Origin of the sequence: Nonomuraea sp. NPDC048916 (genome assembly GCF_040649575.1) — a bacterium.
Taxonomy (GTDB): domain Bacteria; phylum Actinomycetota; class Actinomycetes; order Streptosporangiales; family Streptosporangiaceae; genus Nonomuraea.
This window is the reverse complement of the sequence record NZ_JBEZFS010000054.1, coordinates 1-42,651: the sequence shown is the minus strand read 5'-3', so window position 1 is coordinate 42,651 and position 42,651 is coordinate 1. Positions and strand designations below refer to the sequence as shown.

Genomic DNA, 42,651 nt, shown 5'->3' with positions numbered 1-42,651 from the left:
CAGCACCTGAAGCTCCTGGTTGCGACGGTGATGGTTGTGGTGATCAACCCGTCTACCAGGAGCTTCTTTGCGCCACCTGCCGAACATCAGCATCGCGATCATGCTGTGATCAGGGCACGCGTCCAGGAGGTTGGAAAACGTTCACTGAGGGACGCTGCGAAACAGTGACACGGTTGTGACTTCGTGGCTGATTGCGCTAGCGAAAATCTGTTCATCAAGCGCTATATCTCTGAGTGCAGTTAGTACATACTCTCGAATTTCGAGCTTCGCGAGCTTTTCATAGTAGGTGTCATCCTGTCCTAAAGAGAAGAATTCGTCACCCAACTGAACAAAGCCAGTTGGAACTGGTGGGCGTGCGCTGGCTAAGCTCTCGGTGCCAATTTTTACTTGTCCGACCTCATGCAGGTTTTGTGCCCTATCTCGGTAATATAGGTCGAAGAGTGTCTTGAACCCATAGTCGTCCCAAGAATCCGGTACGAGGATGAGCTCTTCATCGCCGCGTTGTGAAGGTCGCTGGCGGCTGGGCAGCGCAACGAACGGGACGCGGACTTGGCGGGCTGTCGAGCCAACATTGGACCGAGCAAGCCGAACCACTTCGAAAGGGCCGAACGCTTCGCGAAGACGGTTAACCAGGATCAGCGCGGCTCGATCGCCTGCTGGGACCAGCCCGTAGCTAGGAGCCCATGAGGGAACGCTGGCAGCACGCTGGACAAGAAGAACGGGCTTCCGTTGCTTCGACGCGAACTCACCCGCAGCTCTCTGCATGGCCTCACGCTGGTCGGTGCGCTTTACGACAAAGACCATGAGGGCAGCGTTCATCGCGCGTTCGGACTGACCGCTCCGGACGCTGATGTTGCCAGCCTTGCTAGCGTAAGTGGGGTAGACGTGCTCAGCGTCAAGCTCGGTGAGTTCTGCGAGGAGCTGCTCCAGCTCGCGGTATTTGCTAACGCTGGGAGTAGAATGCCTCACTGGCTCAAGGATGTGGCTGAGTTGCTGCAGGCGTTCCTCGACAGTCACAGGCGTCAGACTAGCGGTCGTGATCAGCTGCCGACAGTCCCGAGGATGGCTAATGCTACCTGGCGGTCGCGGCTGTAGGTGTCGAAGAGGACACTGAATCCGCCATGTGTTCGATATGCGACTTGAGCGCCAGCGCAAACGGTTCCGGGTGGCGAAGCCGGCTCTTCATGAGGCGATTGTAAAAGCCCGTTGTCGCTCTGAGGCTGAGCGGTACCGCAGCGTCAGCGTTCACGAGGTCGAGTAGGTGCTGATAGGTGTTCTTCTCTGGCCAGAGGCTGAGGTCAACGGTCCAACGTTCGCCAGTCTTGCCCCATGCTGCGTTTGGCCAGCGTGTTCCTTGAGGCAAAGGGGATGACTGCGCTGCGAGCGGAATACCCGGTTGAGAGAGGCGGCGCCCAAGCCACTCTGCAACCCCTACGGTTACAGCATTGCCGACGAGCTTCCAGCGGAGACTCCCCCGCGCTTGTCGCTGTGCCGGTTCGGTCCACCCGCGGGGGAACCCCTGCAGAGCCTCCGCGTCCTCAATCGTGGGTGTCACGATGGCCCGGCCAGGGGCGGCATCACGGATCCATATGGCCGGTGACGACGGGATGCCAAGCCCGGATCCACCCTTCAGCGTCGGAACTGCATCTTGAGCCCAGCCCAGGCCTGTGTTGCCCTCAGTCCAATAGAAGCCATGCGCGTCTTCTCGATAGTGATCTTCTGGGAGATCCCCAGCGTCATCTGCCAGTAGGACGCTGCGCGGATCATCTCTTCGTGAGGCCACGAGGATCACTCTCTGGCGCCGCTGCGGGACGCCTGTAAACCTTGAGTCCACCAAGCGATAGGCCCAGGTGTACCCCAAACGCTCAAACTGGGAGACGAGGTACTCCATTGCTGTTCCGCGGTCGAGAACCAGCATGTTACGGACATTCTCTATGACCACCCAGCGAGGTGAGGCTTCCTCGAGGAGCTTGAAGAGATGCTTGATCATGCCTGATGCTGCGCCGTGGATACCAGCTGTGCGGCCAGCCTGGGACAGATCTGTGCATGGAAAGCCCGCTGTCACGATGTCCACTGCGGGTAGCGCTTCGAGTGTCTGGATGTCATCGTGCAGTTCGACGTCTGGGAAGTGATGCTGCAGCACCGCCTTCGCTGGCTCCCACCACTCACACAGCAGTTGAGTGTGCATGCCAGCCGCCTGAAGGCCGCGTTCGACTCCACCGATGCCTGCGAAGAGGCCAGCAACGGAGAGAGCATGAGGAGTAGCGGCGTTTCCAGGCATGGCGAGAATCATCGCACGTCGGACTGACAACGGAGGACGTCGGACTGACAACGAAGGTAGGAGCATCCGGTCCGCAGTCGACTGCCTGGCGTCGGATCGAGTGGAGCGGCTTTGGGCTGGAGCAGCCATGGGGTGAGAGATCGGGACCCGTACACTGGCCGGAATCGGGTTGACTTCTGGCCTGCCCGTAACAGCCCTATGCGGTTGACTCGCTTTGACGGAGATCCCAGATCGAGGACTCGCTCCCAGTTCTAGGTGTCTGCTCAGTGGACGTCGGCGCATGGGCGGCGCGGCCGCGACCGGCCGAAGAGCCGCAGCGCGGCTGGCGACCGCCCACGCGCGGCGGGCCGCCGCAGGTGGCACGCCCTTGAAGACGTAGAGAAAGTCCTCATCCACTCGAACTACATAGCCTCTGACCTGGATTTTTGTGGCGATGCTCTCCGGAGTCAGTATCGGGTGATGCTTGGCGTTGGCGTTGGCGTTGGCGTTGGCGTTGGCGCTCGGAGTCGGCGTGCTGGTCTTGCGCTTCAGCCGATGTGTGGCCCGTGCCCGTCGAGGTAGTGGGCGATCCGTAGGCGCATTGACCGGTCCATCCGGTACTGCGTTACTTCACCTCTTGGCACCCATCGGACCTCGCGGGACTCCTGGCTAGGTGTCGGTTCGCCGCTGACGACTCGGGCTGTGAGGACGATGGAGAACTCTTGCCGGACCTCGCCGTTGCTGGTGTAGAGGATGACGTGCTTGGGGTCGCTGTATGTGCCAACGAATCCGGTGATCTCGCAGCTGACGCCGGTCTCTTCGAGGGTTTCCCTGATGGCCGCGGCTGGGATCGACTCGCCGAGGTCGATGGCTCCGCCGGGCAGAGCCCAGTTGCCGTTGTCCGAGCGGCGAATCAATAGGACGTCACCGGAGGTATTGGTGACCATGACGTTGACGGAGGGCACGAGGCTGTTCGCGGCTGGTGCATGGGGGTCGTCGTAGAAGTCGATCCTGCCGGCCATGAGCGCGAGCTTACCCCGGTAGGGCCTCAGGAGTCCGTGGGGTCGGCTGGGCTGACGAAGCTACCGAGGTTGGGCACGGTGTAGAGCAGGCCTTCGTCTCGGAGCTGGCGGATGGCCTTGCGGATGGTGTCGCGGGCTACGCCGAACTCCTGGACGAGCCGGACCTCGGACACGAGGTACTTGGGCTGATACTCACCACTGGTGATGCGCGTGCGGAGCACGTCGGCGATCTGCTGCCAGCGGGGCCGGTCTGGCTCGAAGTCCATCACGTGTCTAAGGGTAGAAAGGGGGCACCACGGGCCTTCACTCGCCTCCTGGTATCTATCGGAATCCCTCGTTATCTCCTCTGATCTAATGGGATCCCTAGGGGTAGACAGGCTTCTCTCTTCGCTTCTAGCCTGATGTCATGTCGACGCCCATCTATGACCTCGACGCGCTACGCGTCACGTTCCCTGACTGGTCGTTCTTCCGCAGCGACGCGGGCGTGTTCTACGCGACCAGGCGCGGGGTACGGCTGCGCAACGCGGAGATTGACGCGGGCCTCCAGCAGACGGTGAGCGCCGATGACGTGGCCACGTTCGTCGCGCTGCTGCAAGAGCAGCGGGCCCGGGGGTGATGTTGTGCCCGCGCCGAAATTCGTGACGGACTATCACGGTCTGCACGCGGCTGCTCCGCAAGCGGAGGCTAAGCCGGTCGAGTGGGAGCGGAGCCTGCCACGTGCCGGGCGAGTGCGGATCCGGGAGCACACCTGTATCTGTCGGCGTCCTCTCTTCGAGCTGTGTACGGCGGGCGGGTTGTGGTTCGTCCGGCGGATTTCAGGCGGACGTCCCTCAGAGGTCGTCGAAAGCACCTGGATGTCCGCCAAGGCCGTCCAAGACCTGTGGTCGCAGATCTTGGCTGGTCAGGCGCGATGACTCGGCGCCAGCGCTTGCCAGGTGAAGAAGCCGCTGGCGATGCGCCGTGCCGCCTCGTGGGGTGTCGTCTGGTCGGTGCGGATGCGCAGCGGGAAGATGTCACCGTCGTGGGCCTGGAGGTCGGACAGCGTTTCATCCCAGGCTCGCAGGCGTTCGCCCGTGTTGTGGTCGCCTCGTTGGCGGGACCGCTGTTCGCAGATATCGCGAGGCATCCACAGCAGGGTGACCCACCATGGGTGGGATTCCATGAGGCACCGGATGTCGGGGACGTTGCCCATGTGGACGATGGGCACCTGTCCGGCCTGGCTCAGTTCCTCGACCCTGTGGCGGTCGACGGCATAGGTGTTGCCGTAGCGGTAGGTCTCGACCAGCAGCCGTCCGGCGGCCCGCAGCTCTCCCAACTGCTCGATGGTGACGAAGTCGTACTCGCTGCCGCGCCGGTTGCCGGCCTTGAGCTTGCGCAGTAGGGCGAAGCGTGGATCGAGTGCGTTCAGGGCGGCAGTAACGGTGCTCTTGCCGCTGGCGGGCGGGCCGTACAGCACGATGCCCTTCACGCCAAGATCCGTTTCAGCGTCTCGCGGGTCTGGTCGGCGAGGCTGATCGCGGCCCCCAGACGGTTGTCTACGGTGATGTGCGCGGTCACCGGGCTGGTGTCTGTGTTGATGCCGCTGACGTACGTCTCCCAGTTCTTGAGCTTCCACGCGTCACGAGGGGCTCCGCGGAACTCGATGTACTCGCGCATGGACGCGACATCGCAGCGCACCCACACCACCGCCACATCGATGCCCTTGGCCGCGCACCGATTCGTCAGCCGCGACACCCAGTCGGGATCGGCCAGTTCGGCGATGAACGGCGCGGACAGGATGGCTGATGTCCCCACCTTCAGGTTGTCGAACGCGGTCTCCATCAGGCACCGGTACTCCAGGGGCCGGACCTCGCGTAGGTACAACTCCGTGTGCCGGTCATGCGGATCGCCGCCGAGGGAGACGAGCAGCCGTTCGACCATGGCGCGGGTCAGCGAGTCCTTGTCCAGGAACGCCCACCCCGTGATGTCGGACAGGAAGCGGGAGAACTCCGTCTTGCCCGATCCGGCATAGCCGCCCACGAGCGCCAGGATCGGTTTGGGGCTGCCCTGGCCGTGTCGGCGTCGCCACGCGTCCACGACGCGATTGAGTAGGGCGTTCTGCTCGCCGTTGGATGGGGTGCCGGAGACTTTCACGAGGGTCTGTTCGATGACCTGGGCAGCAGCGTTGTCGGCGGCAGGGTCAGATGGCTGAGGCAAATCCGAGATGGAATTTTCCACTTCGGGTATTTCGCCGGGAAGCGGCAGGCGGAAACCAAGCGCCGGCTCGGTTGCCTGGTATAGGAGGCAATAGGCGCGCCGGTAGTGAGGTCCTGGATATACCGATCCCTGTTCGTGTGCCCAGAGTGTCTGGAAGTTGGCGGCCGGCGCGGTCAGGCCGTGTCGGTGGGCGACCTGGCGGAGCTGGTCACCTGCGGCTTCGAGGGTGAGGCCGTGCGCTTCGCGGTGCTGGCGCAGGATCATGGGTTGCCATCCGGGGCGGTGAATTGTCTTCATCGCATCCTTTTGTGCGCTTTGAGGGGGCGGGCGCGTGTAAGTGCATGTGTAACCGCCGTGCAGGCAGCAATGCAGAAGCTTAGCTAACGCTCTGTGATACTCAACGGCGCGAATGCGCGATGAACTTACGGCATCCCCGCCGGGATAACGACCGACCAGAAAAGGGGTGCCGGGAGTGACCACAAACGAGCGGATTTTGGACGAGCTTCAGGCCATCCGGTCTGAAATGGAGGAGTTGGCCTTCCGGGTCAGCGAGATCGCTTCGGCCCTGGGAACACGGCCTTCTCCAGATCGGCGATCCGGTCGCCGAGAACCGCCATCGTGTGCCGCATCTGAGCGAGCTGCTCCATGACCGCCGAAGAGCCGGCTCCCTCATCGCCGGCTCTCGCCTCGGCGGCGGCCGCGACCGTGGCGGCGTCCTCGCGGACGAACACGCCCTTGCCCTGCTGGCCCACGATCAGGTTCTCGGTACGCAGCACGCTGATGGCGGCTTTGACCACGCTGGCGGACACGTCGTAGCGCTGGCAGAGCTGGGCGGTGGAGGGCAATGCAGCGCCGGGCGCGAGTGAGCCCGTCCTGATCTGCGTGCGCAGGTCGTCGGCTATCTGGAGATAGCCGGGCCGACCGGTCTTCTCGACCATGCGAAGCCTTCCGCGAGGGTGTCTGCCCCTTCAGTTCAGCACAGCCCACCTGACATGCCAACCAAGTCTGCGTGGAAGCCCTTGACAACTTAGAATCCTAAGCGTTCTATGTATTCATAGAGTTACGACTCAACTACTCAAAGGAACCAACCATGCGTACCGTCCCCATCCCTGTGGACACCAACAAGCTCACCATCACCTGCGTCAAGGCCCCGCGCCCGCGCGTGCTCAACCGCGACACCGGTGAGATCAAGACCGACAAGAACGGCAACACCGTCTACGAGGTGACCGTCTCGGTCGAGGACGAGTTCGGCCGGATCGAACTCGTCAAGATCGGCATCACCGGCGAGCCGCCCATCACCGCCGGAGACCCGGTCAACGCGGTCGGCATGCTCGGCTACGTCTGGGAGATGGCCGGCCGCTGGGGCATCTCCTACCGCGCCACCGCGCTGCTCCCGCTGCGGGAGGCCGCCGATGTCTGACCTGCCCACCTGGGTGCTCGGAGTCCTGGCCGCTGTCGCGGCCGGGCTCTGGGCCTGGCACCGCTGGCACCACCCGTCGTTCTGGCTCGTGATCGGCTTCCCCATCACGGCGATCAGCGTGCGGGCGTCCTGGCGCAAGGTCGCCCTCGGCTGCGGGCTCACGAAGAAGCGGCAGCGCTTCTGGTTCACCACCGTGCCCGGCCTGGTCGCCTCGACCGGCGTCGTGCGGGTGCGCCGCAAGTGGCAGCGCATCGCCGTGGATACCAAGCCGTTCATGTGGCTGCCCATGCCCACCCGGCACGGCTGGCGCGTCACCCTGCACACCCTGGAAGGCCAGATCCCGGCCGACTACGCCGACGTGGCCGAACGGCTGGCGCACTCCTGGGGCGTGCACGCCGTCCGCGTCACCTCCGACAAACCCGGCCGGGTACGCCTGGCCGCCACCATCCGCGACCCACTCGTCAAGGTCGACCAGCTCCCGCCCTCGACCGAGCTGCTCAAGGTCACCGTGGGACGGCTCGAGACCGGCCGCCCGTGGGTCGTCGACTTCCGCACGGTGCCGCACTGGCTGAATGCCGGAGCCACGCAGTCGGGCAAGTCCAACCTGGCCAACGCCCTCATCGTCGGCCTGGCCCCGCAACCGGTGGCGCTGGTCGGGTTCGACCTCAAAGGCGGGGTCGAGTTCACCCCGTACGCGCCGCGGCTGTCGGCTCTGGCCACCACCCGGGCCGAGTGCGGCGGGCTGCTGGATGACCTGGTGACGCTGATGACCGACCGGATGGGCGTGTGCCGGATGACCGGCGCCCGCAACATCTGGCAACTCCCGCCCACCCTGCGACCCGTGCCCGTAGTGGTCCTGGTCGACGAGCTGGCCGAGCTCTACCTGATGGCCGACAAGTCCGAGAAGGACGAGATCGCCAAAACCTCGACCGCGCTGCTGCGGGTGGCGCAGCTTGGGCGGGCGTTCGGCATCTACCTGTTCTGCTGCGGCCAGCGGATCGGTTCCGACCTCGGCCCCGGTGTGACCGCCCTGCGGGCGCAGTGCTCGGGGCGGATCTGTCACCGGGTCAACGATCCGGAGACCGCGACCATGACGCTCGGTGACCTCGACCCGGCCGCGCTGGATTCCGCCCGGGCCATCGCCGCCGAGACACCCGGCGTCGCGATCGTCGCCTCCCAGGACGGCCAGTGGTACCGGGCCCGGTCCTTCTACGTCAGCGAGCAAGCGGCCGAACACGCCGCCCACACCTCCGCCGACCTTGCCCCGGCCTGGGCCGACGTGATGGCCGCCCAGCCATACGAGGCACCCGACTCACAGAACGCCTGACCGGAACAGAGAGAGGAGGAGATTCCTGATGCGCCACTTCGCCGCCTGGCTGCTGGACACCGGCCCCGTCCTGGTCCTGGCCTTGATTGCCGGAGCGGGCTCGTTCACTCACATCCGCGACACCGCCACCGAGCACGGCCAGACCGGCTGGATGGCCTGGGCCATCGCGGTGTGTATCGACCTGACCTGCGTCATGGCCGCCCGCGAACACCAACGCGACAAGAAGACCAGCCGCGTACGGCGCGGCCCGATCTCCTGGCCCGTTCTCGTCCTGACCGGCGGCATCGTCCTATCTCTGGCCGCCAATCTGCAACAGGCTGACCCGACCGTGTGGGGCCGGATCACTGCCGCGACTCCGGCCGCTGCCTTCCTCCTCGCGGTCTCGATGCTGGAGCGCCGCGCCAGCGCTAGCAAGACCCGTCCCGAATCGGCCTCGGACGTCTCGCAGACGTCCCCGTCCTGGACGGCGGCGTCCCCGTCCGTCCCGGGGCGTCCCCAAGCCGTCCCGCCGACGGACCGTCCCGCGCTCGTCCCCGCCCACGAGGACGACCAGGACGGTCACCCCGGCGACGGTCCGACGCCTGACCCGGCGCTCGTCGACTACGCCCGCCGCGTCGCCGACGAACACCACACCGCCCACGGCAAGACCATCACCCCCGACCAACTCCGCACCCGCCTGGGCGTCTCCACCCAACTCGCCGCAGACCTGCTCCGCACCCTGACAACCACACCCAGCCACTGAAAGAGGAACACCATGCCCGTCGCCCACCCGCGCCTTCACCTCATCGTCGGCCTGCACGCCCTGGCCGGATTCCTGGAGGCACGCCCCGACATCCCCACCCCCGACCGGGTCATCGTCCACCACTTCATCCCGCGAGCCGACGACACCGACATGCGCGCCGAGCTCGAACGCCTCGCGGCCCTGCTTGGCACGCCGGTCGACAGCGACGGCGGCCACCTGACCACCTCGCTGACCTTCGGCCCCGTCGAATACCGCGCCGTCGCCATCCTGTCCGCCGCCCGCGCCAGCTACGCAGCCCACGACAGCTACCGCGGCTGCGTCACACCCGACACCCACTGAACTGAGCTGAGGAGACCGACCATGCGCATCCGCCTCGAAGGAAACCGCGCCGAGATCACCCTCGGCATGATCCACCTGCGCGAAGTGTTCACCGTCACCGCGATGTCACGCGCCTACCCCGACCGCTCCCGCCCGCACACCTACCGCGTCTACGTCCGCATCATCCCGCGCAAGGACACCTAACCCATGGACGCCCCGACCGTGCACTACCGCTGCTGCACGTGCAACGGCACCGGCCTGTCCGACGACCAGACCTGCGCCGACTGCCACGGCAGCGGCATCGACAACCACGGCGCCTGAACCGCTGTAGCGCCCCCCGCCTGGCCACACATCCGCCAAGACGTCCGCCAGGCCGGGGGCCATCCCACACCAGATGACTGGATAGGACGGTCCCATCTTGCCCTGCCTTGCCCACCCACACGCCCTCGCCGGACTCATCACCCGGCTCAACGATCCGAACTATGACCGCTGGGCCGCGCAGATCAAGCGCTCCGGCGGCTGTCGACAGCCCATCCACCTGCGCGGCCGAGTCGAGCACTATGACCAGGCCACCGGCCAGCTCCTGCACCGCTACAGCACCACCCGAGAGCCTGACGGCATCCTGCGCGTGCCCCTGCAAGACCCGCCGTGCCTCCCGCTGCCCGGCCTGTGCCGAGACCTACCGGGCCGACACCTACCAACTCGTCCGCGCGGGCCTGGTCGGCGGCAAAGGCGTCCCGGAGACGGTCAGCGCGCACCCGTGCCTGTTCGTCACCCTCACCGCACCCTCCTTCGGGACCGTGCACGTCCGGCGGGAGAAGAACGGCAAGGTCCTGCCCTGCCATGCCCGCCGCGACGCCACCACCTGCCCGCACGGACAGGTCATGTCCTGCACCGACCGGCACACCGCCGACGATCCGCGGCTGGGGGAGCCGCTGTGCGCCGACTGCTACGACTACGAGGGTTCGGTGCTGTTCAACGCGATCAGCCCGGAACTGTGGCGGCGCTTCACCGAAGCCCTCCGCCGGCGCTTCGCCAAACTCTCCGGCCTCACGTTGAAGGCGCTGCGTGAGCAGGCCGTCATCTCCTTCGCCAAGGTCGCCGAATATCAGCGACGCGGGGTCGTCCACTTCCACGCCGTGATCCGCCTCGACGGACCCGACGGCCCTGCCTCACCGCCTCCGGCCTGGGCCACGGCCGACGCCCTCGCTGACGCCGTCCAGCATGCTGCGGGCGCGGTGTCGGCCGAGATCAAGCCGCTGGGCCGTACCTTCCGGTGGGGCACTCAGCTCGACGTCCGCCGCATCACCATGGACGGTGAGCTGACCGAGCAGGCGGTGGCGGCGTACATCGCCAAGTACGCCACCAAAGCCGCCGAATGCGTCGGCACCCTGGATCGGCGCATTCAACCCCTCGACAACCTTGACGCACTCCCGATCCGGCCACACGCCCGGCGGCTGATCGCCGAGTGCATGCGCCTGGGCGCCCTCGACGACCTGGCCGACCTCCGGCTCATCCAATGGGCCCACATGCTCGGCTTCCGCGGCCACTTCTCCACCAAGAGCCGCCGCTACTCCACCACCCTCGGCGCCCTACGCGCCGCACGCCAAGAACACCAACGCACCGAACAGATCACCACCGGCCGCCTCCCACTCTTCGACGAAGACACCGTCCTGATCACCGCCCACTGGCAATACGCCGGACAGGGCCTCTCGCTCGGAGACCAACTACTCGCTGCAGCCATCACCGGAACGCCCCTTGCCGCCGCTGGGGGTGGTGCTCGATGAGCAGGCGTGACGAACTGCTGACCGTCCCTGAGGTCCTCGCCGAACTCGGCGGAGTCTCTCGACGCACCTTCTACCGCTGGCGCGAGCTCGGCCGTGCGCCGGTCTGCATCCAACTGCCCAACCTCGAACTCCGCGTCTGGCGGAGCGACCTCATGGCCTGGCTGGACTCGCGACGGGAGGCGGCGTGAACACCACCTATGACGTGAAGCTGGCCCAGATTCAGCAGCGCTCGAACGGCGGCACGGTCACCTACATCGCTCGCTGGAGAGTGGCCGGCAAGGAGAGGTCCAAGAGCTTCCGCACCAAGGGCCTGGCCAACGCGTTCATGTCCGACCTGCGACAGGCGACCAAGGCGGGGGAGGAGTTCGACATCAGCTCCGGCCTGCCAGTGTCGATGCTCGCGCAGCGGTCTTCCGGCCCGTCGTTCCTGGAGTTCGCGCAGGCGTACGTCCTTCGCCGCTGGAACACCTCAGCGGCCCGCACCCGGGAGACGGACGCGTACGCGCTCCTGACCCTGATCCCCGTCCTGGTGGCCGACGCGCCACGTCGGCCCTCCGCCGAGGATCTGCGGGAGGTTCTCCGGATTCACGCGCTGCTTCCGGAGAAGCGGCGGGCCGACCTGACCACAGCACAAGCCGCGGCTTTGGGCTGGCTGGAGAGAGCATCCCTCCCGCTGTCGGCCCTGGGAGAAGCGCACGTTCTTCGTACGGCCCTCGACGCGATCTCGGTTACCTTCGCCGGTGCTCCGGCGGGGGCGAACACGGTGCGGCGCAAGCGTGCCATCCTCCATCACCTCCTGGAGCACGCGGTTGAGCAGAAGGTGTTCAGCAGCAACCCGCTGGACGGGATCAAGTGGACGGCGCCCAAGGCCGTGACGGCCGTCGACCCTCGAACCGTGGTCAACCCGGCCCAGGCTCGCCAACTTCTCGATGCCGTACCCAAGGTGGGCCGTAAGCGCGGTCCGCGGCTGAGGGCGCTGTTCGGCTGCATCTACTATGCGGCGCTCCGGCCAGAGGAGGCGGCCGACCTGCGGCTGAAGAACTGCACTCTGCCTGAGTCGGGCTGGGGCCTGATCGTCCTGGAGCGAGCCCGGCCTCAAGGAACGAAGCGCTGGACCAACTCCGGTGAGACCCACGAGTCCCGCAGCTTGAAGCACCGCGCGGACAAGGAGACGCGAGAGATCCCGATCCCGCCCGTCCTCGTCGTGATGCTCCGCGAGCACGTCGCCGAGTACGGCACGGCCAAGGACGGCCGGATCTTCCGCACGGGCACTGGCGGGACCTACTCCAGCTCGGCGCACTCCTACGTCTGGCAGGAAGCTCGCAAGCTCGCCCTCTCGCCGGCACAGGTCGCCTCGTCGTTGGCTGCTCGCCCGTACGACCTCCGCCACGCCGCCGTCTCGCTCTGGCTCAACGCGGGCGTCCCGGCCCCAGAGGTCGCCAAACGGGCCGGTCACAGTGTTGACGTCCTGCTGCGGGTCTACGCGAAGTGTATGGACGGTCAGCAAGAGCAGATCAACGGCAAGATCAACGACGCTTTGGACACATAGCCACGTTCAATCCACCTTCGACCCCGGCCAGACCGGGGTCGTTTCGTTCCACGCTCCTCGCCATGCCGAACCGTTCCATCGGTCGGCGTCGCGTTACGCCACCCTTGGCCCCGTCTCCACAGGCGGCGTCGTTGGGAAGGTCATGGCTTGGCAGTCAAGAGAAGAGGGCGGAGCTGTCGAGCGAACTCTATGACGTCCGCCTGGTGATCCCGGCCCGGCGCACCCTGGTAGAGCCTGATGGAGAGCATCTTGGCGCCGTCCTGGGTCCAAGTGGACACGTACGCCCCCGAGGGCTTCCCATCTGCGTCCTTTAGGAGGGCGCTGTAGCCAGGGCCTAACCCGTCTGGTAGGGAGACTCCCCTGTCAACGGTTTTCGTGTGCTCAAGGCTCTCCAATGAGAAAGGGAGAGGATCGTGTAGTTCAATCGACATCCTTACCCGCTCTTCCATGTTCGGCGACTTTGTTACCACGCAATACGCGAAGTGTTCTACAGAGTTAGTACCGTTCGCATAAAAGGTGGTCAGGCCGGTCACACGGGAAATGGCTTCACCTGAGAGCAGGCCGCATTCGCCGTGCGTCGCTGTGATCTTCCCCAACGGTCGCCGATCCGGAGGCGGGGTAGGTGACGAGCAGCCGGCGCCGAGGATAAGAGTCATGCTCAGCAGCAAGGACACCCACGCTCGTGCCCTCATTACTCGGCCTCTGGTGGTGTCGGTGTGTTCAGTCGGAAACCCGCCTGGAACGATAGGTCGGTGCCGTGGAAGACGCGCGACGCGGGTGAATGCTTAAGCCATTCAATGTATGCATATTCTTGTACGGCGGTCATGTCGCTACGCGGGATGATCTCGCCGTCCTTTATGAAGTCGCCAGGAGATCCTTTGGCGTAGTTCTCGTGTGCGTAAGGATGAGTGATGGCAGGTACCGATCCATCCCCGAAGAGTCCATGTCGCATCATCGCCCCTGCTGTGATATCTCTGAACATGTTCTGTGTTAAGTCGACGGTGTTCGCCGCCTCGCGGCGTGCCTTCTCGCCTTCATCGAATTTGATCTTGTCATTGGCGAAGGCTTCGATGAACTCGTACGTTGGAGCGGCCCATTCCCCGGCCGGGGTCAGTGTGAGTTTGAGTGTTCTGGATATCGCATCCTTGAATGCTTGGTTGGTTTTGTCGCTCTGATCTGCTTTGGTAATGTCTGCAATATTCCCTGCGTCGGCTACCAGGTATAGAGAATTGCTTAGATCGAAAACCCTTGCGTTGAACTGTTGCGCACTGCTGCCGGTCATGCGATCTTCTAATAACTTCTGTCCCTGAGCGTTGATTTCATCGTCGGATGCATTCGGGTGCTTCTCTTGCCAGGCGGAGAAATCAGTTCGAACGGCTTCCTCTATCTGAGCAGCCTGGGCATCTAGCACTTTCTGGCTGTACTCACCGTGTGCTTCGACGACGGCCTTGAATGCTTTATCGTCATCGAATGCCCAGGTCATCGCCGCCTTGACGGAATGCCCTTCGAACATCGCGCCGTAGGGCTGTTTTCCGGCGATGTTTGGGTCGGTGTCCGGCCGAAGCGTCACACCCATTGTCTCCTTGACCTCATCATCGGCGATTCGATGAACGTCGCCTATGTAAGAGGCGAAGACGCGAGCGGCGCTCTGCCGAGTATCCGGTAGGGTCCGCTGTGCTTTGGGATCAGCCCAGAAGTGGACGGCCCAGGAAGCGATCAAGGCTGACTTGTATCCGCGTGAGCTGCCTGGAGGCTGGCCGTGGTCGCGGTAGGTCGTGGTCGCGGCCTCGATGGCGCGGCCGAGCTCCTGGTTGCCGCCGGCCCATCTGTTCTGTTGCATCAGGAAGGCCAGTGGCTTGCGTGCGGGGTCGGTGAAGAAGTCCTGCGCGACCCTGGGATTGTTGGCCAGGGCGGCTGCGATGCCTGGGCCGAACCCCATCATCTGCTGTCGCTCGCCCGGCGGCTTCTGCGTGTTGTCGTAGACCTTGTTGGTCAGGTCACGTAGGAAGGCGTCATCGAAGATGCCGTACCTCAGCAGCCTGTTGACCACGAAGTCAGTCAGCGGCTCGTCTTGAGAAGCGATCAGCTCATCGGTGTAGCCCTTGGGCAGCTTCATGTCGCTGACTCCGCGCGATGCTGTTCCCAAGGTCACGCTCAGTGTCGTCACCAGCCGGTCCAGTGCAGGGGGCTGTGGGTCGTTCCAGCTGCGGCGAATGGGATTACCGGGCAGCGTGGAGAGGTCGGCCAGGAGTGCTTTGAGCTCCTTGGGGCGCATCTCCTTGGCGAATGCAACGGCGAAGTAGGGGTCGCGCTGGTGCTTCTCCAGCAGGTCGAGCATCTTGGTGGTGGTGGCCTTGTCCCTGAAGTCGCGCTCTTTCCACGCTTGTCGAAGCTGGTCGGCTATGGACTTGGCCACCGCCGCGCCGCTCGCCGGCGATTTGGACACCCAGAGGGACTCGTCCGCCCAGACCATGCCCTTGTCGAGTCCGATCTTCTGGGTCGCGATGATGAGGTCCAGGCGCCGCTGAAGGTCGGGGACGTGCTCGGCGATCTGGAAGGCGACGTCCCTCAGCAAGCCGGGGCCGGACATGCTCGTGCCGATCGACCGCAAAGCGCTGCTGATCTGCCCATCGAGCTCGGGCCAGGAGGCACCCAGGCGCTTTATCTCGCCGATCAACTGGTTCATCAGCGTGGGATCGATGCCGATTCGGGTCGGTGGCGGGCTCATCAGTAAGGCACCCCGGGAACGCGAGACTGGGATAGCGCGAGCGGGTCCGGGGTCGATGCGCCGGGCGCAGCGCTGACGGCTGTGGAGTCGACCAGTGCGAGTGCCCGGTTGAAGACGTTGTTGTAGGCCGCCTGCCAGCCCTTGCAGTCCTCGATGAGCTTGTCCGCGGCCTTGCCTTTCATCGCGCCGCTTTCGAGTAGACCGATGAGCTTGCGCACGTCGTTGGCGTGCTGGTCGCGTAATCGCTCGATCGCGTATCGAGCGGCCTTGATCTGTTCCTGTGTCGCCATCGTCCGGGATCCTTCGGATCTTGAGACGGCTATCCCTGGGATCAATGTGACGATAAGGGGCGTGTTGAACCGCGTCGAGAGAAATTTCTGAACTGGTATGAGCTCAAGAGGCTGGGTGGGCCTCCTCCCCGCGATGCCGGCGATTCGCCGAACGGCTGCGTCCCGACCGTCGAGTACAGCTCGCACGCTTCCGTTCCCCGTCCAATCTGGACCATGACGGATACCCTCTGCTGATCTACTCTTGACTAAACGTCACAATGGCTTCTGGTCCGTCGATGGTTTGACCACTCGGGCCTTGCCTATCGGAAGAGAACGGAGGGCCGATCGCGGTGGCAGGTGGCCGTAGCGAGTGGGAAAGGCGTCAGGCGGCTCAACGTAGAGAAGCTGAGCGACAAGCACGCGAGGCGGCGAGGCTGGCCAAGGAGAATGAGCGCGAACGCCAGCGGCTGTATCTAGAAAAACAGCAGGCAGCAACCGAGCTAAAGACCGCAAAGGTCGCAAAACGCATCGAGGATCTTGATCAGATATTGGGCAACGCCCTCCGCGTGCGTCCTCTGGCCTTCGATCAGATGAGGGCTGTCGCCACCACCAAGCCGTTCGATCCCGGCCGTCTGGGCGTTGCCGAACGACCGCCCGACTGGGCGCAGTATGCGCCGGCTCCACCATCCACCGTCAGCAAGATCTTCGGCGGCCAGGCCCGTTATGAGCGCGGCCTACAAGAAGCGCGCGGGCGGTTCGAAAGCGCAGTAGCTCACCATCAGAAACGTGAAGAGCAGCGACTTCGGGACTTGAGCGCGGCTCGAACGGCACATGATCGGCAAATGGCCACGATCAACGACAAGGTCGCTGCAGACAACGCCCAGTTGGATCGCTTGCGCGCGGAGTTCGACAACGGCCAGCCAGAAGCCGTGGAGTGGTTCACCGCCAGAGTCCTGGAGAGATCGGTCTACCCGAAGGGTTTTCCCCGTCTCTACCAGGTTGCGTACCGGCCGGAGAACCATGACCTCGTCGTTGAGTTCGAGTTGCCCCCGCAGAGCGCCATCCCCGATGTCCGCGGCTACAAGTACGTCAAGGCGAGAGATTCCATAGATCCGGTGCCACGACCGCAGGCTGAGGTCAAGCAGAGATACGCCAAACTCCTTGCCAGTGTGGCGCTGCGCACGCTGTACGAGATCTTCACCGCCACTCCCGGGAATCTCGTTGAGGCGATCGTGTTCAACGGGCGCCTCAACACCATTGATCAGGCAACCGGCAAGAAGGTGCGCCCCCACCTACTGAGCGTGCAGGCGGAACGTGCCGCATTCGAGGAGCTCGTCCTAGCTGACGTCAACCCTGTGGCCTGCCTGAAGCGCCTTAACGCTCTGGTTTCGCCCAATCCGTACGACCTGGAGGCTATCGAGCCGTTCATCGCCTTCGACCTCAAGCGGTTCCGGTTCTCCGAGGACATGGATGTCGTCGCGGGGCTGGATTCGCGTCGTGACCTCCTCAAGCTGTCTCCCACGGAGTTCGAGCACCTCGTCAGGGAGCTGTTCATTGCTATGGGAGCGGAAGCCTGGACCACCATCCCCTCGAAGGACGGCGGCGTGGACGCTGTGGCGACCAGCAGGAACCTCTTCTTTGGCGGTGTGTGCCTCATCCAGGCGAAACGATGGGCGGGGCTGGTCGGACTGGATGCCGTCCACGCGCTCACCGGCGTCATGGCCGATCACAACGCCACCACAGGTGTCCTGGTCACCACCTCGTGGTTCGGGCGTGCCAGCGAGCAATTCGCCCAGCGGAACCGGATCACTCTGATCAACGGCGCTGAGCTCAAACACCTCATCAAGCAGCACCTGGACATCGACGTCATCCCCGGGACGACGCCTCCACGGAGTGCGCGAGCATCAGACAACACTCAATCCGGTCGCCCCGGCCCAGGCGTTTGAGCGAACGTGCGCGGGGCGGTCCTGGCTTCAGAAGTCCGATCCGCAACGGGAACTGCTGTGGCCGGCTCCGCGTACGAGGGCGATGCCTTGCAGGGCATCGCTAACGACGTGATCGGCCTGGTCGAGGTCGATGAGCGTCTTGTCGAGGTCAAAGAGGGCGAGGCGCTGCAGGAGGACACCCTAGGCGCGAGCATCCTGGCTGCAACAGGATGTCCCGCGAACCCCGTGCTGACCTCCGGAAACGCCTTCAAGATCATCCCGTATATATCCCGTGATCAAGGTCCTACGGCTGCACACGGGTGCCCTCGGCGACCTACGAGGGGCCTGACAATTAAAAGACCTGCGGCCAAGAAACCGCAGGTCAGCGCACGAAAAGCCTGGTGGAGATGAGTGCCCCCGGCAGGATTCGAACCTGCGGCACCCGCTTTAGGAGAGCGGTGCTCTATCCCCTGAGCTACGGAGGCGGACTCCCGTAAGCCTAGCGAAAGTCGGGCACTGCGTGGACCACCCACCCGAGGCAACTTCGCCTCACCGAGTCATGGCTGCTCTGAGCTGCGGTAAAGACCTGCCAACCGATCACCACGCAGGGCGTGGAGCGTGGCTACCGTCGGCCGGGTGACCAGAAGGCGGCGGCAGGAAGTGCATCGGAGGCCGGTGGTGTTGTTCGCGGCGTTGCTGGCGCCGGCGATCTTCGCCGGTGGGTTGCTGGCCGGTGAGCTCGGCCGTTTCCCGCAGCCCGGGGTGCACCGGGAGATGAACACCGGGGCCGGCGGGCGGTTGGCGCTCGAGCCGGTGCTCATGCCTGCCCCCGCGCGCCCCGATCGGCGCTACGAGGGCATGGTCCCGGCGTTCGTGTCGCCCGCGCCCGCGCCCTCGCCTGTGCCCTCGCCCGGCCCCACGCCGACTCCCGTGGTCAGGGCGTCGCCCACGATGCCGGCTCCCACGCGGCGGCCTACTGCGGCGCCTGTGGAGGTGCGGGAGACGTGTCCGGGGGAGTGGGCGGACACCTGGTTGTGGGAGGTCTGCAGGGATCGCGAGCGGTCGCCGGCGCAGAAGGCCACCGCGAGCGGGTCGCTGCCCGGATTGCTGGACATCTCGTCCGGCGGGTAGGCGGTCGCCGGTCTTCGTGGGCCGTGGCCCCGGGCGGTGATCGAACCGCGGGCGCGTCCGCGGCGTACCAACAGATGGGCAGGATGATCGGTCGAGTCTCAGATGACTCGACTCCTTCGTACAAATCGTTCTTTCGTGTCATAACGGCTCGCTGGAGTTCGGTCCGGACACTCGGAGGGCTGTAGTAACGTGCGTGCCGGACCCAGGTAATGAGCCCGCAAACGGAGGAGTCAGACGTGCCATCCCCACGATCAGCGGGTCTGATCGCGGTTGTCATGGCGGTGACTTCCCTGGTCGCGCTCCCCGCGAGGGCCGCCGGCGCCCACAGCAAGGATCCGTCCAACCTGACCGAGCTGCGCAAGGAGGCCGAGAAGTCGGCCAAGGAGCTCGAGGAGGCGACCAGGGCGCTGGAGAAGCGCCGGGCGAGCATCGCCACCTCCGAGAAGGAGCTGAAGACGAAGCTCGACGGCCTTCATCAGGCCGAGTTGCGGCTGCAGCAGATGCGCCAGCCGGTGTCGGAGATGGCCGAGCTGCTCTACCAGCAGCCGGTGGGCGCCGACGGGGTCGCGTCGTTCCTCGCCGGCGATGCCAACCAGGACACCTTGCGGTCGATGGCGAACGTCACCCAGATCGTCCGGGATAGGCAGTACGCCGTCGAGCAGACCGCCACCCTCGCCCGCGACACGCAGCGGCTGGCGAGTGAGGCGCAGGAGCTCCGGGCCGACAACCTGCTGGCCGAGGCGCAGATGTCGGCCGAGATCGACACGCTCAGGCGGCGGTCCGACAAGGTCGTGAAGTCGTTGACCGCGGCTCTGGTGAAGCTGGGCATCAAGATCGACAAGGTGGGCACGGCGGCGCTCAAGTGCAATCCGCTGCGCATCGCGACGGCCAACAGCTACCCGAACGGGCTGATCCCGAGCAGCATGCTCTGCCCGCTGCAGCAGAGGGGGCACAGCCTGCGGGCCGACGCCGCCATCGCGTTCGTCAGCCTCAACGAGGCCTACCGGCGGCGCTTCGGCAGGCAGATCTGCGTCACCGACGCTTACCGGAGCCTGGCCGCGCAGCAGTCGGTCTACTACCGGCGCCCCGGGTTCGCGGCCGTGCCGGGGCGCAGCAACCATGGCCTCGGGCTGGCCGTCGACCTGTGCGGTGGGGTGGAGAGGTTCAGGTCGGTGGAGTTCGTCTGGATGGAGCAGAACGCCAAGAGGTATGGCTGGTTCCATCCCGACTGGGCCTACAGCAGCCCGTTCGAGCCGTGGCACTGGGAGTATGACCCGAAGATCGACTCTATTCTCTAGGGCGGACGATCATCCAGGGTTGATGGTGATCGAGAGGTGGCCGCCGGTCTGGGCGGCGGCCAGGCGGGCCGCCTGGTCGGGGGTGGTGGCCAGCACGACCAGGGCGCCGTGGTCGTCGTCGGCCTCGGGGATGGTGATCACGGTGACGTCGTCGGCGACCAGCTCGGCCGGTTGGCCCTCCCAGGCGGCGAGCACGCCGATGGTGGAGCCGGGCGAGATGAGGCCGGCCACGTCGGCGTCGGCGATGCGCACCGGCGCGGCCACGGTGCCGGCGGGCAGCCGGAGCGAGTGCAGCAACCGGACGTCGGTGAGCGGCTCGCCCCGGCGCATCGGGCCGGCCAGCACGCGCCCGGTGGCTCCCGCGCGCAGCGCCCCGTCGGGTGGGTGCGCCAGGGCGACGGCACGCAGGTCGCCGGGCCGGAGCACGCCCGGCGACAGGTCGCGCGCCGCCACCAGCACGAGAGGCCCCGAAGCAGGGCGTATGGCGAAATATCCGAGCAAAACGGCGAAGCCTGTCACCACGGCCGCCACCACCCGGCGGCGGCGCCCGAGCCGCCGTGGCCAGGCCCGGATCACGGCAGCTCGATGGGCAGCTTGAGACCGTCGAGCGTGGACCCGCAGGGGCAGGTGCGATCGGCGGGCAGCGCCTGCACCGCGTCGGACACCAGGGTGCGCATGCGCGTCACGTTCTGGGCGAAGAACTCCAGCACCTCCTCGTGCGTCACGCCCTCACCCGTCTCGATCCCCGCGTCGTGGTCGGTCACCAGCGACAGCGTGGTGTAGCAGAGCGCCAGCTCCCGGGCGAGCACGGCCTCGGGGAACCCGGTCATGCCGACGATCGTCCACCCGTTGGACGCGAACCACTGCGACTCCGCCCGGGTGGAGAACCTCGGCCCCTCGATGACCACGAGCGTGCCCCCGTCGACCGTCTCCCAGCCCCCGGAACGGCCCGCCGCCACGGCCACCGCCCGCCCGGACGGGCAGTAGGGATCGGCGAACGACACATGGACCGCCCCGCCCTTGTCGTAATAGGTCTGCACACGCCCCGACGTGCGGTCGACCAGCTGATCGGGGATCACGATCGTGCCGGGGCCGTGCTCGGCTCGCAGCGAGCCCACGGCGCTGGGCGCCAGCACCTGCCGCACGCCGAGCGAGCGCAGCGCCCAGAGGTTGGCACGGTAGGGGATGTCGTGCGGCGGGAACCGGTGATCACGCCCGTGCCTGGGGATGAAGGCGACCGAACGCGAACCGATGCGGCCGACCGTGACCACGTCGCTCGGCGGCCCGTAGGGGGTGGTGAGCACTGTCTCCTCGGCGTCGTCGAGCAGGGAGTAGAACCCCGAACCTCCGATGACGCCGATATCTGCGCGATTGACCATGGCGCCGAGAGTAGTGGCATGAGGGGAGGGTGAGGAGGGCCCGAACGTGGCTCTGTGGATAACCGATCGCGCCACGTAGCCGGATCATCGCGATGAGTAGGATCGGCGTATGCGGCGCAGGCGCCTTGGGCTCGTCATCAGCGCGCTGATGCTCGGCATGCTGCTCGCGGCCCTCGACCAGACCATCGTGGCGACCGCCCTGCCGACGATCGTGAGCGATCTGGGCGGCCTGGAGCAGCTCTCGTGGGTCGTGACCGGCTACATGCTCGCCTCGACGGTCTCGACCCCGCTGTGGGGCAAGCTCGGCGACCAGTTCGGCCGCAAGAGGCTCTTCGTCGCCGCCATCGTCATCTTCCTCGCCGGGTCCGCGCTGTGCGGGCTCAGCCAGAGCATGGGCCAGCTGATCGCCTACCGCTCGATCCAGGGCCTCGGCGGCGGCGGGCTGATGGTGCTGGCGCAGGCCATCGTCGGCGACGTCGTCTCGGCCCGCGAGCGGGGGAGATACCAGGGCTGGTTCGGCGGCGTCTTCGCCGTCTCCAGCATCGTCGGGCCCCTGCTCGGCGGGCTGTTCGTCGACCATCTGTCCTGGCACTGGGTCTTCTACGTCAACCTGCCGATCGGCGCGGTCGCGCTGTTCGTGATCGTCGCCGTGCTCCCCGGCGACGCGACCCTGACCAAGCACACGATCGACTACGCGGGCGTGGTGCTGCTCGGCGGCGCGACGTCCTGCCTGGTCCTGATCACCACCTGGGGCGGCACCATCTACCCGTGGACCGACCCGGTCATCATCGGGCTGGCGCTCGCCGCGCCGGCCCTGCTGGCCGGATGGGTGCGGGTGGAGCGGCGGGCCGCCGAGCCGGTGCTGCCGCTCGGGCTGTTCAGGGTCAGGGCGTTCGTGGTGACGTCGGTCGTCGGGTTCGTGGTGGGGTTCGGGATGTTCGGCGCGCTGACCTACCTGCCGTTGTTCCTGCAGGTGGTCTACGGGGTCGGCCCCACCTTGTCAGGCTTCTACCTGCTGCCGATGATGGCCGGCACACTGACGCTGTCGATCGTCTCCGGGCAGATCATCAGCAGGACCGGAAGATATCGGTTCCTGCCCATCGCCGGCACCGCGTTCGCCACGGCGGGCCTGTTCCTGCTGTCGACGCTCGACGAGCACAGCGGCATGCTGACGACGGGTCTCTATCTGCTCGTGTTCGGCGTGGGCCTGGGCATGACCATGCAGGTGCTGGTGATCATGGCGGTCGTGGGGCTGGCGTTCGTGCTCACCTGGTTCATCCCGCAGCTGCGGCTCAGGGAGACCACCAGGATCGCGGATCTGGGCGAGGGGCTCGGCGCCACGTCGGCCGAACGCTCGTCGCTGGCGGAGGTCGAGCGAGGTCTCGTACGGCTCGCCGACGCCGATCTGCGCAGGGGTTACTACGACCGGATCGGCTCGCTGGCCGGGCTGAAGGGCATCCCGCCGGAAGGTGTCTGGATCGTCGCCCGGCTCGGCGGCGAAGACTGGGTCAAGGCCGAAGCCCTGGCCAGACGGGCCAACGTCAGCAGAGCGCGCGGCAGACCGTACGCCGACCAGCTGATCGAAGCCGGGCTGGTCGAGCGGTCGGCCGACGGTGAGCACCTGCGGCTGACCCCGCGAGGTCAGGAGTCGGCACTACGGCTGCTGCGCTCGTCACGTGAGGGCCTGAGCAGGCTCGTGGCCGACTGGGGGCCGCATCCGCAACTGGAGCAGCTCCTCGACGAGCTGACGCCCGAATTGCTGGGCGCGATCGCCGATCGGCCGGTCAGCCGGGGCTAGCTGGACGCCGCGGCGGGGGCGGTGGCGGGCGGCGACGTGGAAGACGAGGACGACGAGGACGACGAGGAGGACGACGACGAAGACGGGGTCGACTCGGCGGGCTTGCTCCCGTTGGCGGCCGTGCTCGGGGAGGTCGAGGACGAACGGTTGTCGGTGCGGTAGAACCCTGAGCCCTTGAACACGATGCCCACCGCGGAGAACACCTTGCGCAGGTTGCCCTCGCACGCGGGACACACGGTCAGCGCATCGTCGGTGAACTTCTGAACGGCCTCGAGCTGCTCACCGCAGTCGTTGCAGGCGTACTGGTAGGTCGGCACGCGCTCCTCCTTCAAAGGTTTGGCACTCGAGCGATGCGACTGCTAATGGTAACCGATTCGGTCAAACACCTATTCCACTCCCCGCTCTCCGTACCATCCGGCGAGCTTGCCCCTGCGGCTGACCGCGCGCAGGCGGCGTTCGACCTGGTCACGGCAGGCGGCGGTGGTGACCACGAGCAGCTGGTCGTCGGCCCTGATGCGGGTGGTGTTGGAGGGCACGAACGATCTGCCCTCGCGCACGATCAGCGTCACCGCGGCGCCCACCGGGAAGCGCAGCTCGAAGATCTCCACGCCGTGCAGCCGCGACCCGACCGGCACTTTGACCTGCAGCAGGTCGGCCTGCAGCTCCTCCAGCGGCGCGGACTCCACCTCGAGGTCGTGCGCCTCGCCGGGAGCCGCCACCTTGAGCACCCTGGCCACGAACGGCAGGGTCGGCCCCTGGAGCAGTGTGAACACGATCACGATGATGAACACCTGGTTGAAGATGCTCTTCGAGCCCTCGACACCCTCCGCCCACGGGATGGTCGCCAGCACGACCGGGATCGCGCCGCGCAGCCCCGCCCATGACAGGAACGCCTGCTCACGCCAGCGGACCCTGGTCAGCCGCATGAGACGTGCCAGCAGCGCGCTGACCGCCACCGACGCCGGTCGCACCACCAGCACCAGGAGGGTGCCCGCGATCAGCCCGGGGATGACGGCCGACGGCATCTCCTTGGGGCTTGCGAGCAGGCCGAGCATGACGAACAGCCCGATCTGCGCCAGCCACGCGGCCCCCTCCGCGAAGCCTCGGGTCGCCGCCCGGTGTGGCAGGCGCGAGTTGCCCAGGATCAACGCCGACAGGTAGATGGCCAGGAAGCCCGAACCGTGCAGCAGCACCGCGCCGGCGTACGAGACGAAGGTCAGCGCCAGCACCGCTATCGGGTAGAGGCCCGAGGCCGGCAGGGCGACGCGGCGCAGCGCGTAGGCGCCGGCGGGACCCACGACGAGGCCGACGGCGGCACCGATGATCAGCTCGATCCCCGCGTCCAGGATGAACAGGCCGATGCTCGGCGGATCCGCGACGGCGGTGCTCAGCAGCACCACGGCGATCACGGTCGGCGCGTCGTTGAACCCGGACTCCGCCTCCAGGATGCCCGCCAGGCGTGGCGGCAGCGGCAGCCGGCGCAACACGGAGAAGACCGCCGCGGCGTCGGTCGGGGCCAGCACCGCGGCGAGGATCAGCGCGGTCGTCGGCTCGATGCCCAGCAGCGCCTGTACGAGCAGGGCCAGGAGCACGATGCTGACCGCCACGCCCACCGTGGCCAGGATCAGCGCCATCGGCACCGAACGCTTGACGTGGCTCCAGTTGGTGGTCAGGCCGCCCTCGGCCAGGATCAGCGCCAGCGCGGTCATGCCGATCTGCCGGGCCGCCTCCGGGCTGCTGAACGGGATGCCGAAGCCCGCGTCGCCCAGGACCAGGCCGAACCCGAGGAAGAGCAGCAGGCTCGGCAGGCCGCTGCGGTGCGCGATCCGGACGGAGCCGATCGCGGCGATGACGATGACGGAACCGAGAAGGAGCCAGACGTCAAGAGTCACCTGGCCCCCTCTCGTATGTCGGTCACATAAGACTAATGAGTCCCCCAGGGCTGATCACCCAACGGACCCGCTGATCGTGTTCCTCGGTGGGGATGCCGTCGATCAACTCGCCGTCGTGCAGCAGGGCGACCGTGGGGACGTTGGGGCCGACCCTGGCCAGGGCCCGGTCGTAGGAGCCGCCGCCGCGGCCCAGCCGCACGCCCGTCCGCCTGTCGACGGCGAGGGCGGGGACGATCACGAGGGCGGCGGTGCGGATCGCGTCGACGCCGCGGCGCGTGTCGACCGGTTCCATCATCCCGAACCGGCCCGGCGCCAGGGTGTCGGGGCCGTCGTAGACCGCCCAGTCGAGGTCGTCGTCCTCCTGCAGAACGGGCAGCATCACGGTCGCGCCGTGCTTCCACAGCGCGAACACCAGCCCGTGCGTCTCCGGCTCCGTGCCGACGGACCAGTAGCAGGCGACCAGCCCGGCCATCTGGACCCACGGCTGGTCGAGCAGCGTTTCGCGGATCCTGGAGGAGTTGGCCCGGAGCTGCTCGGGGGAGAGGGAGGCACGCGCCGCCATCACCTCGCGGCGCACGTTCAACTTGTCCACAGGTACCTCCACTAGGGTCTAGACATGGCTGACTTCGACCCTGTGACGAAAGCCGTGGTGCCCGCCGCGGGTCTGGGCACCCGGTTCCTTCCGGCGACCAAGGCGACACCCAAGGAGATGTTGCCCATCGTCGACAAGCCCGCGATCCAGTATGTCGTTGAGGAAGCGGCCTCCGCCGGGCTCCTCGACGTTCTCATGGTCACGGGCAAGAACAAACGGTCGATCGAGGATCATTTTGACCGGGCGTTCGAGCTGGAGGAGGTGCTCGAAGCCAAGGGCGACGAGCACAAGCTGTCCCAGGTCCGTGAGCCGGCCGCCCTCGCGACCCTGCACTACGTGCGGCAGGGCGAGCCGAAGGGCCTCGGCCACGCGGTGCTCTGCGCCAAACAGCACGTCGGCGACCACCCGTTCGCCTGCCTGCTCGGCGACGACCTGATCGACTATCGCGACGAGCTGCTCAAACGCATGATCAAGGTGCGCGACAGGTTCGGCGGCAGCGTCATCGCGCTGATGGAGGTGCCCAGGGAGCAGGTCTCGCTGTACGGCGTGGCCACGATCGAGGCGACCGACGAGGACGACGTCGTCCGCGTCACCGACCTGGTCGAGAAGCCGCCGGCCGACGAGGCGCCGTCCAACTGGGCCATCATCGGCCGCTACGTCATCGACCCCGCGGTGTTCGAGGTGCTGGAGAACACCCCACCCGGCCGCGGCGGCGAGATCCAGCTCACCGACGCGCTCCGCACGCTCGCGGGATACTCCGGCGACAAGGGCGGCCCCGTGCACGGCGTGCTGTTCCGCGGACGCCGCTACGACACCGGTGACAAGCTCGACTACCTGCGCACAGTGGTCAAGTTCGCGGCGGACCGGCCCGACCTGGCGCCCGACTTCGTGCCCTGGCTGCGAGAGTTCCTCGATGAAATCGGTTGACGCGCACCTGGCCGACATCCTGGCCACCGTACGCCCGCTCGCGCCGCTGGAGCTCGAGCTGGAGCGCGCCCTGGGCACGACGCTGGCCGAGGAGGTGACCTCGCCGCTGCCGCTGCCGCCGTTCGACAACTCCGCCATGGACGGCTATGCCGTACGAGCCGCCGACATCGCCGAGGTGCCGGTCACCCTGCCGGTGATCGACGACGTGGCCGCCGGGTCCGACGAGCTGCGGGCCGTCGGCCCCGGCCATGCCGTACGGATCATGACCGGTGCCCCGGTGCCCGCGGGCGCCGACACGGTCGTCCCGGTCGAATGGACCAACGGCGGCACCGCCTCGGTCACGATCGAGTGCACCGCCGGCCCCGGCAACGCCATCCGCCGGGCCGGCGAGGACGTCCAGGCGGGGGAGACGGTGCTCAAACCGGGCACCGTGATCGGCCCGGCCCAGCTGGGCATCATCGCCGGGGTGGGCCGCCGCCGCGTCTGGGCGCGCCCCCGCCCCCGCGTCGTCGTCCTCGCGACCGGCGCCGAGCTCGTCGAGCCGGGCCTGCCGCTGGGTCCCGGGCAGATCTGGGATTCCAACAGCTTCACACTGACCGCCGCCGTCCGGCAGGCGGGAGCCGAGGGCTTCCGCGCCGACACCGTCGGCGACGACCCGGCCGCCTTCCTCGACCAGCTCGACGCGCAGCTGGTGCGCGCCGACGCGGTCATCACCAGCGGCGGCGTCTCGATGGGCGCCTACGAGCCGGTCAAGGAGGCCCTCGCGCCGCTCGGCACGGTCCGCTTCGAGAAGGTCGCCATGCAACCCGGCATGCCGCAGGGCTTCGGCGTCGTGGGCGAGGACCAGGTGCCGATTTTCGCGCTGCCCGGCAACCCCGTCTCGTCGTACGTCTCCTTCATGCTCTTCGTACGGCCGGCGCTGCGCAGGATGTGCGGGCTGCCCACCGGCCTGCCCGAGACCGAGACCGCGCACGTCGTCGGGGCGCTGCGGTCACCCGAGGGGAAGCGTTCGTTCGTGCGCGGCGTGCTGTCCTCCGACGGCACGGTGTCGCCGGTGCGCGGGCAGGGCTCGCACCAACTGGCCGCGCTGGCCTCGGCCAACGCGCTCATCGTGGTGGCGGAGGACGTGACCGAGGTGCCTTCGGGCGCCGCTGTGGAGGTGATCCGGCTGTGAGTGAGTTCACTCATCTCGACGAGACGGGCGCGGCGCGCATGGTCGACGTCTCGGCCAAGGACATCGGGGCGCGCACGGCCACCGCCACCGGACGGGTGTTGCTGTCGCCCGCGGTGGTGGAGCTGCTGCGGTCGGGAGAGGTGCCCAAGGGCGACGCGCTCGGGGTCGCGCGGATCGCGGGCATCATGGGGGCGAAACGGACGCCCGACCTGATCCCGCTCTGCCATCCGATCGCGCTGCACGGGGTGAAGGTGACCCTCGACGTCGAAGACTGGGGAGTGGCGATCACCTCCCGGGTGAAGACCGCCGACCGCACCGGCGTGGAGATGGAGGCGCTGACCGCGGTCTCGGTGGCGGCGCTGGCCCTGATCGACATGGTCAAGGCGGTGGATCCCGCCGCGGTCGTCACCGACGTGCGGGTGGAGGAGAAGACGGGCGGCAAGACCGGACTCTGGACGCGGCCATGATCCGGGCGCTCGTGGTGACCGTGTCGAACCGGGCATCTGCCGGGATTTATGACGACAAGTCGGGGCCGATTCTCGTCTCGCTGCTCGCCGAGGCGGGGTGCGAGGTGGAGGGGCCCGTGGTGGTGCCCGACGGCGAGCCGGTGGAAGCGGCGCTGCGGGAGGGGGTTTCCTCCGGATACGACGTGATCGTGACGACCGGAGGCACGGGACTGACACCGACCGATCTGACGCCGGAGATGACCGCCCGAGTCATTTCTCGGGAAATTCCCGGCATAGCCGAGGCCATCCGCCAGGCGAACCGGGACAAAGTGCCCACTTCCATCCTGTCCCGTGGTCTCGCCGGACAGGCGGGTGACACCATCATCGTCAATCTGCCCGGATCCTCCGGTGGCGTACGCGATGGCGTTGCCGTACTCGCTCCTGTCCTCCCGCACGCGGTGGAGCAGGTGCGCGGCGGCGATCACCCGCGCTGACGCCCCACGATTCGGTGTGCTCAGGGTCACCACTGATGATCCGTGGCGACATCGTGCCCGATAGGGGGATGATGAGAAACGTGGATCGACTTCGTGGCTGGCCGGCGACCCTGGCGGAGGGGCCGGTCGGCCTCCGGCCGTTGCGGCTGGCCGACGTGCGAACATGGCGCGAGACCCGGCTGCGCAACGCCGACTGGCTGCGCCCCTGGGAGCCCAGCAACCCGGAGACGCCGCTGTTCAGGACCGGCCTGGGCCCCTACATCTCCATGGTCGGCACCCTGCGCCGCGAGGCCAGGCAGGGCATGGCGCTACCCTGGGTGATCACCTACGGTGGCCGCTTCGCCGGCCAGCTCACCGTCGGCGCCATCGTCTGGGGCTCGGCCCGCTCCGCCCAGGTCGGCTACTGGATCGACGGCGCCGTCGCCGGCCGCGGCATCACCCCCACGGCCCTCGCCATGGCCGTCGACCACTGCTTCTTCACCACCGGCCTCCACCGCCTCGAAGCCAACATCCGCCCCGAGAACCAAGCCAGCCGCAGAGTGGTTGAGAAGCTCGGATTCCGGGAAGAAGGCATTCGGCGTCGTCAACTCCACATCGATGGGGCCTGGCGCGATCACATCTGTTACGCGTTGACCGTCGAGGACGTTCCTGGCGGGCTGCTCGTGCAGTGGCGTCGTGCGCGTGAAGCAGCCGCTCACGGTGGGTCTCCAGTAGAAGAGGTTTGACGATCTCGCGACACACCGCACCGAATGCTCGTCAATCAGTGACACGCGGTCTTACGGTGCGTGACGTGAGCACATCGAGAACGCCGACGACACGAGGGCGTTTTCGTCGTGCCCGGAGGTGGTCGTGAGCAGCGTCCTCCTCTATCTCGCCATCGTCGTCATGTGGTTGTGCGTGCTTGTCCCGATGTGGCTGCGCAGGGACAAGACCAACCTCGCCGAGCTGGTGGAGCTCGAGGAACACTACACCGGCGAGCACCAACTGCCCGACCTCGAACACCTCTCCATGGACGCGGGCGAGGGCGCCGAGTCCGACGACGACGCCATGCCGCTGGAGAGCGAGCGCATCGACCCCCGGCAGTTTCGAGCCCGGCGACGCGCCATCATCGTGGCCCGGCGCCGCCGCCTCCTCTTCTTCACCGCACTGCTCGTCATCGCCTCGGTGGTGACCGCCTCGGTCGACATGATGCCGTGGTGGGGAGTCGCCCCGGCCGTGGTCATCATGCTGTCCTACCTGGCCTTCCTGCGCATCGCCGTACAGGTCGATCAGGAACGCCGCCAGCGGGCCGCCCAGGCGCGAGCCCGCCGGCTCCGCGAACAGCGCCGCGCCGAGCGGCTCGCCGCCGAGCAGGCCGAGGCCGAGATCATCGACCTCGCGGCCCGGCAGGCGGACGTCCTCTTCGACCAGTACGCCGAACCGCCGAGGCGCGCGGTGGGCGACTGATTGGTGGCGCGAGAACCTCCTGGAGTTTGCTAATCTGGTCGAGGTTCATGGGGATGTAGCGCAGTCCGGTAGCGCACTTCGTTCGCATCGAAGGGGTCAGGGGTTCGAATCCCCTCATCTCCACTGGCATTTTTGCAGGTTAGAGGCCCGCACCTCATCGCGAGGGGCGGGCCTCTAGCCGTTCGTGCGTCACACGTGCGTCAGAGCGTTCGGAAGCGTCGCCGCCGGAACGCCGCGCCCACACCCCGAGAATCTCGCCGTGGGCGTCCGGAGCGAGGTGCGCGTAGCGCTCCGTGGTCGACGAGCGCTCATGGCCCAGCAGATGCTGAACGTGATAGAGCGGGACGCCGGCCTGAACCAACCAGCACGCCGCCGTGTGCCGCGTCACCCGCGGCGGGTGCCGGGGCAGCAAGTGCGCTGGATCGTCGCACACCTCCAGCCCGCACGACCCGGCCGCGCGGAGTCCGAGCGAGTATTCCTTCGACGGCGGCCGCTTGCCGCACGTGCGGGTCGCCTCCACTGCAACGCATCACACCCGGGTCCGGAAGTCGCCGTCGTCGATCGGGCCGCCCTTGACCGCCTGGAACATCAGCCCCGGGCATGGGCCACGACTCGGCAGCCGAGTGCCGTTGGCCAGCACCGCGGGCAGGTGCACTGGCCCCACGGCTGGCGGCCGTCCATGAGGGTCTTCATCGTGGCCAGCGTCTCTGGCGGCACCGGCACGGTGCGGCGGGACTTCTTGGACTTGCCGTGCTCGCGCAGCCCGTATCGGGTCATGACGTAGTGCACCTGCACCTGGCCGCGCAGCCAGTCGATGCGGTTGGTGTGGAGCCCGTAGATCTCGCCGGGTCTGAGCCCCACGTCCATGCCCAGCTCGACCAGGGTTCGGCAGGAAAGGCCGAACATACGCTCAACGGTGTCGTAGAGGGCGGCTGCCTCGGACGGCTCGTAGAACGCGATCGGTGGCACCTCGTTGCGGGGCAGCCTCAGCTTGGCGAACGGGTTGGCGGCCACCAGCGGTGGATCCTCCCGCATTGCCGCCGTGTACAGGCTGCTCATCACCGCGACGATCTCGTGGATGGTGGCCGCCGACAGGTACGGCACTGCCTCGTCGTCGCCCACGACGTCAGGTCCCCAGTGGCGGGCCCGCTTGGTGCCCTTCAGCTTGTTGACCCAGGACTGGGCCTCCATGCGGGTCACTGCCGTCATGGGCCAGTTCGCCCACATCCCCTCGCAGTGGGTGCGCCAGAGCGAGTCGACCTTCGCCTGGGTCGGCGACTCCAGCGCCGAAGCCTGCCGGCGACGCTCCCGCCATTCGCCGAGCTTGACCTCGCCGGCGCGGGGGTCGCGCCGGTGGCCGCTCTTGTACTCGGCCTCGAGCTTGAGTGCCCAGTCCTTGACGACGGACTTGAGCTTGTTCGACTGGGTGACGCGGCGGCCGTTGGGCATCCACACGGTCGCCTGCCACTTGCCGGACTTCAGCTTGCGGTAGTAGGGCATCAGCCGCCTCCGGGGTGCTGCTGCTCGCCCAGCACTCGGTCCAAGGCCTGCTCGAGTTGCGCGGCAGTGTCGATGGTCAGCAGGCCTTCGGGCACGAAGATCGTGAGTCCGTCGGGGCTCCATGTGAGCCTGGCCTGCGGGGCGGCATCGGCGAGACGTCGCCCGGCGACGTGGGTGAAGTCGCTCCAGCGCCGAGCTTCGCCGCGCGTGTCGCGGGTGGCTGAGTGAGCTTCCCCCGTTTTTCTGGAGGCTTTGGATCACGGCCTGTGGATCATGGGAAAGGTCTCGATCATGGGGAAGCGGAAGTACCCACTGGAGCTACGCGAGCGTGCGCTGAGGTTGTATCGGCAGGCTGAGCCAAAGCCGGTGATCGCGCACCTGGCCGAGCAACTGGGCAGGGGCATCCATCGTGAGGCGCTGCGGAACTGGATCCGGCAGGACCAGGCCGACCACGGCGAGCGTGACGACCTGCCGACCACCGCGATGCTGGAGGAGAACCGGCGGCTTGCCCGAGAGAACGCCGAGCTCAAGCGGGTCAACGAGATCCTGCGGGCGGCCAGCGCTTATTTCGCCCAGGAGTTCGACCCGACCCGGCGGCGGTGCATGAGGTTCATCGACGCCCACCCAGGCCTTGCCGCGGTCGAAGATGACGGTTGTCGTCCCTCCAGCCAACTTGGGCAGCAGTGCCGCGAAGTCGGTGGAGGATTCGCCGCAGGCAGGGATGAGCACCACTGCTGGATCGCCCTCTCCCTCGATCCAGAGGTGGATACGCCGACCGCCGACATTGACCATGCGGCCGGGCGGCGGGTAGCGGCGCCAGTCCCGGGCCAAGCCCCACGTCTGGTAGGCGGCGCTGGCCATGCCGAGCCCGGCCGCGCTGGCAGCCGCGGCAGTAGCTGATCGCTTGAGGATGTGCACGCCCTCTACGCAAGCAGGGCTTCGTATCGCCATGCGTCCGCACGGTCACATGCCGCTATCGAGTAGCGCTCGGTCTACGGGACGGTGCCGTCACAGGAGGCGATCACGAACGCTCCCTCCGACGTGGTACGGGCTGACCACCCGGCCGGCCACGACGATCTCACAGGTGATGTCGCCCGCGCACGTCGTGTTGCGCGCCGACACTGCGACCGATCCGCAGAGGGTGGATGGCTGGTAACGCGTTCGTCACTATGGGTCCCGCTCGTGCTGGTATGGAGCACTGTGGAGGCATGTCGAAGACGCCAGGGGGTTCAGGGCCGGCGCCCCGTTCGCAGGTATGGCGGTGGGTGATGCTCGCCGCAGTCGTGGTGATGGCGGCGATGCTGGCGGTGGGGCTGGCTGGCTTCTTCGCCGATCCGCTGCACCTGTCGGCGGACGTGCTGGGCGTGCTGGATCAGCGGGCCAGCGTGGTGAGCATGTTCATCGGCGCGGGCGGGCTGGTGGTCGCGGTGGCGGCGCTGTTGCTGCAATTCCGCGCCAACGGCTCCCAGCCGGCCGCCGTCGCGTCTAAGGCTGGGATGCGACGTCCGCGGATGCTGGCGCGGACCATTGCATCGGTCACGATGGCTGCCGCCATCGGTCTGGCGGTCAACCAGGTCATCGATGACGGGAAGGTGAACTGGAGCTGGGTTTTTCTGACTTTCTGGATGGCGGTAGGCGGCGGCTTGCTCCTGGCTTACGCGTCGAGGCAACTCTCACAATCTCCTCCGGACTCCGAGCACCTTGAGGAGGCGGAGGTCAGGCTGGCAGCCCTTGTACGAGACGCATATGTATGGGAAGCGCTCACAGCGGGCCTGTTCGACCCCGCCCCTTTGCCGCTCCGATGGAGCGGCCTCGGCAGCCCGAGGGTTAGGGGCAACGCCGAAAACCTGGTTCGATCATTCATGTCGTCGCCCGTGCGCCGGCTGCTGATCCTCGGCGCACCAGGATCAGGAAAGACGACTCTCGCGAAACTCGTGCTTCTTGAGCTGCTGGACAACCGCGCCAAGGATGATCCTGTCCCGGTCATATTCGGCCTCTCTAGCTGGGATCCCACGATCCAGCCATTCCATGACTGGCTGGCGGCCCGTCTGCAGGCCGAGTATCCCGTGCTGGCCGCCATGTCGTCCGGCCCGGACACCGCCCGTGCACTGGTTGCCCGGCGTCGGATCCTGCCGATCCTGGATGGGCTCGACGAGGTTCCCATCGCCCAGCGGGCGCTTGTCGTGAGCGCGCTCCAGGCGATGTCGGCGCCCGGTGAGCCCTTGATCATCACCAGCCGGACTTCGGAGTTCCGGGAACTCTTCGATGATCGAGGATCGGGACTCTTCGCCGGTGGCCTAGTGATCGAGCTGCTTTCGCTGCATCCTGCCGACGTCGTCCAGGCTCTCTCTGTTCGCCTTCCGGGGTCATCCAGTGCGGGTTGGGCCGCCCTGCTGGACGCACTCGTCACGAGTCCCAAGGGTCCGCTCGCCCAGGCGCTGACCATGCCGTGGGCAACTTCCTTGTTGTTTAAGGCGTACGGCCGCGACGGCGATCCCTCCGAGCTTTTGGACACCATCCGCCTTCCCGACGCCGAGGCCATAGAACGTCATCTGCTCGACCGGCTCGTCGATTCACAGTCCTTGCCCGCATACGCCGAGCGGAGCTATCACCCAACTGACACCCGTCGTTGGCTGTCCTTTCTCGCCCATTACATGACGGGGGCGATGACCAGCGACTTAGCGTGGTGGCAGCTGCCGGGCGCCGTCTCGCCGGTCCTCCACAAGGGTCTCGGCGCTAGCTTCGGCGCCGGCCTCATGCTGACTGTGGCGATCGCCCTGTCCGCCTTCTCTGCCGGGACCGCTCCGCTGCTCCTACTGCTAGCGGGGATGGGAGGGTTGACCGGCTACCTGGCAGCGTCCTTCGGACGACGCCGCTCCATCGCTCTTCGTCCTCGTTCCAGGATCCGCCGTCAGTCCGCATCCCCTCGAGCGACCCTCGGTGCCGCTCTGGTTGCCGCGTTGGCCGAATCGTTCGTGGCCGGGCTTGCCGTCGCCGCCTCATACGAGCTCGTCCAGCGCCTCATCACGGGGATATCGCCAGGGTTCCAGGCAGCTCTCTGGATCGGCTCGGTGGCCGGGCTCATCTTCGGGATGGGCACACCCGGTTTCGCCTATCTTCTGACGGTCGTCATCCTCGCGGCCCGGCGTAAGGTTCCGTTCCGGCTGATGTCGTTCCTTCAGCACGCGCACCGCATCGGCCTGCTCCAGCAGGTCGGGCCGGTCTACCGGTTCCGTCACCTCCTCCGGGACCTGCTGGCTGGACCACGCCTGGCGAAGCCCGCCGCCGCTGCCGTGCGTGAGACGCTCGACGAGGAGACCCAGCTCGCCCGTGACATCACCGAGCCTGAGGCCCCGCTCGACGATGCCCCCGTCACGGCACCCGCCGGCGATAAGCCGCCCGCCGACGTGCCCAAGGCGCAGCCGCCGTTCATGGTGAGGTCGCAGTTCACCGTGCTGCCGCCGACGAGCAACATAGACGAGGTGGCCCAGGCGAAGATCTGCGAAGAGACCCTCGTCCTGAGCGAGGTGCTGTTGAAGATCGACGAGTCCAGCCAGAACCGTTCCCGCGCGGCCGTGAAAGGCCTGGTCCAAAGGCTGATCGCAGCCAACGCTGACGCGGTCGATTGGGCGGCTGCAGCGCAGTACGAGCGCTTTACCCAGGCACGGGAGCGTCTCGTCGACGCTGCCTGGCTGCCGTTCTGGAGTCGTCCCGCACGGGTGTACCGCGTGGCGGCCTGGCTAGCGGGAGGTCTGGCGGGGTGGACGGCGGGCATGTGGTGGCTGCCGGTGGGGACGTTCAGGCTCGTACTAGCGGCAGCCCTGGTGGGGTGCGTGGTCATGTCGGTGATTAGCCTGGCGATGGCGCACAGAAAGCAGCAAGGAAAAGGCAGCACCTACGGTAGGGCGCTGCGCAATGCGCTGACCCGTCCGCTGCCGCTCCTGTTGGCCGGTGGGCTGGTCTGCTCCTTCTTCGACCAGGCGACAGGCTTTGTCCAGGTGGCGCGTGAGCCAGCGGAGCCGCCTCTGCTGTTGTGGGCATCCTACGGCGCCTGGCTGGTAGCGATCTTGTTGTGGCTGTCGAGCGCGCCTTCCTTCCAGATACGGACGATCCTCGCTGCCCGTGACCCGGCCGAGTGGCTGCGGTTACCTCCGAACCTGGCCGGGTATCGTGTCGCGGCCGAGCAGGCGTACCAGGACTGGATCGGCGCCATGGTGCGAGAGGGCGTCATGCCCCTCCTGCGCGCCGAACTGCACGACGAGCGCGACGACATGAGCACGGTCCTGCCCGAGCTCGATCTGAGCAGGCTCGGCGGGCTGAGCAGGATTGACGAGTTCGTAGCCACCGAGCAGAGCAAGTATCTGAGGCACCTCGTCGCCAAGCTCGGCAGCGGGAGTGTCGGGGTGAGCGGTTCCAGGGGCGCGGGCAAGAGTACGGTCCTGCGCCACTTGTGCGGCCGTGACCAGAACGGGGCGACGGCGCATCTGTGCCTGTTGGTCCATGCGCCTACTGCTTACGACCCCAAGGACTTCCTTACCCACCTGTTCCTCAAGGTCTGCGAGGAGGTCACCGGGGACACCGGCGAGCAGGCTTCAGCGCGCAGGCTGAAGTTCCGCCTCGTCAGACTCCTGCCCCCGATCGCCGTATTGCTCGGCACCGCAATGCTGGCTGGGTCGCTGCGCTGGGCTCATATCCAGCCGGTGATAGTCGACGTGAACAAGCGACCGGAACTGCTCGTCGCCGCACTCGGGGCGATCCTGATCGTCATGGGTCTGGCCGCGGCGTGGCGATCGAGCCGGCGCAGGCCGCAGGTCATGTGGTCCAGCACCTCGGAGGTTACCGCCCGCGCTCACCTACGGTCACTGCGCTATCTGCAGGCGGTGACCCAGACGCACAGCGGCGAGGTGGGCCTGCCGGGAGGAGGCAAACTGAGCAGACAGTCTGCCTTACAGCGAACCGAGCAGGCGCGGAGTTATCCGCAGTTGGTTGCGGACCTGCGAGACCTGCTGGGCCAGATCTCCCTGGACCGGCAGCGCCTGCAGGGCAAGGTCATCATCGGGATCGACGAACTGGACAAGATCGGGACCGCTGAAGACGCCGAGCGCTTCCTCAACGACCTGAAAGTGATTTTCGGGGTGCACGGTTGCTACTTCCTCGTGGCCCTGTCGGAGGATGCTCTCACTGGGTTTGAGCGCCGGAGCCTCGCCATCAGGAACACCTTTGACAGCGCTTTCGACACGATCGTCCGCATCCCGCCTCTGCGGAGCGCCGAATCGCGTACTCTGCTGACCCGCCGCGGGATAAACCTGCCGATCCCGTACGTCTGGCTGTGCCACGCGCTGACCGGCGGCCTGCCCCGCGACCTGCTGCGTGCCACACTCGATCTTTCCACTCTCGCGGCGCGACACGACGACCACGACCTGGTCTCCTTGGCGGCCAGGCTGATCCGGCAGGACCTCAGCGTGGTCATCGGAGCCCAGCTTCGCGCGGCCGCGCAGCTCACCGGCGATCACGCTCCGGCCATCACCGAATGGCTGGCCAAATGCGCGGCTGCGGCTCCCCTTACCGTCGCCGCCCTCGACGATCTCGCCGACGCCGCGCCACCCGATGCGGCGGACGAGTTTGTGGTCGTTCAGACCCAGGCCTACCTTTTCATCCTGGCGGCCCTGAGTAGGATCTTCATCGAGAGTTCGCAGGTTTCCTTGGCGCCGCTGCAGGCGGAGACCGAGCCGAACACCATTGACCGCATCGCCGAGACGCGCCTGCTCCTGGCGACGGATCCGCACCTGGCCTGGCACACGATCCGCCGGATCGCGGAGGCATCCTTCCTGTCCCCCGTCGAATAGGTGCACGGCGCATCTTGTGGGCACGAATTGGGATCAGGCGGTCTAGAGGGCGTCTTCTGCACGGACGCTGACAGGCAGCGTCGACGCTTCTTAAATGAGTTTGCTCCTCATGAATCCCTGGAGCTGATCGACAAGGCGTCTGCCCCCAGTAGAGAGTGATCTCTCAGATGGTACGGATTCTGAGGCGTGAGGGGAGTTGGCGGGTACCGTGGGGGCATGAGCGCGCAGCCTGTCCATGATCCTCGGTACGACCCGGAAGCGATCCTCCGGGCTCTGCCGGAGAAGTGGCGTCCGGTGTTCCTGGCCCAGTATCACGAGGCGTGGGAGGCGGCGCGTGAGCCGGGTGAGTACCATCGCCTGCCTGAGGTCCTCAACCTGTGGTGGCTGAACTCGATCGCGTTCTCCGATCCCACCTACGATCAGCGTGCTGAGGAGGCGGGTCGGGGCGTCGGCGAGGGTGTGGCGTTTGAGGAGGCGATTCCCGACTGGGAGGAGCGTCTGGCTCGGGTGCGGCGTACGTGAGCTTTCGCGTTGTTCTGTCTTCTTCGGCGTTGGCGAGGATGAAGGACTTCCCCGATGCTGCCCTGACGGCTCTGGTTGAGCGGACCGCCGATCTGCTGGAGGAGCCGTGGGATGCGCAGGTGCTGTATCCCGGACGTACGGACTATCGGCAGGCCACCTTCGGTGATTACGGCCTGCTTCACTTCCACGTCGATGAACAGGCTGAGCTGATGACCATCTACGAGTTGGTCTGGGCTGGTTGATCGGCCAGGTTGCTGGGTGACAAAGTGAGTGACGATCGAGGCGTACGCCGTCGGACGTTCGCGTACTTCTGGAGACTCCCGGTGCAGGTCAGAGGTCGGTCCGCACCTGATAGTGATCACGTTCAAGTGGCTTCGCATCGAAGGGTCAGGGGTTCGAATCCCCTCATCTCCACCCGGGGGCCGTTCTTGAAACGGCTGGACTGAAGTTGACGGGATCCCGTCTGATCATCGTGATCGGGCGGGATCTTGTCGTTTCAGGGGTTTCCGAATCGGGTTCGTCCTGGTTTGGGAGCCACGGAGCAGGTGTCCGGGAAGGCCCGGGTGGTGTCAGGGCGCTGGCAGGGGTCGGAATCTGCGTCGCTGGGCATGGCGATGCTGGCTCCGAGCTGGGTGCTGCGACAAGGTGATCTGAATTGCGGGTTATTCGGCGGGTGGTGGCCTGCTCCGGCCGGCGAGCGGTGTGCGGTGTGCGGTCGATGTGCTCTGCTGGGATCTCGAAGATATCGGTAGATGTGTCGGGCTCGTTGGGGGGCTGGTGGATATGGCGCCACTGGTCGAGGAAGTGGTCGTTGGCGACGGCGACGAGCAGGGCGACCAGGATGGTCTGGGCGACGCGACCGTGGGCGAGCCGGTTCTTCGGATCACTCAGGTCGAGGTCGTGGCCTTTGAGGCGGCCATTCAGCCCCTCCGTCATCGCCCTGGCAGTGGAGTACGTCCCTCGCCACGAAGGGCTGAGGTAAGGCAGGTCCTGGCGGAATTTGTCGAGGTGGCCGAGGTCGCCGGGGCGCAGGGTGATGGCTGCTGGTGGCCTTCAAAGAGTTAGGACTGTTGGGCGCTCACGCAACCCGGTGCCGTCGAGCTGCTACTCGGCGGCACCACTCTTTTGATCCCGTCACCAGACCGGCAAGCCCTGTTCAGTTCGTGGCGGCGCCCCTTCGCCGGCGAACCCGTTCACGCCGGACGCGATCGCGAACAAGCCCTGCTCGCGCTCGGTCAGCCAGCCATCGACCACCAGCCGCTTGAGCCGCGCGCGCATCCCCTCCACCTGACCGCGGACATCCTGCTGACCCAGCGCCCGCACCACATCCCGCGCCCGTAGCGGCTCGTCGGAGCTGGCCAGCAACACCACCGCGTCCTTGCGCAACCCCCGCAGGGCCGGACGCTTCTGAGGGACCTCCGCGTGCCCGGCGGTTTCCGGGGCGACGTGGCCTGCATCACCATGAGGATGGGCAACGGCGGCCTCGCCGGGCTCCGCGTCGGCCGGCTCGGCGGCCGCCTCCAGCGCGGTCAACTCCTCGCGCGCGATGGACAGTCGTTCCAAGCGCCGTCGTGCGGTGGCCATCCGCTCCTGCAGCTCCTCCATCTGCCTGGACAGCTCGGCGCATTGCTGCCGTGCGGCCTCCTCGGCCCGGTTCAGCTTTGTCAGCAGCGACGTCACCATCGCCTCCCTCGCGGCAGTCCCGAACCACCGTCATCACTCAGCGCATAGTTTAAACTCCACACTGTAGGCGGCGATGGCATCGCTGACCCTGAAGACTGCAAGATGATCTCCGGCGAAAGGACGCCAAGACCGGCAGGGTCACGCAGGCGTATGCCGCTGCGGGCGGTCGTTAAAGAAGACGCTCCATCCACAGCGAACTGATGTACTGACCGTTCTTGGCGGCGTACTCGTGGAACGTGCCGACCTCTGTGAAGCCGAACTTCCGATGCAACGCGACCGATGCATCGTTGGGCATGGCGATGCCTACGACGGCCACATGGATCGGCTCGTCGGCAATGCTTTCGAACAGAGCCCGATACAGCGACGTTCCCACCCCCAAGCCCCGGCAACCGGCATCGATCGCGACGCTGAGCTCAACCGTCTCCCGGAAGGCATCGTGATCCCGGTAACGCTGACTGCAGGCATAGCCCACCACCTGACCGTCTCGTCGAGCCACGAGCAGTCGGTAAGGGCCAGCGGAGGAGAACCGTTCGAACCAGGCGCGCCGCTCATCCACCCTGATCGGCCGGGTGTCGAAAGACGCGATCGAGTTCGCCGCCACATCGTTGAGGAGGTCGACAATTCCGGGGAGATCACCCTCATCCCCGACAGCAACCTCAACGGGCCCTGAACCATCAAGCGTGCGCACATCGTTCATGAGTCACATTCTGATCAAACCGGGTCTGCCTCGCTACCGCCGGAGTTCAGCCCGCCCGCACACCATCAACGAGAAGGCGGCGGGAATGCTCTCATCTCTCGCAGCTACCGTCTGGGAAGCGATCACTTCCCTTCCGGGAAACGATCTTCTCAACCCCTCCTGCACACCAGGTCAACCCGTTGGAGCCGCTTGCCGTGGGCGGAGGTGTCAGGGACGGACTCGCCTGACTGGCAGCCACGAGGTGAGCAGCGGGGCAAGTTCGGGGAGCAGGCTGGAGCCGAAGATGCAGAGGGTCTGTTCCCAGGGGTGGCCGAAGGTGCCGTTGGTCATGTCTTCAAGGAGGAAGACGTAGTAGTCGCCATTGGGGAAGATCTCGATGGGCCAGCCGGCGGTGTCGGCGAGGGCCTGGCGGTGGGGCCAGAACCACCAGCTTGGGTGCTGCCAGTCGAGCACGCAGGCGTTGTGACTCGGCGAAGGCGCGGGTCATGGCCAGCCGTCGACCCGCCTTGGACTTGGGATAGGGCTTGATCGTGATGTGCCCATTGATCTCGACTGCGACGCGGAGCACCCGGACGGTACCGGCATCGAGGTCGATGGCATCCCACCGCAGCCCGGCGCACCCACCCCACCGCAGTCCCGCTCCTGCGGCCAGGGCGACGACGGCGCGGTACCGGTCGGGGACGTGCCGGAGGAGCATGGCGAACTCCTCCCGCGTGATGATGCGGTCATCGGCGTCCTGGCGGCGGCGCCTCGGCAGGCGTACGCCCTCACACGGGTTCGCACCGATCAGCCGATCCCGCACGGCCGAGCGCATTACCCCGGACAGCAGGCGATGGCATTCGATCACGGTGGCGGAGGAGAGGCGCTTGCCGAGGTCGGTGACCCATGCCTGAACGGCTGAGTGGTCGACCTTGCCGAGCGGTACGTCCTGCCGGCGAGGCTGGACATGGTTGCGCATGATGGACTGGTCGCGCGCGGCGGTGGCCAGCTCGTGATTGCGGGACGCGAGCCAACTGCTCGCGTACGGGCCGAACTTGGTCTTGCCCGCGTGCGGATCGACATAGGAGCCGCGGTTGAGCGCGCTGTTGATCTCGGCGAGGAATGCCGTCGCCTCCCGCTTGGTGGGAAAGGTCTTTGAGCGCTGGCGGTCGGTCTGGTCGCGCCAGTTGGCGCGGTACGTTCCCGCCTTGGTCTTGACGATGTGTCCCATGTCAGCTCGCCTCGCTTTCCGGCGTTCCGTCCAGCCAGGTGTGGAACCGGCGCTTGGGGATCACCCAGCGGTTGCCCACGCGAATGGCCGGGATGGTGCCGTTGCGGACGAGGGTGTTGGTCGGGTCGTAGGGCAGGCGTTGCAGTTCTTGGGCTGGCTGAGCAGGCCACCTGAGCGGGCTGCAAGAGCAGGGCGACGGCTCCCAGACGGCATCCTTGTCCGCCGTGATGAGGCATCCCGCTGGGTGACGTATTGAGTGACGATCGTGGCGAACACGCTCGGACGTTCACGGACTCTCCAAGACTTCCGGCGCAGGTCACAGGGCCTATTCGCCCTGATGGAGATCATGGTTAAGTGGCTTCGCATCGAAGTGGTTATGACCTTGGCGTTCGCCTCCTCCGGCACAGTGAGGGTTTCCATCCTGGAACGGCAGGTCGAAAACTTGCTGACGGCGGCAGGTTGATCGACAAGTAGAGAAGCCCCTGGTGGAAGGGTTGTCGGCCATCCACCAGAGGCTTCGAGCTGCTGTTCTACCGTGCTGCGTTGTCATCGTCATCTCGGACGCTGTCCTACCTGTCCGACCTGATCCGCCGGCACCGCAAGAGGATCCGTTCACCATGAAGGCGTCTCAACCCAGGCCAGCAGGCACTCCTCGTGCTGGTCCACCTGCGCAAGGACGAAACGCTCGCCGGAGTTGCGGCCCGGCTTCGGCGTCGGAGTGGCCACCGCCTGGGCGCCACATCCGCGAGGCCATCGCCCTGCTCGTGTCGACGACACGTGAAAACTTCACGTGTCGTCGACAAACCGCTCGCCGGCGCAGTTCGGCGGGGTAGGTGGGTTTGCCTGGCATGGACTCGATCCTCTCAAGAGATCAAGTCTCCACCGAAGCCGGGGCGATTCACCCGGGTGCGCACCGGCCGGGCCTGCTAGTGCCGTAGCAGATCGGGTTTGCCCTGTTTCGTAACGGCACGCCGATCAAGGTCCCACCTCGGTCGGCGTGATCGTTTCAGACTGCTGTGGTGGCTGAACGGGTTCGCGTCCGCGAGATCGATGACGATGAAGGCAACCGGCTG

At 66.6% G+C, this 42,651-nt stretch carries 44 protein-coding genes, 2 tRNA genes and 1 pseudogene; 26 read left to right on the top strand and 21 right to left on the bottom strand.

Annotation, left to right across the window (positions count from 1 at the left end; genetic code table 11):
* Positions 1 to 141: 141 nt before the first annotated feature.
* The 4 genes from AB0C16_RS36610 to AB0C16_RS36595 form a co-directional block, all read right to left on the bottom strand.
* Positions 142 to 1,017: a hypothetical protein gene (locus tag AB0C16_RS36610; protein WP_357690117.1), complete on the bottom strand. Its 876-nt coding sequence runs from the start codon at positions 1,015 to 1,017 to the stop codon at positions 142 to 144.
* A 55-nt stretch (positions 1,018 to 1,072) separates the two neighbouring features.
* Positions 1,073 to 2,281 (bottom strand): DNA (cytosine-5-)-methyltransferase, encoded by a 1,209-nt coding sequence (gene dcm / locus AB0C16_RS36605; RefSeq protein ID WP_357690115.1) that lies wholly within the window; start codon positions 2,279 to 2,281, stop codon positions 1,073 to 1,075.
* 527 nt (positions 2,282 to 2,808) lie between these two features.
* On the bottom strand, positions 2,809 to 3,282 hold the full coding sequence (locus AB0C16_RS36600; protein WP_357690113.1) for an NUDIX domain-containing protein: 474 nt from the start codon (positions 3,280 to 3,282) through the stop codon (positions 2,809 to 2,811).
* Positions 3,283 to 3,308: 26 nt separating this feature from the next.
* Entirely contained in the window at positions 3,309 to 3,548 is a 240-nt protein-coding gene (locus AB0C16_RS36595) for a winged helix-turn-helix domain-containing protein (protein WP_357690111.1), read from the bottom strand.
* Positions 3,549 to 3,688: 140 nt separating this feature from the next.
* Between AB0C16_RS36595 and AB0C16_RS36590 the strand changes: the two genes are divergently transcribed.
* A complete protein-coding gene (locus tag AB0C16_RS36590) occupies positions 3,689 to 3,898 on the top strand; it encodes a hypothetical protein (protein ID WP_357690109.1) in 210 nt (69 codons plus the stop codon).
* Positions 3,899 to 4,183: 285 nt separating this feature from the next.
* On the opposite strand, the gene AB0C16_RS36585 is transcribed toward AB0C16_RS36590, so the two are convergent.
* The 3 genes from AB0C16_RS36585 to AB0C16_RS36575 form a co-directional block, all read right to left on the bottom strand.
* Positions 4,184 to 4,750 (bottom strand): guanylate kinase, encoded by a 567-nt coding sequence (locus AB0C16_RS36585; protein ID WP_357690107.1) that lies wholly within the window; start codon positions 4,748 to 4,750, stop codon positions 4,184 to 4,186.
* Positions 4,747 to 5,742 carry an AAA family ATPase gene (locus AB0C16_RS36580; protein ID WP_357690105.1) on the bottom strand — a complete coding sequence of 332 codons (996 nt, stop codon included), beginning with the start codon at positions 5,740 to 5,742 and terminating at the stop codon, positions 4,747 to 4,749. Before AB0C16_RS36580 ends, AB0C16_RS36585 begins: the two co-directional genes overlap by 4 nt.
* A gap of 281 nt (positions 5,743 to 6,023) precedes the next feature.
* Positions 6,024 to 6,416 (bottom strand): winged helix-turn-helix domain-containing protein, encoded by a 393-nt coding sequence (locus tag AB0C16_RS36575; protein WP_357690103.1) that lies wholly within the window; start codon positions 6,414 to 6,416, stop codon positions 6,024 to 6,026.
* Between the two features lie 152 nt (positions 6,417 to 6,568).
* Here AB0C16_RS36575 and AB0C16_RS36570 point away from each other — a divergent pair, with 152 nt between their 5' ends.
* The 9 genes and pseudogenes from AB0C16_RS36570 (at position 6,569) to AB0C16_RS36530 (ending at position 12,621) form a co-directional block, all read left to right on the top strand.
* Positions 6,569 to 6,898, top strand: a complete 330-nt coding sequence (locus AB0C16_RS36570) for a hypothetical protein (protein ID WP_357690101.1) — start codon at positions 6,569 to 6,571, stop codon at positions 6,896 to 6,898.
* Positions 6,891 to 8,225 (top strand): FtsK/SpoIIIE domain-containing protein, encoded by a 1,335-nt coding sequence (locus AB0C16_RS36565; protein ID WP_357690099.1) that lies wholly within the window; start codon positions 6,891 to 6,893, stop codon positions 8,223 to 8,225. Before AB0C16_RS36570 ends, AB0C16_RS36565 begins: the two co-directional genes overlap by 8 nt.
* A 28-nt stretch (positions 8,226 to 8,253) precedes the next feature.
* On the top strand, positions 8,254 to 8,967 hold the full coding sequence (locus AB0C16_RS36560) for a DUF2637 domain-containing protein (protein ID WP_357690097.1): 714 nt from the start codon (positions 8,254 to 8,256) through the stop codon (positions 8,965 to 8,967).
* Between the two features lie 12 nt (positions 8,968 to 8,979).
* Positions 8,980 to 9,306, top strand: a complete 327-nt coding sequence (locus AB0C16_RS36555; protein WP_357690095.1) for a hypothetical protein — start codon at positions 8,980 to 8,982, stop codon at positions 9,304 to 9,306.
* Between the two features lie 21 nt (positions 9,307 to 9,327).
* The gene (locus AB0C16_RS36550; RefSeq protein ID WP_357690093.1) at positions 9,328 to 9,489 is read left to right on the top strand and encodes a hypothetical protein; all 162 of its coding nucleotides are present in this window, start codon (positions 9,328 to 9,330) and stop codon (positions 9,487 to 9,489) included.
* Between the two features lie 214 nt (positions 9,490 to 9,703).
* A pseudogene (locus tag AB0C16_RS36545) lies at positions 9,704 to 9,859 on the top strand (replication initiation protein); the annotation flags it as partial.
* On the top strand, positions 9,846 to 11,072 hold the full coding sequence (locus AB0C16_RS36540) for a replication initiator (RefSeq protein WP_357690091.1): 1,227 nt from the start codon (positions 9,846 to 9,848) through the stop codon (positions 11,070 to 11,072). The pseudogene AB0C16_RS36545 and the gene AB0C16_RS36540, both read left to right, overlap by 14 nt.
* Positions 11,069 to 11,260, top strand: coding sequence for a helix-turn-helix domain-containing protein (locus AB0C16_RS36535; protein WP_357690089.1), 192 nt, complete (start codon positions 11,069 to 11,071; stop codon positions 11,258 to 11,260). The genes AB0C16_RS36540 and AB0C16_RS36535 overlap by 4 nt, the downstream gene beginning before the upstream one ends.
* The gene (locus tag AB0C16_RS36530; protein ID WP_357690087.1) at positions 11,257 to 12,621 is read left to right on the top strand and encodes a tyrosine-type recombinase/integrase; all 1,365 of its coding nucleotides are present in this window, start codon (positions 11,257 to 11,259) and stop codon (positions 12,619 to 12,621) included. Before AB0C16_RS36535 ends, AB0C16_RS36530 begins: the two co-directional genes overlap by 4 nt.
* 691 nt (positions 12,622 to 13,312) lie before the next feature.
* On the opposite strand, the gene AB0C16_RS36525 is transcribed toward AB0C16_RS36530, so the two are convergent.
* Both AB0C16_RS36525 and AB0C16_RS36520 read right to left on the bottom strand, forming a co-directional pair.
* Complete coding sequence (locus AB0C16_RS36525; protein WP_357690085.1) at positions 13,313 to 15,307, bottom strand: hypothetical protein; 1,995 nt, start codon at positions 15,305 to 15,307, stop codon at positions 13,313 to 13,315.
* Between the two features lie 41 nt (positions 15,308 to 15,348).
* Complete coding sequence (locus tag AB0C16_RS36520) at positions 15,349 to 15,639, bottom strand: hypothetical protein (protein WP_357690083.1); 291 nt, start codon at positions 15,637 to 15,639, stop codon at positions 15,349 to 15,351.
* A 329-nt stretch (positions 15,640 to 15,968) separates the two neighbouring features.
* Here AB0C16_RS36520 and AB0C16_RS36515 point away from each other — a divergent pair, with 329 nt between their 5' ends.
* Entirely contained in the window at positions 15,969 to 17,564 is a 1,596-nt protein-coding gene (locus AB0C16_RS36515; RefSeq protein WP_357690081.1) for a restriction endonuclease, read from the top strand.
* 391 nt (positions 17,565 to 17,955) lie between these two features.
* Here AB0C16_RS36515 and AB0C16_RS36510 read toward each other — a convergent pair.
* Positions 17,956 to 18,028 (bottom strand) — tRNA-Arg (locus AB0C16_RS36510).
* Between the two features lie 151 nt (positions 18,029 to 18,179).
* On the opposite strand from AB0C16_RS36510, the gene AB0C16_RS36505 reads away from it, so the two are divergent.
* Positions 18,180 to 18,674 (top strand): hypothetical protein, encoded by a 495-nt coding sequence (locus AB0C16_RS36505; RefSeq protein ID WP_357690079.1) that lies wholly within the window; start codon positions 18,180 to 18,182, stop codon positions 18,672 to 18,674.
* 275 nt (positions 18,675 to 18,949) lie between these two features.
* Complete coding sequence (locus tag AB0C16_RS36500) at positions 18,950 to 19,972, top strand: D-alanyl-D-alanine carboxypeptidase family protein (protein ID WP_357690077.1); 1,023 nt, start codon at positions 18,950 to 18,952, stop codon at positions 19,970 to 19,972.
* Positions 19,973 to 19,981: 9 nt separating this feature from the next.
* Here AB0C16_RS36500 and AB0C16_RS36495 read toward each other — a convergent pair whose 3' ends face one another.
* Together AB0C16_RS36495 and AB0C16_RS36490 are read right to left on the bottom strand one after the other, a co-directional pair.
* Positions 19,982 to 20,548: a flagellar biosynthesis protein FlgA gene (locus AB0C16_RS36495; RefSeq protein WP_357690075.1), complete on the bottom strand. Its 567-nt coding sequence runs from the start codon at positions 20,546 to 20,548 to the stop codon at positions 19,982 to 19,984.
* A complete protein-coding gene (locus tag AB0C16_RS36490; RefSeq protein ID WP_357690073.1) occupies positions 20,545 to 21,351 on the bottom strand; it encodes an S-methyl-5'-thioadenosine phosphorylase in 807 nt (268 codons plus the stop codon). The genes AB0C16_RS36495 and AB0C16_RS36490 overlap by 4 nt, the downstream gene beginning before the upstream one ends.
* Positions 21,352 to 21,460: 109 nt before the next feature.
* Between AB0C16_RS36490 and AB0C16_RS36485 the strand changes: the two genes are divergently transcribed.
* Positions 21,461 to 23,149, top strand: a complete 1,689-nt coding sequence (locus tag AB0C16_RS36485; RefSeq protein ID WP_357690071.1) for an MDR family MFS transporter — start codon at positions 21,461 to 21,463, stop codon at positions 23,147 to 23,149.
* Here AB0C16_RS36485 and AB0C16_RS36480 read toward each other — a convergent pair.
* The 3 genes from AB0C16_RS36480 to AB0C16_RS36470 all read right to left on the bottom strand — a co-directional run bounded on the left by AB0C16_RS36480 (position 23,146) and on the right by AB0C16_RS36470 (position 25,633).
* Entirely contained in the window at positions 23,146 to 23,466 is a 321-nt protein-coding gene (locus tag AB0C16_RS36480) for an FmdB family zinc ribbon protein (protein WP_357690069.1), read from the bottom strand. The genes AB0C16_RS36485 and AB0C16_RS36480 overlap by 4 nt on opposite strands.
* A 69-nt stretch (positions 23,467 to 23,535) precedes the next feature.
* Positions 23,536 to 25,041, bottom strand: a complete 1,506-nt coding sequence (locus AB0C16_RS36475) for a potassium/proton antiporter (RefSeq protein WP_357690067.1) — start codon at positions 25,039 to 25,041, stop codon at positions 23,536 to 23,538.
* A gap of 22 nt (positions 25,042 to 25,063) precedes the next feature.
* Entirely contained in the window at positions 25,064 to 25,633 is a 570-nt protein-coding gene (locus AB0C16_RS36470) for a 5-formyltetrahydrofolate cyclo-ligase (RefSeq protein ID WP_357690065.1), read from the bottom strand.
* A gap of 24 nt (positions 25,634 to 25,657) precedes the next feature.
* Here AB0C16_RS36470 and galU point away from each other — a divergent pair, with 24 nt between their 5' ends.
* From galU to AB0C16_RS36435, 7 genes are all read left to right on the top strand, one after another.
* Positions 25,658 to 26,560 carry a UTP--glucose-1-phosphate uridylyltransferase GalU gene (galU, locus tag AB0C16_RS36465; RefSeq protein ID WP_357690063.1) on the top strand — a complete coding sequence of 301 codons (903 nt, stop codon included), beginning with the start codon at positions 25,658 to 25,660 and terminating at the stop codon, positions 26,558 to 26,560.
* Positions 26,547 to 27,734, top strand: a complete 1,188-nt coding sequence (gene glp / locus AB0C16_RS36460) for a gephyrin-like molybdotransferase Glp (protein WP_357690061.1) — start codon at positions 26,547 to 26,549, stop codon at positions 27,732 to 27,734. Before galU ends, glp begins: the two co-directional genes overlap by 14 nt.
* Entirely contained in the window at positions 27,731 to 28,201 is a 471-nt protein-coding gene (moaC, locus tag AB0C16_RS36455; RefSeq protein WP_357690059.1) for a cyclic pyranopterin monophosphate synthase MoaC, read from the top strand. The genes glp and moaC overlap by 4 nt, the downstream gene beginning before the upstream one ends.
* Positions 28,198 to 28,674 (top strand): MogA/MoaB family molybdenum cofactor biosynthesis protein, encoded by a 477-nt coding sequence (locus AB0C16_RS36450; protein WP_357690057.1) that lies wholly within the window; start codon positions 28,198 to 28,200, stop codon positions 28,672 to 28,674. The genes moaC and AB0C16_RS36450 overlap by 4 nt, the downstream gene beginning before the upstream one ends.
* Before the next feature lie 71 nt (positions 28,675 to 28,745).
* Positions 28,746 to 29,399, top strand: a complete 654-nt coding sequence (locus AB0C16_RS36445) for a GNAT family protein (protein ID WP_357690055.1) — start codon at positions 28,746 to 28,748, stop codon at positions 29,397 to 29,399.
* A gap of 124 nt (positions 29,400 to 29,523) precedes the next feature.
* Positions 29,524 to 30,120 carry a hypothetical protein gene (locus AB0C16_RS36440; protein WP_357690053.1) on the top strand — a complete coding sequence of 199 codons (597 nt, stop codon included), beginning with the start codon at positions 29,524 to 29,526 and terminating at the stop codon, positions 30,118 to 30,120.
* 49 nt (positions 30,121 to 30,169) lie between these two features.
* Positions 30,170 to 30,243 (top strand) — tRNA-Ala (locus tag AB0C16_RS36435).
* 31 nt (positions 30,244 to 30,274) lie between these two features.
* Here the strand turns inward: AB0C16_RS36435 and AB0C16_RS36430 are convergent.
* Both AB0C16_RS36430 and AB0C16_RS36425 read right to left on the bottom strand, forming a co-directional pair.
* Positions 30,275 to 30,508: a tyrosine-type recombinase/integrase gene (locus tag AB0C16_RS36430; protein ID WP_357690121.1), complete on the bottom strand. Its 234-nt coding sequence runs from the start codon at positions 30,506 to 30,508 to the stop codon at positions 30,275 to 30,277.
* A gap of 200 nt (positions 30,509 to 30,708) precedes the next feature.
* The gene (locus AB0C16_RS36425) at positions 30,709 to 31,620 is read right to left on the bottom strand and encodes a tyrosine-type recombinase/integrase (protein WP_357690051.1); all 912 of its coding nucleotides are present in this window, start codon (positions 31,618 to 31,620) and stop codon (positions 30,709 to 30,711) included.
* 273 nt (positions 31,621 to 31,893) lie between these two features.
* On the opposite strand from AB0C16_RS36425, the gene AB0C16_RS36420 reads away from it, so the two are divergent.
* The 4 genes from AB0C16_RS36420 to AB0C16_RS36405 all read left to right on the top strand — a co-directional run bounded on the left by AB0C16_RS36420 (position 31,894) and on the right by AB0C16_RS36405 (position 38,230).
* Complete coding sequence (locus AB0C16_RS36420) at positions 31,894 to 32,520, top strand: transposase (RefSeq protein WP_357690119.1); 627 nt, start codon at positions 31,894 to 31,896, stop codon at positions 32,518 to 32,520.
* Between the two features lie 368 nt (positions 32,521 to 32,888).
* Positions 32,889 to 37,466, top strand: coding sequence for an NACHT domain-containing protein (locus AB0C16_RS36415; protein ID WP_357690049.1), 4,578 nt, complete (start codon positions 32,889 to 32,891; stop codon positions 37,464 to 37,466).
* A gap of 216 nt (positions 37,467 to 37,682) precedes the next feature.
* Positions 37,683 to 37,988 carry a DUF6247 family protein gene (locus AB0C16_RS36410; protein WP_357690047.1) on the top strand — a complete coding sequence of 102 codons (306 nt, stop codon included), beginning with the start codon at positions 37,683 to 37,685 and terminating at the stop codon, positions 37,986 to 37,988.
* Positions 37,985 to 38,230, top strand: a complete 246-nt coding sequence (locus tag AB0C16_RS36405) for a hypothetical protein (protein ID WP_357690045.1) — start codon at positions 37,985 to 37,987, stop codon at positions 38,228 to 38,230. Before AB0C16_RS36410 ends, AB0C16_RS36405 begins: the two co-directional genes overlap by 4 nt.
* An 892-nt stretch (positions 38,231 to 39,122) precedes the next feature.
* Here the strand turns inward: AB0C16_RS36405 and AB0C16_RS36400 are convergent.
* From AB0C16_RS36400 to AB0C16_RS36385, 4 genes are all read right to left on the bottom strand, one after another.
* Positions 39,123 to 39,668, bottom strand: a complete 546-nt coding sequence (locus AB0C16_RS36400; RefSeq protein WP_357690043.1) for a hypothetical protein — start codon at positions 39,666 to 39,668, stop codon at positions 39,123 to 39,125.
* Between the two features lie 172 nt (positions 39,669 to 39,840).
* Positions 39,841 to 40,368, bottom strand: coding sequence for an N-acetyltransferase family protein (locus AB0C16_RS36395; protein WP_357690041.1), 528 nt, complete (start codon positions 40,366 to 40,368; stop codon positions 39,841 to 39,843).
* Between the two features lie 207 nt (positions 40,369 to 40,575).
* The gene (locus AB0C16_RS36390) at positions 40,576 to 40,821 is read right to left on the bottom strand and encodes a DUF2716 domain-containing protein (protein WP_357690039.1); all 246 of its coding nucleotides are present in this window, start codon (positions 40,819 to 40,821) and stop codon (positions 40,576 to 40,578) included.
* Entirely contained in the window at positions 40,703 to 41,578 is an 876-nt protein-coding gene (locus tag AB0C16_RS36385) for a hypothetical protein (protein WP_357690037.1), read from the bottom strand. Before AB0C16_RS36385 ends, AB0C16_RS36390 begins: the two co-directional genes overlap by 119 nt.
* A gap of 256 nt (positions 41,579 to 41,834) precedes the next feature.
* On the opposite strand from AB0C16_RS36385, the gene AB0C16_RS36380 reads away from it, so the two are divergent.
* Positions 41,835 to 42,041, top strand: coding sequence for a hypothetical protein (locus tag AB0C16_RS36380; RefSeq protein WP_357690035.1), 207 nt, complete (start codon positions 41,835 to 41,837; stop codon positions 42,039 to 42,041).
* Positions 42,042 to 42,651: the final 610 nt, after the last annotated feature.

Excerpts from the sequence above, each read along its gene's own strand:
- dcm (WP_357690115.1), bottom strand. The coding sequence starts at position 2,281 with ATGCCTGGAAACGCCGCTACTCCTCATGCTCTCTCCGTTGCTGGCCTC.
- AB0C16_RS36600 (WP_357690113.1), bottom strand. The coding sequence starts at position 3,282 with ATGGCCGGCAGGATCGACTTCTACGACGACCCCCATGCACCAGCCGCG.
- AB0C16_RS36595 (WP_357690111.1), bottom strand. The coding sequence starts at position 3,548 with ATGGACTTCGAGCCAGACCGGCCCCGCTGGCAGCAGATCGCCGACGTG.
- AB0C16_RS36590 (WP_357690109.1), top strand. The coding sequence starts at position 3,689 with ATGTCGACGCCCATCTATGACCTCGACGCGCTACGCGTCACGTTCCCT.
- AB0C16_RS36580 (WP_357690105.1), bottom strand. The coding sequence starts at position 5,742 with ATGATCCTGCGCCAGCACCGCGAAGCGCACGGCCTCACCCTCGAAGCC.
- AB0C16_RS36575 (WP_357690103.1), bottom strand. The coding sequence starts at position 6,416 with ATGGTCGAGAAGACCGGTCGGCCCGGCTATCTCCAGATAGCCGACGAC.
- AB0C16_RS36570 (WP_357690101.1), top strand. The coding sequence starts at position 6,569 with ATGCGTACCGTCCCCATCCCTGTGGACACCAACAAGCTCACCATCACC.
- AB0C16_RS36565 (WP_357690099.1), top strand. The coding sequence starts at position 6,891 with ATGTCTGACCTGCCCACCTGGGTGCTCGGAGTCCTGGCCGCTGTCGCG.
- AB0C16_RS36560 (WP_357690097.1), top strand. The coding sequence starts at position 8,254 with ATGCGCCACTTCGCCGCCTGGCTGCTGGACACCGGCCCCGTCCTGGTC.
- AB0C16_RS36555 (WP_357690095.1), top strand. The coding sequence starts at position 8,980 with ATGCCCGTCGCCCACCCGCGCCTTCACCTCATCGTCGGCCTGCACGCC.
- AB0C16_RS36550 (WP_357690093.1), top strand. The coding sequence starts at position 9,328 with ATGCGCATCCGCCTCGAAGGAAACCGCGCCGAGATCACCCTCGGCATG.
- AB0C16_RS36540 (WP_357690091.1), top strand. The coding sequence starts at position 9,846 with ATGACCAGGCCACCGGCCAGCTCCTGCACCGCTACAGCACCACCCGAG.
- AB0C16_RS36535 (WP_357690089.1), top strand. The coding sequence starts at position 11,069 with ATGAGCAGGCGTGACGAACTGCTGACCGTCCCTGAGGTCCTCGCCGAA.
- AB0C16_RS36525 (WP_357690085.1), bottom strand. The coding sequence starts at position 15,307 with ATGAACCAGTTGATCGGCGAGATAAAGCGCCTGGGTGCCTCCTGGCCC.
- AB0C16_RS36520 (WP_357690083.1), bottom strand. The coding sequence starts at position 15,639 with ATGGCGACACAGGAACAGATCAAGGCCGCTCGATACGCGATCGAGCGA.
- AB0C16_RS36500 (WP_357690077.1), top strand. The coding sequence starts at position 18,950 with ATGGCGGTGACTTCCCTGGTCGCGCTCCCCGCGAGGGCCGCCGGCGCC.
- AB0C16_RS36490 (WP_357690073.1), bottom strand. The coding sequence starts at position 21,351 with ATGGTCAATCGCGCAGATATCGGCGTCATCGGAGGTTCGGGGTTCTAC.
- AB0C16_RS36485 (WP_357690071.1), top strand. The coding sequence starts at position 21,461 with ATGCGGCGCAGGCGCCTTGGGCTCGTCATCAGCGCGCTGATGCTCGGC.
- galU (WP_357690063.1), top strand. The coding sequence starts at position 25,658 with ATGGCTGACTTCGACCCTGTGACGAAAGCCGTGGTGCCCGCCGCGGGT.
- glp (WP_357690061.1), top strand. The coding sequence starts at position 26,547 with ATGAAATCGGTTGACGCGCACCTGGCCGACATCCTGGCCACCGTACGC.
- AB0C16_RS36450 (WP_357690057.1), top strand. The coding sequence starts at position 28,198 with ATGATCCGGGCGCTCGTGGTGACCGTGTCGAACCGGGCATCTGCCGGG.
- AB0C16_RS36445 (WP_357690055.1), top strand. The coding sequence starts at position 28,746 with ATGAGAAACGTGGATCGACTTCGTGGCTGGCCGGCGACCCTGGCGGAG.
- AB0C16_RS36425 (WP_357690051.1), bottom strand. The coding sequence starts at position 31,620 with ATGCCCTACTACCGCAAGCTGAAGTCCGGCAAGTGGCAGGCGACCGTG.
- AB0C16_RS36420 (WP_357690119.1), top strand. The coding sequence starts at position 31,894 with ATGGGAAAGGTCTCGATCATGGGGAAGCGGAAGTACCCACTGGAGCTA.
- AB0C16_RS36415 (WP_357690049.1), top strand. The coding sequence starts at position 32,889 with ATGCTCGCCGCAGTCGTGGTGATGGCGGCGATGCTGGCGGTGGGGCTG.
- AB0C16_RS36410 (WP_357690047.1), top strand. The coding sequence starts at position 37,683 with ATGAGCGCGCAGCCTGTCCATGATCCTCGGTACGACCCGGAAGCGATC.
- AB0C16_RS36395 (WP_357690041.1), bottom strand. The coding sequence starts at position 40,368 with ATGAACGATGTGCGCACGCTTGATGGTTCAGGGCCCGTTGAGGTTGCT.
- AB0C16_RS36385 (WP_357690037.1), bottom strand. The coding sequence starts at position 41,578 with ATGGGACACATCGTCAAGACCAAGGCGGGAACGTACCGCGCCAACTGG.